Annotated in this window: 56 protein-coding genes and 3 tRNA genes (1 of these 59 running past the window's edge); 17 read left to right on the plus strand and 42 right to left on the minus strand. The window is 63.0% G+C overall.

Annotated elements, in window-relative coordinates; genetic code table 11:
• Nucleotides 1-94 precede the first annotated feature (94 nt).
• The 3 genes from DL891_RS13295 to DL891_RS13305 all read right to left on the minus strand — a co-directional run bounded on the left by DL891_RS13295 (nt 95) and on the right by DL891_RS13305 (nt 2,643).
• Nucleotides 95-901, minus strand: a complete 807-nt coding sequence (locus DL891_RS13295) for a recombinase family protein (RefSeq protein WP_111720939.1) — start codon at nt 899-901, stop codon at nt 95-97.
• A gap of 518 nt (nt 902-1,419) precedes the next feature.
• A tRNA-Arg gene (locus DL891_RS13300) sits at nt 1,420-1,495 on the minus strand.
• 122 nt (nt 1,496-1,617) lie between these two features.
• Complete coding sequence (locus tag DL891_RS13305) at nt 1,618-2,643, minus strand: YeiH family protein (protein WP_198668916.1); 1,026 nt, start codon at nt 2,641-2,643, stop codon at nt 1,618-1,620.
• Between the two features lie 92 nt (nt 2,644-2,735).
• On the opposite strand from DL891_RS13305, the gene DL891_RS13310 reads away from it, so the two are divergent.
• Nucleotides 2,736-3,659, plus strand: coding sequence for a LysR family transcriptional regulator (locus DL891_RS13310; protein WP_111720940.1), 924 nt, complete (start codon nt 2,736-2,738; stop codon nt 3,657-3,659).
• 23 nt (nt 3,660-3,682) lie between these two features.
• Here DL891_RS13310 and DL891_RS13315 read toward each other — a convergent pair whose 3' ends face one another.
• From DL891_RS13315 to DL891_RS13330, 4 genes are all read right to left on the minus strand, one after another.
• Complete coding sequence (locus DL891_RS13315) at nt 3,683-4,936, minus strand: low temperature requirement protein A (RefSeq protein ID WP_157962508.1); 1,254 nt, start codon at nt 4,934-4,936, stop codon at nt 3,683-3,685.
• A gap of 162 nt (nt 4,937-5,098) precedes the next feature.
• On the minus strand, nt 5,099-5,581 hold the full coding sequence (locus tag DL891_RS13320; RefSeq protein ID WP_111720942.1) for a nucleoside deaminase: 483 nt from the start codon (nt 5,579-5,581) through the stop codon (nt 5,099-5,101).
• 34 nt (nt 5,582-5,615) lie between these two features.
• Complete coding sequence (locus DL891_RS13325) at nt 5,616-5,999, minus strand: DUF202 domain-containing protein (RefSeq protein WP_111720943.1); 384 nt, start codon at nt 5,997-5,999, stop codon at nt 5,616-5,618.
• Between the two features lie 47 nt (nt 6,000-6,046).
• Nucleotides 6,047-6,400, minus strand: a complete 354-nt coding sequence (locus DL891_RS13330) for a YidH family protein (protein ID WP_111720944.1) — start codon at nt 6,398-6,400, stop codon at nt 6,047-6,049.
• Nucleotides 6,401-6,570: 170 nt separating this feature from the next.
• On the opposite strand from DL891_RS13330, the gene DL891_RS13335 reads away from it, so the two are divergent.
• From DL891_RS13335 to DL891_RS13350, 4 genes are all read left to right on the plus strand, one after another.
• Entirely contained in the window at nt 6,571-7,236 is a 666-nt protein-coding gene (locus DL891_RS13335; protein ID WP_157962509.1) for a GAP family protein, read from the plus strand.
• Between the two features lie 81 nt (nt 7,237-7,317).
• Complete coding sequence (locus DL891_RS13340; protein WP_111720946.1) at nt 7,318-8,004, plus strand: MSMEG_4193 family putative phosphomutase; 687 nt, start codon at nt 7,318-7,320, stop codon at nt 8,002-8,004.
• Nucleotides 8,005-8,038: 34 nt separating this feature from the next.
• On the plus strand, nt 8,039-8,590 hold the full coding sequence (locus tag DL891_RS13345) for a DUF3090 domain-containing protein (RefSeq protein WP_111720947.1): 552 nt from the start codon (nt 8,039-8,041) through the stop codon (nt 8,588-8,590).
• Nucleotides 8,590-9,357: an SCO1664 family protein gene (locus tag DL891_RS13350; RefSeq protein WP_111720948.1), complete on the plus strand. Its 768-nt coding sequence runs from the start codon at nt 8,590-8,592 to the stop codon at nt 9,355-9,357. The genes DL891_RS13345 and DL891_RS13350 overlap by 1 nt, the downstream gene beginning before the upstream one ends.
• 64 nt (nt 9,358-9,421) lie before the next feature.
• Here the strand turns inward: DL891_RS13350 and DL891_RS13355 are convergent.
• From DL891_RS13355 to serS, 6 genes are all read right to left on the minus strand, one after another.
• Nucleotides 9,422-9,510: transfer RNA gene (locus DL891_RS13355), tRNA-Ser, on the minus strand.
• Between the two features lie 115 nt (nt 9,511-9,625).
• Nucleotides 9,626-10,933 carry an LCP family protein gene (locus tag DL891_RS13360; protein WP_111720949.1) on the minus strand — a complete coding sequence of 436 codons (1,308 nt, stop codon included), beginning with the start codon at nt 10,931-10,933 and terminating at the stop codon, nt 9,626-9,628.
• A gap of 37 nt (nt 10,934-10,970) precedes the next feature.
• A tRNA-Ser gene (locus DL891_RS13365) sits at nt 10,971-11,055 on the minus strand.
• Nucleotides 11,056-11,248: 193 nt separating this feature from the next.
• Nucleotides 11,249-12,559, minus strand: a complete 1,311-nt coding sequence (locus tag DL891_RS13370; RefSeq protein ID WP_111720950.1) for an LCP family protein — start codon at nt 12,557-12,559, stop codon at nt 11,249-11,251.
• 48 nt (nt 12,560-12,607) lie between these two features.
• Nucleotides 12,608-13,450 (minus strand): HAD-IIB family hydrolase, encoded by an 843-nt coding sequence (locus tag DL891_RS13375; RefSeq protein ID WP_232819172.1) that lies wholly within the window; start codon nt 13,448-13,450, stop codon nt 12,608-12,610.
• Complete coding sequence (gene serS, locus DL891_RS13380; RefSeq protein WP_111720951.1) at nt 13,447-14,718, minus strand: serine--tRNA ligase; 1,272 nt, start codon at nt 14,716-14,718, stop codon at nt 13,447-13,449. Before serS ends, DL891_RS13375 begins: the two co-directional genes overlap by 4 nt.
• 38 nt (nt 14,719-14,756) lie before the next feature.
• On the opposite strand from serS, the gene DL891_RS13385 reads away from it, so the two are divergent.
• A complete protein-coding gene (locus DL891_RS13385) occupies nt 14,757-15,740 on the plus strand; it encodes a diacylglycerol kinase family protein (protein ID WP_232819173.1) in 984 nt (327 codons plus the stop codon).
• Here the strand turns inward: DL891_RS13385 and DL891_RS13390 are convergent.
• Entirely contained in the window at nt 15,718-15,990 is a 273-nt protein-coding gene (locus DL891_RS13390; RefSeq protein WP_111720952.1) for a hypothetical protein, read from the minus strand. The genes DL891_RS13385 and DL891_RS13390 overlap by 23 nt on opposite strands.
• Nucleotides 15,987-16,622, minus strand: a complete 636-nt coding sequence (locus DL891_RS13395; protein WP_111720953.1) for a hypothetical protein — start codon at nt 16,620-16,622, stop codon at nt 15,987-15,989. The genes DL891_RS13390 and DL891_RS13395 overlap by 4 nt, the downstream gene beginning before the upstream one ends.
• A 35-nt stretch (nt 16,623-16,657) precedes the next feature.
• On the opposite strand from DL891_RS13395, the gene pgm reads away from it, so the two are divergent.
• On the plus strand, nt 16,658-18,274 hold the full coding sequence (gene pgm / locus DL891_RS13400) for a phosphoglucomutase (alpha-D-glucose-1,6-bisphosphate-dependent) (RefSeq protein WP_111720954.1): 1,617 nt from the start codon (nt 16,658-16,660) through the stop codon (nt 18,272-18,274).
• Between the two features lie 116 nt (nt 18,275-18,390).
• Here the strand turns inward: pgm and DL891_RS17540 are convergent, their stop codons facing one another.
• The 3 genes from DL891_RS17540 to DL891_RS17355 form a co-directional block, all read right to left on the minus strand.
• Nucleotides 18,391-18,738 (minus strand): nitroreductase/quinone reductase family protein, encoded by a 348-nt coding sequence (locus DL891_RS17540; RefSeq protein ID WP_232819174.1) that lies wholly within the window; start codon nt 18,736-18,738, stop codon nt 18,391-18,393.
• Nucleotides 18,739-18,767: 29 nt separating this feature from the next.
• A complete protein-coding gene (locus DL891_RS17705) occupies nt 18,768-18,896 on the minus strand; it encodes a hypothetical protein (protein WP_255563098.1) in 129 nt (42 codons plus the stop codon).
• A 113-nt stretch (nt 18,897-19,009) separates the two neighbouring features.
• Nucleotides 19,010-20,440 carry a hypothetical protein gene (locus DL891_RS17355; protein WP_111720956.1) on the minus strand — a complete coding sequence of 477 codons (1,431 nt, stop codon included), beginning with the start codon at nt 20,438-20,440 and terminating at the stop codon, nt 19,010-19,012.
• Between the two features lie 258 nt (nt 20,441-20,698).
• Here DL891_RS17355 and DL891_RS13415 point away from each other — a divergent pair, with 258 nt between their 5' ends.
• Nucleotides 20,699-21,076, plus strand: a complete 378-nt coding sequence (locus tag DL891_RS13415) for a nuclear transport factor 2 family protein (RefSeq protein WP_111720957.1) — start codon at nt 20,699-20,701, stop codon at nt 21,074-21,076.
• Nucleotides 21,077-21,134: 58 nt separating this feature from the next.
• On the opposite strand, the gene DL891_RS13420 is transcribed toward DL891_RS13415, so the two are convergent.
• The 3 genes from DL891_RS13420 to DL891_RS13430 form a co-directional block, all read right to left on the minus strand.
• Nucleotides 21,135-22,466, minus strand: a complete 1,332-nt coding sequence (locus DL891_RS13420) for an MFS transporter (protein ID WP_232819175.1) — start codon at nt 22,464-22,466, stop codon at nt 21,135-21,137.
• A gap of 10 nt (nt 22,467-22,476) precedes the next feature.
• A complete protein-coding gene (locus tag DL891_RS13425; protein WP_232819176.1) occupies nt 22,477-23,340 on the minus strand; it encodes a M15 family metallopeptidase in 864 nt (287 codons plus the stop codon).
• Between the two features lie 186 nt (nt 23,341-23,526).
• Nucleotides 23,527-24,411, minus strand: coding sequence for a site-specific DNA-methyltransferase (locus DL891_RS13430; RefSeq protein WP_111720959.1), 885 nt, complete (start codon nt 24,409-24,411; stop codon nt 23,527-23,529).
• 111 nt (nt 24,412-24,522) lie between these two features.
• On the opposite strand from DL891_RS13430, the gene DL891_RS13435 reads away from it, so the two are divergent.
• Complete coding sequence (locus tag DL891_RS13435) at nt 24,523-24,813, plus strand: GNAT family N-acetyltransferase (protein WP_111720960.1); 291 nt, start codon at nt 24,523-24,525, stop codon at nt 24,811-24,813.
• A 183-nt stretch (nt 24,814-24,996) separates the two neighbouring features.
• Nucleotides 24,997-26,622 (plus strand): deoxyguanosinetriphosphate triphosphohydrolase family protein, encoded by a 1,626-nt coding sequence (locus DL891_RS13440; RefSeq protein WP_232819177.1) that lies wholly within the window; start codon nt 24,997-24,999, stop codon nt 26,620-26,622.
• Between the two features lie 15 nt (nt 26,623-26,637).
• On the opposite strand, the gene DL891_RS13445 is transcribed toward DL891_RS13440, so the two are convergent.
• The 6 genes from DL891_RS13445 to DL891_RS13470 form a co-directional block, all read right to left on the minus strand.
• Nucleotides 26,638-27,687: a biotin/lipoate A/B protein ligase family protein gene (locus tag DL891_RS13445; protein WP_111720961.1), complete on the minus strand. Its 1,050-nt coding sequence runs from the start codon at nt 27,685-27,687 to the stop codon at nt 26,638-26,640.
• Between the two features lie 193 nt (nt 27,688-27,880).
• Complete coding sequence (locus tag DL891_RS13450) at nt 27,881-29,158, minus strand: NAD(P)/FAD-dependent oxidoreductase (protein ID WP_111720962.1); 1,278 nt, start codon at nt 29,156-29,158, stop codon at nt 27,881-27,883.
• Nucleotides 29,159-29,181: 23 nt separating this feature from the next.
• Nucleotides 29,182-30,246 (minus strand): ABC transporter ATP-binding protein, encoded by a 1,065-nt coding sequence (locus DL891_RS13455; protein ID WP_232819179.1) that lies wholly within the window; start codon nt 30,244-30,246, stop codon nt 29,182-29,184.
• A gap of 48 nt (nt 30,247-30,294) precedes the next feature.
• Nucleotides 30,295-31,113, minus strand: a complete 819-nt coding sequence (locus tag DL891_RS13460; protein ID WP_111720964.1) for an ABC transporter permease — start codon at nt 31,111-31,113, stop codon at nt 30,295-30,297.
• Nucleotides 31,110-32,054, minus strand: a complete 945-nt coding sequence (locus tag DL891_RS13465; RefSeq protein WP_198668907.1) for an ABC transporter permease — start codon at nt 32,052-32,054, stop codon at nt 31,110-31,112. Before DL891_RS13465 ends, DL891_RS13460 begins: the two co-directional genes overlap by 4 nt.
• A gap of 71 nt (nt 32,055-32,125) precedes the next feature.
• Entirely contained in the window at nt 32,126-33,250 is a 1,125-nt protein-coding gene (locus tag DL891_RS13470; RefSeq protein WP_157962510.1) for an extracellular solute-binding protein, read from the minus strand.
• Between the two features lie 328 nt (nt 33,251-33,578).
• On the opposite strand from DL891_RS13470, the gene DL891_RS13475 reads away from it, so the two are divergent.
• Complete coding sequence (locus tag DL891_RS13475) at nt 33,579-34,997, plus strand: FAD-binding oxidoreductase (protein ID WP_111720966.1); 1,419 nt, start codon at nt 33,579-33,581, stop codon at nt 34,995-34,997.
• Nucleotides 34,998-35,123: 126 nt separating this feature from the next.
• On the opposite strand, the gene DL891_RS13480 is transcribed toward DL891_RS13475, so the two are convergent.
• Nucleotides 35,124-35,972, minus strand: coding sequence for an alpha/beta fold hydrolase (locus DL891_RS13480; RefSeq protein ID WP_111720967.1), 849 nt, complete (start codon nt 35,970-35,972; stop codon nt 35,124-35,126).
• 66 nt (nt 35,973-36,038) lie between these two features.
• Between DL891_RS13480 and DL891_RS13485 the strand changes: the two genes are divergently transcribed.
• Entirely contained in the window at nt 36,039-36,965 is a 927-nt protein-coding gene (locus DL891_RS13485) for a 2-hydroxyacid dehydrogenase (protein WP_111720968.1), read from the plus strand.
• Between the two features lie 255 nt (nt 36,966-37,220).
• On the plus strand, nt 37,221-37,781 hold the full coding sequence (locus DL891_RS13490) for a DJ-1/PfpI family protein (protein ID WP_111720969.1): 561 nt from the start codon (nt 37,221-37,223) through the stop codon (nt 37,779-37,781).
• A 53-nt stretch (nt 37,782-37,834) separates the two neighbouring features.
• Here DL891_RS13490 and DL891_RS13495 read toward each other — a convergent pair whose 3' ends face one another.
• Entirely contained in the window at nt 37,835-39,565 is a 1,731-nt protein-coding gene (locus DL891_RS13495; RefSeq protein WP_198668908.1) for an IlvD/Edd family dehydratase, read from the minus strand.
• 47 nt (nt 39,566-39,612) lie between these two features.
• On the opposite strand from DL891_RS13495, the gene DL891_RS13500 reads away from it, so the two are divergent.
• Nucleotides 39,613-40,638, plus strand: a complete 1,026-nt coding sequence (locus DL891_RS13500; protein ID WP_111720971.1) for a zinc-binding dehydrogenase — start codon at nt 39,613-39,615, stop codon at nt 40,636-40,638.
• Between the two features lie 27 nt (nt 40,639-40,665).
• Here DL891_RS13500 and DL891_RS13505 read toward each other — a convergent pair whose 3' ends face one another.
• From DL891_RS13505 to DL891_RS13530, 6 genes are all read right to left on the minus strand, one after another.
• Nucleotides 40,666-41,433 (minus strand): SDR family oxidoreductase, encoded by a 768-nt coding sequence (locus DL891_RS13505; RefSeq protein WP_304598468.1) that lies wholly within the window; start codon nt 41,431-41,433, stop codon nt 40,666-40,668.
• A 32-nt stretch (nt 41,434-41,465) separates the two neighbouring features.
• Nucleotides 41,466-42,200 carry an ABC transporter ATP-binding protein gene (locus tag DL891_RS13510; protein ID WP_111720972.1) on the minus strand — a complete coding sequence of 245 codons (735 nt, stop codon included), beginning with the start codon at nt 42,198-42,200 and terminating at the stop codon, nt 41,466-41,468.
• On the minus strand, nt 42,187-42,951 hold the full coding sequence (locus DL891_RS13515; protein ID WP_111721081.1) for an ABC transporter ATP-binding protein: 765 nt from the start codon (nt 42,949-42,951) through the stop codon (nt 42,187-42,189). The genes DL891_RS13510 and DL891_RS13515 overlap by 14 nt, the downstream gene beginning before the upstream one ends.
• 83 nt (nt 42,952-43,034) lie before the next feature.
• Nucleotides 43,035-44,330 (minus strand): ABC transporter substrate-binding protein, encoded by a 1,296-nt coding sequence (locus DL891_RS13520; RefSeq protein ID WP_111720973.1) that lies wholly within the window; start codon nt 44,328-44,330, stop codon nt 43,035-43,037.
• A complete protein-coding gene (locus DL891_RS13525; protein WP_111720974.1) occupies nt 44,327-45,415 on the minus strand; it encodes a branched-chain amino acid ABC transporter permease in 1,089 nt (362 codons plus the stop codon). Before DL891_RS13525 ends, DL891_RS13520 begins: the two co-directional genes overlap by 4 nt.
• Nucleotides 45,412-46,272: a branched-chain amino acid ABC transporter permease gene (locus tag DL891_RS13530; protein ID WP_111720975.1), complete on the minus strand. Its 861-nt coding sequence runs from the start codon at nt 46,270-46,272 to the stop codon at nt 45,412-45,414. Before DL891_RS13530 ends, DL891_RS13525 begins: the two co-directional genes overlap by 4 nt.
• A 181-nt stretch (nt 46,273-46,453) precedes the next feature.
• Here DL891_RS13530 and DL891_RS13535 point away from each other — a divergent pair, with 181 nt between their 5' ends.
• On the plus strand, nt 46,454-47,635 hold the full coding sequence (locus DL891_RS13535) for a Gfo/Idh/MocA family protein (RefSeq protein WP_111720976.1): 1,182 nt from the start codon (nt 46,454-46,456) through the stop codon (nt 47,633-47,635).
• Nucleotides 47,636-47,673: 38 nt separating this feature from the next.
• Entirely contained in the window at nt 47,674-48,681 is a 1,008-nt protein-coding gene (locus tag DL891_RS13540; protein ID WP_111720977.1) for a sugar phosphate isomerase/epimerase, read from the plus strand.
• A gap of 163 nt (nt 48,682-48,844) precedes the next feature.
• On the opposite strand, the gene DL891_RS13545 is transcribed toward DL891_RS13540, so the two are convergent.
• The 7 genes from DL891_RS13545 to xylA form a co-directional block, all read right to left on the minus strand.
• Entirely contained in the window at nt 48,845-49,519 is a 675-nt protein-coding gene (locus DL891_RS13545; protein ID WP_111720978.1) for a GntR family transcriptional regulator, read from the minus strand.
• A 49-nt stretch (nt 49,520-49,568) separates the two neighbouring features.
• The gene (locus tag DL891_RS13550; RefSeq protein WP_111720979.1) at nt 49,569-50,486 is read right to left on the minus strand and encodes a creatininase family protein; all 918 of its coding nucleotides are present in this window, start codon (nt 50,484-50,486) and stop codon (nt 49,569-49,571) included.
• The gene (locus tag DL891_RS13555; protein WP_111720980.1) at nt 50,483-51,709 is read right to left on the minus strand and encodes a Tm-1-like ATP-binding domain-containing protein; all 1,227 of its coding nucleotides are present in this window, start codon (nt 51,707-51,709) and stop codon (nt 50,483-50,485) included. The genes DL891_RS13550 and DL891_RS13555 overlap by 4 nt, the downstream gene beginning before the upstream one ends.
• Before the next feature lie 42 nt (nt 51,710-51,751).
• Nucleotides 51,752-52,642 carry a sugar phosphate isomerase/epimerase gene (locus DL891_RS13560; protein WP_111720981.1) on the minus strand — a complete coding sequence of 297 codons (891 nt, stop codon included), beginning with the start codon at nt 52,640-52,642 and terminating at the stop codon, nt 51,752-51,754.
• Between the two features lie 84 nt (nt 52,643-52,726).
• Nucleotides 52,727-54,211, minus strand: coding sequence for an FAD-binding oxidoreductase (locus DL891_RS13565; RefSeq protein WP_157962511.1), 1,485 nt, complete (start codon nt 54,209-54,211; stop codon nt 52,727-52,729).
• A gap of 225 nt (nt 54,212-54,436) precedes the next feature.
• Complete coding sequence (locus DL891_RS13570) at nt 54,437-55,840, minus strand: xylulokinase (protein ID WP_111720983.1); 1,404 nt, start codon at nt 55,838-55,840, stop codon at nt 54,437-54,439.
• 2 nt (nt 55,841-55,842) lie between these two features.
• Entirely contained in the window at nt 55,843-57,033 is a 1,191-nt protein-coding gene (gene xylA, locus DL891_RS13575) for a xylose isomerase (RefSeq protein ID WP_111720984.1), read from the minus strand.
• A 101-nt stretch (nt 57,034-57,134) separates the two neighbouring features.
• Between xylA and DL891_RS13580 the strand changes: the two genes are divergently transcribed.
• Nucleotides 57,135-57,671 carry the start of an ROK family transcriptional regulator gene (locus tag DL891_RS13580; protein ID WP_111720985.1) on the plus strand. The gene runs 714 nt beyond the window's last position, so 537 of the gene's 1,251 nt are visible here — the first part of the coding sequence; the start codon lies at nt 57,135-57,137; the stop codon falls past the right edge of the window.

Raw genomic sequence — 57,671 nt, forward strand, 5'->3', positions numbered from 1 at the left:
ACCGGCATCGCAGACACTCCTCGATCGGGAATGTCAGCCCCGCCGACTTCGAACTGCAATACTCATCACAGACCGCGGAAGTTCAACTCGCCGCTTAACCCGTGTCCACCAACCGGGGGCAAGGCCAGTTCAAGACTTGCTGGCGCTGTTCGAGAGTGATTATTGGGTCCCAGAGGGCCGGCCCCACTACTTCTCCATGGTGGGATCGTAAACCGGCGATACGGGGAGACATGAGCATCTGGCGGATCGTTCCGCTTCGCCATTGGCCGCCGCTTGTTGTCGCGATCTCTTGGCTGTCCATCCACGCAGCTAGCGATCGGGCAGACTCCCCGGCGAGAGTGCGGGCGAGAAGTTGCCGGATCACTTCTGCCTCGGCGACGTTCACAGTGATCTTGTCGGCCTCGTATCCGAACGGGCGGTTCGCACCACCACCGGGTTTACCCGCTTCAGCGTTCTGGCGGGCCTTGCGCTTGAGGCGTTCTGACTTGCGGGCAGATTCTTTCGCAGCCACCGCCGCGAGAATTCTCGCCATGAACAGTCCGTCATCGTTGCCGAGGTTGATATCGGTTGTGACAGTGGCCACCTGATTGACCCCTGCCTTCTCGCAGACCTGGCTGAACTGCTCCAACTGGATCGGCTGCCGGGTGAGCCGGTCAAGGTTGTAAACGATCACCCCGTCACGGTGCCCGCTCGCGATGTCGGCCAGCATCCGCTCATACGCGGGCCGCAGCTTGCCACCGTAGGCGGAGATGTCATTATCGACGTACTCGTCCGCGACCGTCCACGATCGATCTGTGGCGAGTTTTCGGCAGTCCTCGAGCTGTCGTTGCACGCCTAAACCTTCCCCGGTGACATCGGAGGAAATGCGGGCATAGATCGCGGCATTGCGAGGAGTGTTCATAACGGTCATATTAGCGATTAACTAACAACGGTGTTTCGTTGTGTTGGTATCACCATCGCACGATCGATACGTCGGGCTGGCAGATCCGTATGATCGACGGGGCACCGCAGGTGAAAGCGCCCCGGTGGCTGGAAACGAACGCGAAATGGCGGCCCGCCGGCACAAGCCCCACCCAACTCACCCGCACCCTCGAACAACGCACAGCCCCACCAGCTGGTCTGGAAGCACCCGGACCTGTCGAAGTGGAAGGGCACCGAACCACCGGACATGTCTCACCTCGAACCAACGGGCGACCCGAGCCCCGACCACCCGGGGAGCCACCCCCGTGACCACTTGCGGTGTTCTGAAAAAGTTCTGCCCCGGCACTGGTACGAGCCTCCGACCCGAATATCGACGTGAACACTGAGCGAGGCGCTCGGCGGATTTTCAACGCGGGACATTCGCGGGACATTTATGAGATCCTGAGGCAGAACGAAAACCCCGCCTCAGCAGGAAACACCTGATGAGACGGGGTTCTTTGGTGCGCCCGGAGGGATTCGAACCCCCAACCTTCTGATCCGTAGTCAGATGCTCTATCCGTTGAGCTACGGGCGCATGTCGCTGTTCAGTCTAGCGACGAATGGCAACCTAGCGACTATATCACTCTCGAGGGCCATGATTCCCCCGTGGTCACTTGGCAGCCGTGAATGAGCAGTTTGCGCAAGTGGTTACCCCGCCTATCCAAGCGCGACAGCGCCGAGCGACAAAGCGGCAATCACAGCCCAGGAGCCGAAGCCGACGATGAGTGCCCGCCACCCGGTCATGACGAGTTCTTTCAACCGCACCGCCGTGCCGAGACCAAAGAGCGCCATCGCCAGAAACGCTGTCTGGGCAGTGTCGGCGGCTTCGAGCACGGGCACCGGCACAACCAGCAGCGTGCGGATCACCACAGCCGCCAGAAATCCGGCCACGAATAGAGGCATGATCGGCGGGCGCGAGGCGCGCGGGGCATCTGGTGCCGCGTTGCGGCGCACGATGACCGCGGCGGCCGAGACGATCGGGGCGAGCATGAGGACCCGGGTGAGCTTGACCACTACGGCGATCGCCAACGCGGCCGTGCCTGCAATCTGGGCGGTGGCGACCACCTGGCCGACGTCGTGCACCCCAGCGCCGACCCAGTGGCCGAACTCCACAGCTGACAGGCCGAGCGGATGCCACAGCGCCGGCAGCACAGCGATCGCCAGGGTTCCACAGAGGGTGACGAGGGCGACCGGTGTCGCCGTCTCCTTGTCCTTCGCGCCGACCACTCCACTCATGGCGCCGATCGCTGAGGCCCCACAGATAGAGAATCCGGTAGCGATCAAGAGAGGCTGATGCCCGGGCAGGCGCATCGTGCGCCCGAACCACCAGGTGAAGCCGAAAGTGAGCAGCACGACACCGACCACCGCAACGATGGTGACCCAGCCGAGCCCGAGAATATCGATCACGCTCAGCTTCAGACCGAGCAGCACGATCCCGAGGCGCATGAATCGTTTCGCCGCCACCGACAGCCCGGGCGCCAGCACTCCGCCGAGCAGGTTCTGCATGACCGGCAGTTGGGCGACGATGATACCCAGCACGACGGCCGCAGTGAGCAGCGGAATCGCCGGTACCAGCAGGTGGATTCCCCAGGCGAGCCCGGCGGAGGCTGCGGCAACCGCAACACCCGGCAACCAGCCTGGCCTGCGATGGCGGCTGGGGCGGGTTGCTGTCGGTTCTGTCAGTACTTTCACTGTCTCAGACTGACAGTGGTCGCGGATTTTCGGTAGCCGCTGTAGATTTGTGGAGCCACAACCTGAACTTGTAGGAGGGGTGAATGCTGGGGCCTCACATGCCGGAGCTGTCGGGTCTTCAGCTGCTCGTCGAAGTCGGTGAGAGCGGGAGCCTGTCTCAGGCGGGCCGCCTACTCGGAGTGTCGCAACAAGCCGTGTCCGCGCGGATGCGCTCCCTCGAGCGCCAGGTCGGCGCCGAGCTGATCATCCGTTCCCAACGCGGGTCCACTCTCACTTCGACTGGCCGCGTGGTCTCGGAATGGGCCGCCGCCGTGCTCGCAGCCGCTGAACGGATGGATGCCGGGATCACGTCGATCCGGTCAGAGAGTCAGCGCCAGCTGAACGTCGCCGCCAGCCTGACCATCGCGGAATACCTGCTGCCCCGCTGGCTGGTGACCCTGCGGGAACGTCAAGAGGCCGCCGCCGAGTCGACAACCACGGTGGGTCTGGTTGCAACCAACAGTGACACTGTCATCGAGCTGGTGCGCTCGGCAGACGCCGCCGTCGGTTTCATCGAAACCTCGGTGATCCCCGCCGGGCTCAAGTGTCAGATCATCGGCTACGACACACTGCAGGTCGCGGTGGCGCCAGATCATGTGTGGGCCACCCGCCTCGTTCCGGTCACCGCCGCCGAGCTCGCCCGCACGCGATTGGTCACTCGTGAGCAGGGATCCGGCACCCGCCAGACCTTCGAGAAGATCCTCACGGAATCAGGCGTCGACCGGCTCGCGCCCCCGCGGGTCGAACTCTCCAGCAGCGCGGCCGTGCGCACCGCGATCATCGCCGGTACCGCACCCGGCGTGCTCAGCTCCCTCGCCATCGCCGACGATCTCGCCCTGGGCCGCCTGGTGGCAGTTCCGGCAGTGGGCATCACACTGCGCCGCCCCTTGTCGGCGGTCTGGCGCTCCGGCGCCACTCCCCCACCCGGCCCAGCCGAAGAACTGGTCACGATTGCGATGGCCCACTGACGGTCACGTCGAATGCCCGACGGTCAACTGGTCGCGGTCGTCGGCTCGGGACCGAGGCCGGAATCCACGCGACCAGGCCGGGTGCTGAGCATCCTGCTCACGACTTCCAACAGCACGAGCGCGAGAGCGGCCAGCGCGAGAGTTGCCCATGCCGCCAGGCCACCGCTGAGGAAACAGGCAGCAGCCGACAGAACCAGCGCCGGCACCAGTAACAGCGCGATCCCGCCAATCGGTCGCCCCAGGCGCAGCCCGACAGCCGCGTTGGCCAGATAGAAGCCTCCGATACCGCAGGCGAGCAGTGTGCGCACAGATAGGCCCATCGGCGCACTCGCGTCCACGACCGCGATCCCGATCGCTGCCGCGATCAAGGTCAGCGCGGTCACCAAGACAAACGGCAGGTACATGACCACGTCACGCATCGCGCCATACGAATGGGCTTGCTGGGCTGCAGTGAGCCCTCGCTCCGCCGTTGGGGCTCCCCACCGGAAGAAGGCCCGTGCGAGCAGGGCGCAGACCAGAAACCCGAACAGGGCCGCGGCTCCCCCGCCGATGGTCGGCAGGGCGACGAGCCCGGTGACGCTGAGATAGACCGCCTCACCGATCACGATGACCACGAACAGTCCGACCCGCTCGAGAAGGTGCGAAACCACAGCCCGGTCATAGATCTCGTTCGCCAGGCCACCCGGGTGAAAGGCAAGCAGGAATACCTCCGCAGCTACGGCGAGCGCCCACAGCCAATAACGGCCGGGCGCCGCAACACCGATCGAGATCAGCCAGAGCACCGCGGTGCCAAGGTTGTAGGCGAGCGGCCGCCAGAGCCTCACCACTGCCACTCGGGTCACATACGGGATCAGCCACATGACCAGCAGCACCAACCGAATGTACGCGGCACCCGCCGCATACAACCAGCCGTAGTTGGTGATCGATCCAGAGATCGCGATGGCCATCGCTGCGGCCCCCGGCATGGCCGCGATCACGAGCGCCCCGATGGCCGGGAACCGGGTGCCGTAGAGGTTGTTGGTCACCATCAGGTTGACCCAGGCCCACCACAGCGGGGAGAACAGCAGCACGAACAACACCACGGTGCTCAGCTGGGGATCCCCCTCGATCAGGTCAGCAGAAACCGCGATCACCGCGACGAAGACGAGGTCGAAGAACAGTTCGTACCAGTCCGCTGCGCGCCGGGGCTGTTCTGCTTGCAACAGATCGGGCGCGACCAGACCCGTTTGCGCCCGACCATTGGGAGTGTTCTGTGCGGGTACCACCGGCCCGGTCATTTGTGCACGACCGTGCATTCCGTCTCGGATCGTGACATGTTTCGATTATGCGCGCCGGGCAATCTGTTGGCCAGAAATATGTCGGCCACCCTCTGCCGTTTCAACCGTGCGAAGCTTCACGAGCACTTAATCGTCGACGGTGGTCACGCTGTCGGTTGCCCGTCAGCGGGCAACGCTGGATCGCCGGTGCAATTCCTTGAGCTCGGCCTCGAACTCAGCGACCGGGCCGACAGTCGGAACATCCGGCGCAACGTGGTTGATCGGGAGAGCGGCCACTGGTCCGGCGGCGATCCCCCACTCCGACTTCCAGCCGACCAACTGCGCAGACGACGCTGCGTAGATGATCCTTCCGAGGCCCACCCAGGCGTGCGCTGCCGAGCACATCGGACAGTGCTCTCCCGACGTATACACGGTGGTGGTGACCCGTTCATCCGGAGCGACGTGAGCGGCCGCCCAGCGAGCGATCTCGAACTCCGGATGCCGGGTGTGGTCGCCGTCTTTGATCCTGTTGCGGTCTTCGAAGAGCACCTGGCCTCGCGCGTCGACCAGAACCGAGCCGAACGGCTCATCGCCGTCTTCAAGCGCTTCCCGTGCCAGGTCGACGCAGCGGCGAAGATGGGTGAGATCAACTTTCGTGAGAGTCATGCAGCCCATCCTTCCAGTTGCGCCGGCCCCGCAGTCAGGGCATCACCCGAATTCCGCCGATAAGAAAAAACACTGCGAGTACACCCAGGAGCAGAGTGGCTGCCGCGAGCGCGGCGAGCGGCCAGGGCCTTATCCCGGCCAGCGTCTCAGATTCGTGCAGCGCATGCTGGGTGCGCCTGTAACGATGGTGGGTCTGAAGATAACCGGCCACGACGAGTCCGACCCCCACGATGCCCACGACGATGGCCGCAACCCCGAAAAGTGGCGCGGTGAAACGGACCGCCACCGCACAGCCGACCCCCAGCGCCAACGCCGTGCGCTGCCAGGAGAGCAGAGTTCGCTCCGCCTGCAACCCGCTATCGAACGGCTCCCGCGCCTGCGAGCGGCTGCGCGGCGCCAATCGTCGGCGTACGTTCACTCGAGAACCTCGCTCACCGGAATCACGTGCTCACATCAACACCGTGCTCAGAGGAACATCCCCGCCGCGATCAGTATGGCGGCGATCACTATTCCCACGGTGAGCACGACCGACAGGGACGGCGCGGGCACGGGACGGTTCTCGCGCATCGCTCGTTCCGTGCGCATCCAGTTGACCCATGCGTGGATCGGCGCAGCAATGCCCAGAGCGATGAACACACCGGCCGAATAGAGCCGCAAGTCCTCGCGAATGGGCAAGGCCAATGCCTCCAAAGCAACGCCGGCGGCGATCAGGGCAAGAGAAGTGCGGATCCAGGAGAGGAATGTGCGCTCGTTGGCCATGCTGAAACGGGGGTCTGGCTCATCACCGCGACGGTAGACGGCGCGCGGAAAACGTTTCATACTCACGAATCACCCCGATCCGGCAGGTATCGATGCCGCCTCGATTCCAGATTACGGGTTCGGGGCACCCCACGGTCTGTGCTCCTCGTCAGGACAGGGTGAGCTCCATAGCGGAAGCGTGCAATAGATTTGAGATATCGAACGGTGATGCGGACCAATTGGGAGTAGTGATGTGGGCGGCTCTTGGCACCATCATTCCTATATCTCTCGCGGTCGCGATCAGTTCTACCCCGATCATGGCCATGCTCCTGATTCTGCTGTCGCCGAATCGGAACCGCTCCTCACTGATGTTTCTCATCGGCTGGGTGCTCGGCCTGGGCATAGTGGTCGTGGCCTTCACGCTTTTTGCCCGCACCGTCGGTGATCCGGCACCCCGCAAGGAGCAGGGGCTCGTCGGTATCGCGTTGGTCGTGGTCGGAATCGCGACGGTGGTTCTCGGCGTCGTCTTCTGGCTACGCGCACGAGGGTCAACCTCCAGTGACATGCCGAAATGGCTCTCGGCGGTGGGCTCCTTGGGCCCATGGTCAGCCTTCGGGCTAGCGCTTGTGCTGAACGTGAGGCCCAAGGCGCTCCTCCTGAGTACGGCGGCGGGGCTCTCGCTGCGTGGTGGCCGCCTATCACCCGGCGAGACAGCAATCGTGGTTGCGGTATACGTCGTGATCGGGGCTTCAACGGTCGCCGTTCCCATCATCGCGACCCTGATCTCCCCGGAGCGCGCGGAGAAGTGGCTCATCCCCACACGGGACTGGATCACGACCAACAATCGGACCATCAGCATCGTGATTCTGACCCTGGTCGGAATCGTGATCGTCGCAAGTGGCCTCACGCGCCTGTGACGACGCTGACGATCGCGTCCTGAAACTTCTGGGCCCTGCACGCGACACAGCCCGAATCAGCACAACACCTAGGCTGTAGGCATGGCGACAGTCATTCTGGTGCGGCACGGTCGCACCACCGCGAACGCAGATGGTCTGCTGGCCGGGCGATCGCCCGGGGTGCACCTGGACAAGATCGGCCGCGACCAAGCAGCGCGCACGGGTGAGCGCCTTTCTGTGGTGCGTTTGGTGGCGGTGGTCTCCAGCCCGCTGCAACGTTGCCGGCAGACCGCGCAGATGATCCTTGACCGCCAAGCAGATTCGCCTGCCCTGATGGTTGAGAAAGGCATTAACGAGTGCGATTACGGCCAGTGGCAGGGTCGCAGCCTCGAAGATCTCGCTAAGGAAGAGCTCTGGTCGGTGGTGCAGCGGCAGCCTTCCGCAGCCCAGTTTCCCGGTGGCGAGTCGCTGGCGGCCATGCAGGCCAGGGCTGTTGCAGCAGTCCGGCGCCATGACGCGGCGTTCGAGTCGCAGCATGGACCCGGCGCCGTGTGGGCGGCGGTGAGCCATGGCGACCTCATCAAGGCAATTCTGGCCGATGCGCTCGGCATGCATCTTGACTTGTTCCAACGCCTCAATGTGGCCCCGGCGTCGGTCTCGATCGTTCGTTATGGGCCCCATCGCCCCGAGGTGATTGCGACCAATACCGAGGCGGGCGATCTCTCGTGGTTGGCCAACAGCACCCCCACCGCCGACGCACCCGTTGGCGGTGGGGCAGGTGTTGCCTGAGGCGCTGACGGCGCTACGCTCCTAGGATATTTCTATGCCCACAATTGTTTACGACTTCGATTGGCCTGATCGTGTCATCATCGGAACCGTCGGTGAACCAGGGTCACGTACTTTCTACCTGCAGGCTCGCGACGGCGCCCGGGTCACCAGCATCATTCTCGAGAAGGAGCAGTCGGCCCTGCTTGCCGAGAAGATCGAAGAGATCCTCGACGAGTTGATGGCGGGCGAGGGCAACCCGTTCAGCGTGCCCGCCACGACACCCCTGGAGCTCGTCGACAACGAGCCGCTGGACCAGCCCGTCGACCCGGAGTTTCGAACGGGCAATATGAGCCTGGGCTGGGACCCGGTGTCGGCACAACTCGTGATCGAGTCGTACCGGCTCCTCGAGGTCGACGAGGACGATTCAGGGGTGCCCACGGCGGAGCCTGCAGAAATGCTGCGGATACGCATACCGGTCGGCACAGCCCGGGCGTTCGCGAAGCGGACGCTTGAGGTCGTTGGGGCGGGGCGGCCCATCTGCCCACTGTGCGGTACTCCGATGGATCCGGACGGGCACACCTGCCCAACGCTCGGCGACTTCGGCTGATGGCGGAGGCCAACCTTGAGGGCGGCGACATCGCTCTCACTGGCCGGATAACGTCGGCGTCGAACGCAACTTTCCTCGGCACCATCGACGACATCGCGGTCGTTTACAAACCGGTCGCCGGCGAGCAGCCGTTGTGGGACTTCCCTGAAGGCGGCCTGGCCCAACGCGAGGTGGCGGCCTACCTGGTCTCGGAATCGTTCGGTTGGAACGTGGTGCCGCGCACGTGGATGCGGGAAGGCCCCTTCGGTCGCGGCATGGTGCAGCTGTGGCAAGAAATCGATCCGGAACAGGGCCCCGTCGATGTGGTCCCGGCCGATGCAGTGCCCGACGTGGGTTGGCGACGTGTCTTCGAGGGCGTGGACGGGCAGGGACGTGCGGTGGCGCTCATCCATGAGGATTCTCACGAACTGCGACGAATGGCTGTCTTCGACGTCGTGGTGAACAACGCCGACCGCAAGGGCGCCCACGTACTCGCGATGGCCGATGGACACCGTCACGGGGTCGACCACGGGCTCACATTCCACACCGACCACAAGCTGCGTACCGTGCTCTGGGGGTGGGTCAATGAAGGTATCAACGACGAAGAGCGCGACGGGATCGATCGAGTGCGCTCAGCCCTTGCCGGCGCACTGGGTGATGCCCTCCGCGGGCTGATCAGTGATCTGGAGATTGAGGCGCTCGCGCAGCGGTGTGAGCGTTTGCTGTCGGAGGGTCGCTTCCCGGCGCCGCATGGGGATATGCCCGCGACACCGTGGCCGCTGTTCTGAACACATCGCAAGATCGCGCTGACGCGACGACGCAGCGATCAGAAAGCGGTGACAAGAAACTGTGCGGAGACGGAGGGATTTGAACCCTCGGTACCCTTACGGGTACTCCACCTTAGCAGGGTGGTGCACTAGGCCGGACTATGCGACGTCTCCATGAACAGGCCGGTATTTCGGCACATGCTCGACAGCAATCATAACCATACTTGGCCCGGGTCGCTGACACACCCACGGTGACCGAGCTCCGATTACCCGACCGAATCCGCTCTGGTCACTGGTTGTCGAGCGTGCGCCCCGCCGAGCAGGTGACGTCCTTTGCCGTCTGCCCGGTGACGAAGTCGGGCAACTGCCCGGGCGCCGGGCTTGGGCTGGTTTCTGGGGCGTCCGACTCGGAGCTTGAGGAAGCGTTGGTCGCTTCACCTCCGTCAGACGACGCGGTCGGCTTCGGGCTCGGGTTCGCGCTCGAACTGGAGCCGTCCTTGGCGACAGCGCCCTGGCCGAGCTTGCCGGAGAGCTTGATCGGTTGGTCCTTTGCGAGCGCAGCGAACATCTCGTCGGCGGCATCCCACTTGGGAGCCACACCGCCTTCCACGTCACCGACTGGATACTGCACGAACACGACCTTGTCCAGGTCAATGTCCTTCAGAACCTGGGCGATCGAGACGATCGTGTCCACGCTGGTCAGCGACTGGGACAGCTCCATGTTATCGACCGCCGCGCGCGCCAGCCCGTACAGCTTCACCGGGTTCGTGAGCGTGTCTTTGCTCTTCACCTCGCGCACCAGCGACGACAGGAAGTTCTGCTGGTTGCTGATGCGGCTCAGGTCGCTTCCGTCGCCGACACCGTGCCGGGTGCGCAAGAACTGCAGGGCTTCCAATCCCTCCAGGTTGTGCATGCCCGGGTCGAGCACCAGGTCGGTGTGGGTGTCTTCGATCCGAGTGGAGACACACACCGGCACGCCGCCGACCGCAGTCGACATGGCGACGACGCCCAAGAATTGGACGGTCGCCGCGTAATCGATCTCCATGCCCGTGAGAGCCTCGAGGGTGAGCACGGTGCAGTTCATACCGCCGTAGCCCAGAGTCGTGTTGATCTTCTGCGCGCTCATGGCGCTGAACGGATTGTCGGGGTCTGCGGGGTCGGGGCAGGAGGGAATCGAAACGAACATGTCGCGCGGAAAACTGATCACGGTCGCGCTCTTGTGATCCTCAGACAGGTGCAGGAGCATCGTCACGTCGTTCAGCACGGCGGTCTCCTCGTTCGGGTCGCCGAAGCCGTCGCCCTGGCCCTCCCGGCTGTCACTGCCGATGATCGCCACGTTGACCGCGCCCTTGATCGGGCCGACCAGCGGTGGCGCGTTCTCCCCGGTACTGCCGAGTGCTACCCCCGGCTTGACGTTTCCGACCACGTCCCACACGGCGACCGCGGCGACCGATGCCCCACTGACCAGAACCACCGCGAGCGCGGCTGCGACGAACTTCGCCAGCGTCCTCACCGGGCCGTGGGAGCGCAACTGGCCATGACGTGCCAGCGTGCCCGGTTTCTTCGAGCTGTAGGAGCGCGGTCGCAGATCGCTCATTCATTTCCCCTTCAAGGCTTCCCCGAGCCAGCTGCTGCGGAGGGCGTGGGATTCGAACCCACGAGACATTTCTGCCCACCAGTTTTCAAGACTGGCTCCATCGGCCGCTCGGACAGCCCTCCCGATGTCCTACCGTAAAACATACCCCGAAAGGTATGGAGAACAGCGAACAACGCTTGATTCTAGCCGAAGACAGCGTGGTCAGCATGTCAAGTGAGCCTGAAAGCCGGCTGAAAATAGTGCGGGAGGTAACCGTTCAAGCGTCCCGAATTCACGGTTGAACCTTACGCCCGCCCCACCACGCGGCGATCCGGGTCATTGGTCGGCCACCGGCCTGCCGACCGAGCAGGTCTGTTGGTTCGCGGTCTGCCCGACCACTGAGGGGGGAAGAACCAGCGGCTTCCCCGCCGTCGTGCCGGCCGACGTGCCCGATGACGGGACCGGCGACGGCTGGGCCGAAGCCGCCGGGCTGGACGGGTGCGGCGCAGGCGATGCTGAGGCCTTCGGCTTTGCCACTTCGGCCCCCACACCAGGGCCGCCGGACAGCACAAGGGGTCGATCGGCGGCCAACGCCGCGAACAGGTCATTCGCTGCAGACTCGTTCGGAAGCAGACCGTTGTCGGCGACCACCGTCGGGTATTGAACGAGCAGCAGATGATCGGGTGCGACGTTCTTCAATGCGAGCGCGATCGACACCATCGTCTGAATGTTCGTCAGTGACTGCGAGAACGTCATGTTCTTCAACGCGGCATGAGCCAGGTTGTAGTCCGTCAACGGATTGGTGAGTGTGTCATTGCTGGTCATCTTGCGGAACAGGGACGACAGGAAGACCCTTTGACTGCCCCCCCTCGCCAGGTCGCTTCCTGACTGCAACGCATAGCGCGTGCGCAGGAACGCCAGCGCCTCGGCGCCCTGCAACACGTGTTCGCCGGGGGTGAGCACGAAAGGGAACGGCTGGTGCGAGTCGTCGATCGTCGTGGACACGCAGACCGGCACCCCGCCCACGGCATCCGACATGGCGATCAGCCCCTGGAACTGGATCAGGCCGGCAAACGGGATGGACAGGCCCGTCAGCTGCTCCACCGTCAGCACCGTGCAGGGCAGCCCGCCGTAACTGAGCGACGTGTTGATCTTCTGCGAACTCATCGCGCTGGTGGTTCCCCCGGCCGGGTCGGGGCAGGCCGGGATGGGCACGTACAGGTCGCGCGGGATGCTCACGACGACCGCATTCTTGTGGTCGGCGGAGATGTGCAGCACCATCGTCACGTCGTTGAGGTTCTCCCCGCGTGGGCCGTAGGTGGGATCGTTCTCGGCGCTGTCGCTGCCCGCGACAAGCACGTTGATCGCCCCAGGCATGGCGTCGATCATCGGGCTCCACGGCGAAGGCGACTCCGAGTGGCCCACCAGCGCGACCCCCGGCCTGATGTCTGTGGCCAGCGACCACACCCCGATGGCTCCGATCGCGACCGTTACGACAACGACCGCTGCGAGCGAGCCGAGAAGCCACTTGAGAGCTTTCAGAATCGGGCGCGACCGCCGCAATCGGCCGTGCTGGGCAAACGGTTGCGCAGACGTGGGCCTCGAGTGCTCGTACTCGGGTGGGTCGGGTTTCGGGTCGGAAGCCACGTGGGATTCCCTAATGAAGTATGGTCAACTTCTCGTTCGTTGACCATTTTAGATCGAGTCGAGCACTCGTGCCACACCGTCTTCGAACAGGGCTGTCGTCACTTCGCTGGCCGCGGCGAGCACATCCTCGGGCGAGTGGGCCATCGCCACGCCACGCCCGTGGGCACCGGCCCATTCGAGCATGTCGATGTCGTTGCGACCGTCACCGATCACGACGACGCGGTCACGCGGAATATTGAGATTTTCACGCACCCGCTCCAACGCGGTGGCCTTGTTCACTCCGTCGGGGGCGATGTCCAGCCAAGCCGTCCAGCCCACCGCGTAGCTCACCCGGTGCAGACCCATGTCGTCGACCACCCGGGCGAATTCTTCCATGTCGTGGTCCGGCGAAATGACGACGACCCGGGTCGCTTCCATCTCAAGCAAACCTTCGAATTCGACCTGTTCGCCGCCGTGACCGATGCTCGAATCTGGAAACTGGTCGGTGTACCGGAAATAGCCGTTGGTGTCCTCCACCGCGAATCGTGCATTGGCCAGGTGACGGCGCAAGGTGATCAGAACAGGCTTTGGGTCGAACGTCTCCACATACTCCTGCCGGTATCCCGATGGCTCCGTCGCATCGCGGCGGAGCGTGATCGCCCCGTTCGAGCAGACTGCATATTCGGGAGTGAGCTCGAGTTCATTGAGTACCGGCATCATGGTTGCCACCGAGCGGCCGGTCGCAAGGGTGATCTCGTGGCCGAGATCCTGAATTCTGGACACGGCCCTGGCCACGACATCCGTGATGACCCCGTTCTGGTCCAGCAGCGTGCCGTCGATGTCGAGGGCGATCAGCATCCGGTCGCCCTCCGGCACCAACTCGGCTGACCGAGCGGTCGCTGCATCGCTCACTTTTGGGCCACGGGTTTGATGATCTCGAGCCCACCCAGGTAAGGCCGAAGCCGCTCGGGCACCACGACGGAGCCATCTGCGCGCTGATGGGTCTCGAGAATGGCGACCAGCCAACGGGTCGTGGCCAGGGTTCCATTCAAGGTGGCGACCGGGGTGGTCTTGCCCGACTCGGTTCGGTAGCGAGTCTGCAGCCTGCGCGCCTGGAACGTGGTGCAGTTCGACGTGGACGTGAGTTCGCGGTAAGTGCCCTGACTGGGGATCCACGCCTCGATGTCGTACTTTCGGGCGGCACTGGAGCCCAGATCGCCGGCGGCCACGTCGATCACCCGGTAGCTGAGCCCGAGGGCCTGCATCATCTCTTCCTGCCAGGCGAGCAGGCGCAGATGTTCGTCCTCGGCCTGTTCCGGAAGCGCGTAGACGAACATCTCCAGTTTGTTGAACTGGTGCACGCGCAGGATGCCGCGGGTGTCCTTGCCCGCAGAGCCGGCCTCACGCCGGTAACAGGTCGACCAGCCGGCGTAGCGATTCGGACCATCTGTGAGGTCGAGGATCTCGTCGGCGTGGTACCCGGCGAGCGCCACCTCACTGGTACCGGTCAGGTACAGGTCGTCGGCGGGCAGGTGGTAGACCTCGTCGTTGTGCTCGCCGAGGAATCCGGTTCCCTGCATGATCTCGGGCTTGACCAACGTCGGGGTGATCAGTGGAATGAAACCGGCCGCCAGCGCCTTGTCGAGGGCCATATTCATCAGGGCGATCTCAAGGCGGGCACCGATGCCGCGCAGGAAGTAAAACCTCGATCCCGAGACCTTCGCCCCACGCACCATGTCGATCGCGCCGAGCATCTCGCCGAGTTCGAGTTGGTCGCGCGGATCAAAGTCGAATTCGGGAATCTCGCCAACCGTTCGCAGCGTGGCGAAGTTCTCCTCGCCGCCAGCCGGCACCCCGTCGATGACCACGTTCGCGATCTGGGCGGCGATACGGGCGAACTCCTGCTCGGCGGCGGTCGCCGCTGCCTGCGCCGACTTCACCCGTGCACTCAATTCCTGGGCCCCGGCGACCAATTGTTTGCGCTCGTCGGTCTGGGCCCTGGCAACTCGCTTGGAGAATGCATTCTGCTCGCCACGCACCTGCTCGAAAGCAGAGATCGCCGCACGGCGAACGGAATCGGCGGCGAGGGCTTCATCGACGAGCTCGACGCGGTCGCCTCTGGCGGCCTGCGAGTGCCGAATCACATCGGGATTTTCACGTAAGTACTGGGGATCGATCACCTGACCAGCCTACCGATTGATGGGTTACGGTTGACCGTGTGGCCCCAACTGACAAAATCTCCCGTAACCGCCGGGCCGCAGTGGTGTACAACCCGATCAAAGTCGACCTGCCGAAGTTTCAGAACATGGTGTCGCAAGCTGCCACGGCCGCCGGCTGGCCCGAGCCCCTGTGGTATTCCACCGCTGTCGACGAGCCGGGGCAGAAGGCCACCCGGCAAGCCATCGATGCGGGTGCCACTCTCGTACTCGCCGCCGGTGGCGACGGCACTGTGCGCGCGGTCGCCGAGGCGTTGCGCGGCACGTCTGTGGCCCTCGGCCTCATTCCCGCCGGAACCGGCAACCTGCTGGCCCGCAACCTGGAGATGACCGTCACCCGCCTGGAGGAGTCGGTGCAGACCGCATTCAGCGGGATCGACCACCAGATCGATGTCGGAGTCGCGCAGATCACGCGCGCAGAGGGGGCAAGCGAAGAGCACGCATTCCTCGTGATGGCCGGGTTGGGACTCGACGCGAAGATGATCGCGAACACGAGCAGCAAGCTGAAGAAGGCCGTCGGCTGGCTGGCATACATCGAAGGCGGAATGCGGGCACTGCCCGATGTGAAACCGGTCAAGCTGCGCTACCGACTCGATGGCGGCGCCGAGAAGTCGATGACGGCACACACGTTGATCATCGGTAACTGCGGGTTGCTACCGGGAGGCATTCTGCTCATCCCGGATGCACGCCCCGACAACGGCCGACTGGAGTGCTGCGCGCTGAAGCCGCGCGGGTTCTTCGGCTGGCTGAACGTGTGGAACAAGATCGCCTGGGAGAACGGCGTTCTGCGTAAGTCACGCACCGGTCGCCGGATCATCGACCTGCGCAACGACGTGAAATCGGTGACCTATTTCGAAACCAAGGACATGACCGTCACCGTGGGCACGCCCGAGGAGTTCCAGCTCGACGGCGACGAGTGCGGCGAGGTCACCCAGATGCGCATCTGGGTGGATTCCGGCTCACTCACGGTGAAGATGCCGGCGTAGCCGGAGCCCGGTCACGAGCGCGCAGGCTTCGAAGGAGAAACTGCAGACCGACGAGGGTTCCCAGACCGACCAGCGCGATGTCGGATCCGGCCCCCTGGGCAAAGTCTGCCAACGGTACTGCTGCACCGCTGGACGGGTACCAGGAGAGCCAGCTCGCCCACACGTAGCCGGCGGCTCCCAGCACGATCAAGCCGATTCCGACGGCCCAGAGCGCACCGATGTAGGGATTACGCGGCCTCCGACGGGTCACGACGGCTCGCTCCGTGCTCCAGTCGGGCGAAGTTGCTCCGCTGAGCTGTCGCCGTGTCCATGGTGGGATCGGGTGAGCGGCCCACGTGCGGCCTGCTCCTCATCGACGGTGCCTTCTGGGCGCCATCGGATGGCATAGAGGAACAGCAGCCCGACGAGCCCGGCCAACCCGACAGTCATCATCGCGGGAACCACAACCCAGGAGGATTGTTGCAGCACCCAGATGAAGGGTGGGGAGCTCCCCTCCCATCCCTGTATGCCCACATCACTGTTCGCCCACCAGTACAGCAGGAATCCGCCGACCAACAGGCCGGCCGACACGAACCAGAGGGCACGCACGTAGGGGTTCTGGCCGAGCGGCACGGAGTGGGGTTCACCGTCGCCCCCAGAATGCGATGACTCATACGCCACCCCGTCGGGCGTGGCTTGCGATCGGACCGGATGGCTGGCTGCCTGGTGCGCGAGATTCGCCACGGTTCCGGATTGTGGAACTGGGGCCGCCGCGCCGGTTGATTCGCCGACGGTTGAAGCGCTGCTGCGGAACACCCGGCGGCGACTTGAGCGGTGCTTCTCCGGATCGAACCCGGGCTGGAATGCAGGGTCGAAACGCGGGTCGAACTCCTCGGATTCCATGGCACGAGCCTAACCGAAGGTGCCAGACTGTGAACATGGCGAATCGTGCGGGAGAACCGGTCCTCGAGTCCGATCTGGTCGATGTGAAAGAGTTGATCGACGCGTATTTCACGCTGAAACCTGATCCCGAGATCACCGAGCAACGGGTCGCGTTCGGCACCTCTGGCCACCGCGGCTCTTCGCTCACGACCTCGTTCAATGAGAACCACATCCTGGCCACCACCCAGGCGATCGTCGAATATCGGGCGTCGCAGGGCGTGACCGGGCCGCTGTTCCTCGGTATGGACACCCACGCCCTCAGCGTGCCCGCGCACACCTCAGCCCTTGAAGTGCTGGTCGGCAACCAGGTGCGGGTGCTGGTCGATGAGTTCGGTGACTTCGTACCCACCCCTGCCCTCTCGCACGCGATCCTCGCCTACAACCGTGCCGGCCACGGCCACAAGGCCGACGGTATCGTGGTCACCCCCAGCCACAACCCGCCTTCTGACGGCGGATTCAAGTACAACCCGCCGCATGGTGGACCGGCCGACTCCGACGCCACCAGTTGGATTGCTGCCCGCGCCAACGAGATCATCACCGGCGGTATGCGCGACGTGAACATGGCCGAGCCCAGCGCGGTCGAGACCTACGACTTTCGCGGCGCCTACGTGCGTGACCTCGAGAACATCATCGACATGGCCGCGATCAAGAAGGCCGGTGTGCGCATTGGGGCCGACCCGCTGGGCGGGGCGAGCGTCGGCTACTGGGGCGCCATCCGCGACCATTACGGCCTCGATCTCACCGTCGTGAACCCGAGAGTCGACCCGACCTGGCGGTTCATGACGCTCGACTGGGACGGCAAGATTCGCATGGATCCGTCATCGGCGGATGCCATGGCCTCGGTTCTGGCGCACAAGGATGACTTCGACATCCTGACCGGCAACGACGCCGACGCCGACCGGCACGGTATCGTCACACCCGACGCCGGCCTGATGAACCCTAACCATTTCTTGGCAGTGGCGATCGACTACCTCTACCGCAATCGCACAGACTGGAGCGCGAACGCTCGCATCGGCAAAACCCTCGTCTCCTCCCGCATGATTGACCATGTCGCCGCCGAACTCGGTCGCACACTCTGGGAGGTTCCGGTCGGCTTCAAATGGTTCGTTCCCGGCCTGATCGATGGGTCAGTGGCGTTCGGTGGCGAAGAGAGTGCCGGGGCCAGCTTCGTGCGTTTCGACGGCAACGTCTGGACCACTGACAAGGACGGGATCATCCTGGCCCTGCTCGCCGCCGAGATCGTGGCCGTGACCGGCAAGACCCCAAGCCAGTTGTACGGGGCGCTGGCGGAGAAGTTCGGTGAGCCGGCCTATGAACGCATCGACGCCGTCGCGACACCCGCGCAGAAAGCGGCGTTGTCAAAGCTCGACGGCGACGCCATTGCCGCAACCCACCTGGCCGGCGACCCGATCACCTGGAAACTCAGTCACGCTCCTGGGAATGGCGCCGCTATTGGCGGGGTGAAGGTGGAGACCGAGTTCGCCTGGTTTGCCGCCCGACCGAGCGGCACCGAAGACGTCTACAAGATCTATGCCGAGTCGTTCAAGGGGCCCGAGCACCTTCGCGAAGTGCAGCAGGAGGCAAAAGCGATCGTCGCCGCCGCCCTCGGCTGAGGCCGACCGCTCGGGGCGTCGAAACAATCGCTGCGCGGTCCTCCGCAAACCATCCCTCCGCTGGTCGAGCGCTTCCGAGGACCGCGGAGCGCCCTGGTCGCATCGTGCTCGAAAGATCAGCCGGAGGTCAGATCATCAGGAGCGGAGAAGGCGATCATCGGCATTCGCTTCACCATGTCCCTCCTGCCTTCGTCTGTGCCGTTGTATTCGAGCCCCATCTTCACCAACAGGCGTTTTGCGAGGGCCGGGTGAGCCCGTTCATAGCGCCTGAATCGCGGTTCGGCTTCGTCCAGATCGATGAAGCGCGAGGTCGGCCGCCAGCGCATATTTCTCACCTGCACCTGCGGCGCCGGGTTTGCTCGAAGGTTGCGATACCAATCACTTCCTCCGCGCACTCCAGAGCAGACGATGTACTCGCCTGTGCCGACGTCGTGCTCAACCACTTCGACGACAGTCTGATACACCCGCCGCGACTTACGACCGACGTGCGTGATCAGTAACAGCCGCTGCCGAACAAGAAGCCGAGACGCGCGCGAAAAAGGTAGACCGGAAGCTTCAGCACGACTTTGAAGAGGCCAGTCGGCTTTTGATGGAAGTTCCACGTTCCGAGCACTCCGCTCATGCGCATAATTTACCCCATTGCAATGCGGGTGCAGCATGATCTCCCCTGGCCATGGGCCAGGGGAGATCTCGTCTCATGCGTTGTTCCGCGGGGTTAGCACCCGCTGGCATCGATCATGGGCGGCTCACTGTGATGGTGGTTCCATTGCTGTCACCGTCGGGGTCACTGTTGATGCTCGGCACATACGTCGAGGAAGCCTTCACGACACCGGTCACCCTGAAGACTGTTGTTGTGGTGGACCGGCTGAGCGAGAAGTTGCCCAGCGTGCAGGTGCCGTTGGCGGCGGTGGTGCACGTCAACGTTCCCTTGTAGTGGCTGAACGTTCCACTGACGGTTGCACCGGCTACGGCGACCCCGCTCGCATCCAGGATCTTGGCGATCACCTTCGGCTGCCACTTCGACGAAGAGCCAGCCATCGTGGCGTTATCCAGATCCCCGACGTGATGAGTTGCTGGTACTGGAGTCGGCGTCGGAGTCGGCGTCGGAGTCGGCGTCGGAGTAGGCGTCGGAGTCGGCGTCGGTGTCGGCGTGGGCGTGGGCGTGGGCGTCGGCGTGGGCGTTGGAGTAGGCGTGGCCAGGTTTGGGTCATAAACCGTGATAGCCACGTGTTCCCCATCCCAGGTCAGTCCGGCTTTCGTGACGGAATCCGTGGTGAACGCCGAGCTCACGACTCCATTCCCGACACCGTATTTACTCACCGTGCACGTGCCGTCCGCTGAAGTGACGCAGTCGCCGCCGAAGCCGGCGCCGGTGAACGATCCACTGACTGTTGCGGCAGCGACGGGGGCTCCCGTCAGGTCCGCGATCATGACGGTCGCTCGCGGGAGCCACACATCCGGGTTAGGACTGGGAACACTGACGTCGAGGATGTTGGCGACGTGCATGATGGTTGAGGGAGCTGGAGGCGTGTAGAAATCAGCACACGTGCCGACCTGAAAATAGTTCGGTGCGGTCTCAGCCAGGTACACATTGCCGGTTATCAGCTGGTGTGAACCGGTGGCGTAGTAGAGGTTGGTAGCTGCGTCGTATTGAACCAGCGGGCTGCTCGTGATGGGAAAGGTGTCCTGAGACCAGTCGGTGCAGACGAATTCAGCGCCCCTCTTCATGATCAGTGGAGAGTACGTGCGGCTGCCGAAGTAGGACGTGATGGTGTCGGGACTGCTCACCAATCCACTGAACCGGTACGAATGGTTGATTCCATCGCTGCCGTAGAAGTCCACATAGGCGTTCGAACCCCGCTGAAAAGTGCCGGAAGACGACGGGCACCAGGCATCCTGATAGTTGGGAAACGTCACACACGTCGAGGTGTAGGTTCCGTCGGCGTTGAGAGTGACCTGCCCTGTTCCGCCGTGCACGACGGTCCAGGTACCGTCCAGATTGGTGACCGCCTCTGCCGGCTGCGGCGCGGCAATCATCGCGAAGCTCATCGCGAGCGTTGCCACGACCGCAAGTACGGCACCCAATCGTTTGCTGGTTGTTCGACGCTGCGAAACGTTGGGTGGATCATCGTCGAAGACGGCGCGTGCGGTCAATGTTTTGAACATTATTAGCCCTTCGGTCTGGTCAGAGGCAGAGCCCGCCAGAATGACTGATTGCCGCTAACGCCAATAGATCTTAGTTTTAGAATCTATGCCTCTCGTTTTGTTTTGTCAATATTTTTTAATTTTAGAATCTCGGGGTATTCGACAATGGGCCTCAGCCCGGCTGTCGCCGCCGTGACGAAACACCCTTCATACGGTTGAGCTGGGGCGCACGTTGGGGCGCCGTCGACAGAGGGCACGGTGGATGAGTACGCTTTTCGGATGTTGACGATTCACGAGGAACCAGACTGCGGAAATGCTCCCCGAAAGCTGATCCTGAGAAACCTCGTCGTCGCACTCGCAACTCAGGACAGCGAATACGTCGACTCATTGCTCAGCGATGATGTGGTGTGGGATCTCGTCGGCGGTCAGGTCCTGATGGGCCGGGATGCCATCCGTGAATGGATTACTTCGCAGGGGCCGGTTGACGCAGTGACGTTCGGAACGTTTCTCACCCACGGTCGCGGAGCAGGCGTCGACGGGTCACTCGACCTGGCTGACGGACCGCGGTCCAGATTCTGCCATGTTCTGCGCTTCGCAGGCGCTGCCAGGACCGCAAAGGTCATCGGGGTGAACAGCTACATCATCAGAGCGACTTAGGCCCGACAACCTGGGGCAGCACCTCTCATTCGCAGGCTCGAACTGCGCCTTGCGTTCCCTACGACTTGGGCGCGGCCGACCGATCGACTGAGGCCCGACGCGAACGCAGGGCGGCCAGGCCGAGAATGAACATCGGCACCAGCACGAGCGCGGCGAGGGAGTTCAGCGCGAGATAGCCTCCCCAGGCGAGAACGACGCCGGAGACTGCCGCGGAGACCGCGGCCGCGATGTTCATGATGGCGTCGGACGCGCCCTGCAGCGGCACCCGGGTTTCGGGGCTCGCCGACCGGGTGAGAAGGGCCGATCCGCCGATCAGGCCCGCAGACCAGCCGAGGCCGAGCACCCCGAGCGCAGCACCGAGCATGAGGGTGTCGTCGGGGCCGGCGGTCGCGCCGAGGACCATCGACACCATGAAGATGCCCATGCCCATCGCGATCACCCGTCCGGCTCCGATCTTGTCGGTGAGCCATCCCATCACGGGGCTAGCCGCGTACATCCCCAGAATGTGCACACTGATCACGATGCCGACCATGTCCAGGCTCAGCCCCTGATGCGCCATGTGCACCGGTGTCATCACCATGACGCCGACCATGATCATGTGTGACCCCGTGATCGCCATCAGCGCGAACAGGGTGGGCGGATGGCGCCTCGCCGATTTCAGTGCGACGATCAGTCCCACCGATTTTGGCTTCTGCACCGCATCGTCTTCGAGGTGTCCGGGCGCGGGGGTACGCAGGAACAGTCCGATCAACAGGGCCGCCAACGCGAAGGAGACCAGCGAGAACACGTAGGGGCCGGCCAGCGGCTCGAGGCCGAGGCCGGCACCGAGATCGGCGCCCAACTGGGACAGGTTCGGTCCCGCCACCGAACCGATGGTGGTTGACCAGAGCACGATCGACATTGCGGTCGCCTGGAACGCCGGCTTGACGACCTCGGTGGCGGCGAATCGGGATTGCAGCCCTGAGGCCTGCGCGGCGCCGAAGGCGCCGAGTCCAACCAGCAGGATCGGGAAGATGTTCGTCATCGCGGCCAGGAGGATCAGGACGGCCCCAACCACGGCAAGCACATAGCCGGTGGTCAGAGCCCATCGACGGCCGCGCCGGGCCGCCAGCCGGGCGAGTGGGATCGCAACGATTCCGGCTCCAAGCAGACTCGCCGTCTGGCCGAATCCGGCCATCGTGACCGTGCCGGCGATCTTCTCGGCGAGCAACCCGCCCACTGCGAAGCCAGATGCCACTCCCACCCCGGCGAGCAGCTGGCTGATGATGAGAACCATCAACGCCCGTCGGTGTTGCGTCTTTCGCGCCGATCCGTCACCGCGGGTCATTGGTGAAGCACTCTCGCGTTGACCCGGCTGGGAACCGCCTGCGGTCAGCGTGGGTTCGGACATCCGGTCACTCTCATTCATAGCTGGGGGCATCAGGCAGATCGAAGAACTGCTCGAGCGTGGGCACTTTGGTGTCGTGCATCTCGGTCGCGAGCGTGATTCCGACGAAACGCATGTGGTAGCCCTCGTACTCGTAGCCTGTCACGTCGGTGAAACCGTCTGGATAGCGCACGATGAACCCATACTTCCACGAGTTCTCAGCAAGCCACTTTCCGTAGACCGTTCCACCGAAGCAGATCTGCAGTGAGCACTCTCCGGAGCTGCCGCTCACATCGACCGCGAGGCCGGTCTGGTGCTCGCTGTGGCCGGGGCGGGCGCTGGTCAGGTCGGCGGCCTCCTGGCCCTCGCTGTCGACCCATCCCGCGTAGACGCTGACCTGGGTCGCATAGGAACGGTAGGCGCTTTGAACGGTGAGCCCGATGTCGTCGGCGGCGGCGGCATCAAACATGGTCACGAGCGCATCGGCGGTCTGCTGACGCATGGGCTGGTTGTTGATGTTCACCACGTCGGGGTAGACGAGGTCGTCAGGTGCGTAGTCGATGGGGTCGAGCGCCCGTAGCTTGTTCACGACCACCCAGATGCTGTCTGCGTTGTCGATCGAGTGCGCCGTCTTGTCGAAGGAAGGGGTGGGCTCAGGGGAGGGTGTCTTCGACGCCGTGGGCTTGGGCGACGGTGACCCGCTGGGTGTGGGGCTCGGTGCAGGACTCGACGACGGACTCGGAGACGGGCCACCCGGCGGCTTTGGAGTGAGGAGCGATACCAACATGATCACAATTACCACGATCACGACTGCAACACCGCCGAAGACCACAATGCGGCGACGGCGATACATGGCGCGTTGCGCGGCCGTTCGCTCTCGTCTGGTCTGTTCGGGCACGACGTCAACCCTACATTCCCTTTATCCGCCGCTCCCTGAGCAGCGGCGGTAGGTGCCGGGTCGCCGGCCGACCACTGTTGGCCGGCCTGACGCTGGTTCGGGGCGGGTGGCGGGGCGGGTGCCGTGAATCAGCTCAACGGGCCACAGCCTGGATTCACCGGCCAGCCGGGTGCCGACACGCAATTATCAGCTCGTGAGCGGCGCCGTCACGGCTTCCGTGAAGTCAACCGCTAACTGCTTGCCGGCGAAGCGGATGCGCATGACATCGATGGCCTCCGGGTTCTGGTCGACCAGCACGAAGCGACGGCCGAGGGCAGCGGCAACCGCGCCAGTGGTCCCGCTGCCGGCGAAGAAATCCAGAACCCAGTCCCCCTCTCTGCTCGACGCCTGGATGATGCGCCGCAGAATGCCCTCGGGCTTCTGCGTCGGATATCCGGTCTTCTCCCGGCCGTTGGTCGGCACGATCGTGTGCCACCAGACATCGGTCGGAAGCTTTCCACGGGCGACCTTCTCTGCTGTGACCAGACCCGGCGCCATATACGGTTCGCGGTCGACGGCGGTCGAGTCGAAATGGTAGGCCTTCGGGTTCTTCACGTAGACGAGGATGGTGTCGTGCTTGCTCGGCCAGCGGCTTTTCGACTTGGCCCCATAGTCGTAGGCCCAAATGATCTCGTTCAAGAATGATTCGCGGCCGAACAGAGCGTCCAGCAGCACCTTCGCATAGTGTGACTCGCGATAGTCAAGGTGCAGGTAGAGCGTGCCGTCATCGGCAAGGAGGCGCCACGCCTCGATCAGGCGCGGCTCCAGGAACTCCCAATAGTCGTCGAACACGTCGTCGTAGGCGCGCAGGTCGCCCTTGATGCGCTCATACAGCTGCCCCTTGAACCCGGCCACTGTCGCGGTTTCACTGCGAACAGCGGTCGTCGTCTGGCGCCGCTGAACGCGCCCGGTATTGAACGGCGGGTCGAGATAGACGAGCGTGAAGGATTCTGAGGGCAGGGACTTCACAACCGCCAGGTTGTCGCCGGCGACGACAAGGTTGGGCGAGGTCGGTGTCCAGGCAACGGTCATGGCCTTCATTCTGTCAGCGATCGCCCTGTGCGGCCCTGTGATGCGAAGTGGTGCGAATTTGCGTCGCCGAGCCTAGGCTGGCAGTACCGACGCGGTTTAAGGAGTGTGCGCATGTCTGAAACAGTGGAACACGAGCCGGACCAGAGCATGTACGCGCTGTGGTCGAACGGGGTCATTCGCGGCCGGGCGCGCTATGCAGTTCGCGGCAACGCGCTGCACATCACCCACGTCGAGATCGACCCGGAACTGCAGGGCCAGGGTCTCGCCGCCTTTCTGATGCGCGACGCGCTCGACGAGATCAGGCTCACCACCGACTACCGGGTCGTGCCGGAGTGTTCCTATGCGGTGAAGTACTTCAACGAGCATCCCGTTTACCAGGACCTGCTCGAACGCGGTCGCTGAGTCGCGTCTCACCTTCGGCAGTCGAGGGGTCAAGATCGGCACCTGGCGCTGCCCGAATCTCTGTGGGAGGCGCCGATTCAGACCCCTCGGCAGAATGTCGAGGGGCAGGTGGGCCTGCTGCACCAGGGGCACGGATTGGCGTGTGAGGTGCGGTGACGGTCAAAGTGTGGTGCAATCAACGGGATGGAGAACACGAGCCGACCACTATCCCATTTTGACGAAACGGCCCACCCCTTGTCCTCGGACGCGGCGGGGGGTGCGTCGGCGGCAACCGATGCGGCCACTGCGATCCGGCGACGGATGGTCGCCGAGCCTGCATCCGAGGCACCCGAGCACGGTGACGACGAGTTTCGAGTCGATCTCGAACGGGTGCGGTTCTCGCCCTATTTCTCCCGACTCTCTGCCGTCACCCAAGTCATCCCCCAGGCGGGCTCGGGCACCACCGTGCACAACCGGCTCACCCATTCGCTCAAGGTAACCGCCGTCGCCCGATCAATCGCCATCGGACTCGCCAACGCCGACGAGCCCACGCGTCGCACCATCGCGGCTCTCGGCGGCTGCGAACCAGTCGTCGTGCAGGCTGCGGCGAGCGCCCACGACCTCGGGCATCCGCCATTCGGCCACCTCGGCGAGCAGGTTCTCGACCGGCTCTCCCGCGATCGGCTCGGGCTCACCGACGGGTTCGAAGGCAATGCGCAGACGTTCCGAATCCTCACCGCACTCGACGCGTCCGATCCCACGGGTCGAGGCCTGAACCCCACGGCGGCGGTACGCGCGGCGGTGCTCAAGTACCCGTGGACCAAGGGTGAGTGGCGTTCCGACTCCCCCGGGCCGGCCGACGAATTGCCACGGGGTGTCGGCACCGATCGCCGATTGGGAGCCTGGAAGTATTCCGCGTACCTTCTGGGAGCAGTCGAGATGGCCGGGGTGCTGGAGGCGTATCCGGCGATCAGACCCAATATGCAGACAGTGGAATGTTCGGTCATGGACATCGCAGATGACATTGCATATTCGGTGCACGACCTGGATGACTTCTACCGGGCCGGCATTCTGGAGCACACCACCGTTTCTGCCGAACTCACGAACTGGCTCGAGAACCAGCGCAAACTGGCGGCGCTCGAGCAGACAGAGCTGGAATCCTCCATCCGCACCCCAGGCTATTCACTCGAGCTGACCTGGCGCCGCGTGCGGGAGAAGGACGGCTGGATCGCAGACGAGGGTGCTTTTCGTGACTCGGTCCTTCGTGTGCAAGACGGCCTCGTCGAAGGGCTCCTGGCGGTTCCCTACGACGGTGGGTTCGAGGCCGATCGCGCAGTCGCCGCATTTACCCAGCACTGGATCAACCGGCTCAAGTCGTCGATCGGAGTTGAGGCGAACCCCGACATCCGCAGCAGCCACGTGCAATTGACCCCGGACGCCTGGCATGACGTCGTCGTGCTGAAGTTCGTGCATTCCCGTTTCGTGCTCGACCGCCCCGAGCTTCGGATCTACCAGCGGGGCCAGGCCAAGGTGTTGGAATCGCTGGTCGATGGTTTTCACGAGTGGTTGATCGACCCGAATGACGCCCCGGTGATGCCGCGCCGACTCACGGACTCGGTGGAGGCGACGACCCAGTCATATTTCGAGTTGCGTGAGGATTCACCACAACTTCTGCCCGCCGGAATCAACGACCCAGCACTGATCGATCTGGGGCGGGGCCGCGCGCTGATCGATTACATTGCATCTTTCACCGACGCGCAGGCGATGTCGGCCGCCGCCCTGTTGAGCGGAACCTCTGAACGTCTCTGGGAAACCGGCCGGAGTCTCTGAGGTCTTACCCCGAACTCAGGGGACGCGCTGCAGCCACTCGGTTGTGCTGAATTTCGTGCGCACCAGTTCCTCAGCCTTCGAAAGTTCTTCCGGCGTGATCTCTCCCGTCCCCGCCCCGTACAGCCGCGTGAACGTCGCTTTGAGCTCGTCTATGATCTCCACTCGGGACAGCCCGGTCTGGCTGCGCAGCGGGTCAACCCGTTTGGCCGCAGATTTGGTGCCCTTGTCGCTCATCTTTTCACGCCCGATGCGCAACACCTTGACCATCTTTTCGCCATCCATGTCGTAACTCATGGTGGCGTGGTGCAGAACGGCGCCACTGCCAAGCCGTTTCTGCGCAGCCCCACCGATCTTGCCGGCGGCGGAGGTGATGTCGTTCAGCGGCTGGTAGAAGGCGTCGATGCCGAGCGATTTGAGCGCGGTGATCACCCACTCGTCGAGAAACGCGTAGGAGTCAGCGAACGACATCCCACGCACGAGGTCGCTCGGCACGTAGATCGAATAGGTGATGATCGAGCCGGCCTCCATGAACATGGCGCCGCCGCCTGAGATGCGGCGCACCACGTCGAACCCGTACTTCTTCGCGTTCTCCAGGTCGACCTCGTTCTTGACCGACTGAAAACTGCCGAGCACCACGGCCGACTCGTTCCATTCCCATACGCGCAGGGTGGGGCCGCGACGGCCCTCGCCGACCTCGATCGACATCACCTCATCGAGCGCCAGGTGCATCTGCGGCGGGAGGGGCCCGGAGTGGATGATCGTCCAGTCGTAATCGGTGAAACTGGTGGCCTGAGACAGGGCTCGGCGAATGGCGATGGCGACCGACTCTGCGGTGAATCCGAGGAGCACGGCGTCAGCTGGCAGCGCTTCCTTGATGGCGGCGACGATCGTGGCCGCGTCGCTGGATGCCGGGAGCCCGTTGACGGCTTGGTCGATTGCGCCGAGCGCCTCATCCGGTTCGAGAAAGAAGTCGCCGGCGAGTCGGAACCCCGTGATCAGCGAATCGGCCACCTCGAGGTCTACGACGACGAGTTTGCCGCCCGGAACCTTGTACTCTCCGTGCATGCGATGCTCCTCCCGCGCGGGTCGGCTACCGCCGACCGTGGGGTTCCAGCTTAACTGGCGGGGCTCAAGCTTTACCGGCGGGGCTCAGCCGGTTGACTCGCTCGGTCAACCCGTCCGCCAGGTCAAAATCAACGATTCCCCTACTCCCGGCCGCTGGAGCGCCTGACCGCGTTGCGTCGCCCTTCGGCCATCGTCACATTCGCGCGCGCTCGAGTGCGGCTGCGGCCCGGTACCCCGACGCGACCGCGCCGGACATTGATTGTGCAAGGCCGGTGTGCTCACCGGCGAAAGCGACACGCCCAGCTGTCCTCGTGAACACATCGACGTCTTCAGCACTCCACTGCAATGACGGCGCGCTATAGGCGCCGCCGGCCCACGGGTCGTCCGCCCAGGTCGAAAGCAGAACCTCGCCCTCGATCTCGAGCTCGGGCCGAAGCTGCTGCAGTGCGCGCACCCAGCGATCGGGCCCGTCGGTGACCGCAAGCGCACTGAGCGCCAACGGGCCGCCGGCGAAGCACGACAATGCAGGAACCCGAGCGACGCCGTCCACCGACAGCGAGCGCCAGGACCACCAGGTGTGATCCGGATTCTGCACGGCGGGATCGTCATCGACCCTGCCCAGTGGAACCCCGAGTTTCGCGGCGACAGCCATGAAACGGTGATCGAGGGCGCGCTGCTGGTCCTCCGGGAGGCTGAAGCCGATAGAGAGATCGCGCAGGTTCGGAAGCGGCACCGACACAACCGCCTCATCAGCCTGAAGTCGCGTGCCGTCGCGCAGGGTGACCTCGATTCCCGAGCCGGACTGGTCGATCCCACTGACCGGATGCTCGAGCCGCACATTCGGGTCGAGCCGCCGCGCGATCTCAAGGGATAACGCTTGGTTGCCAGCAAGAAAGCGTCCTCCGTCTTCGATGTAGCCTCCCACCGCAGCCGACTCATGGAGCAGCACCGCTTCGGCACTCACTTTGGCGGGATCGGCGGCCACAGAGGTACTCGTCCTGCGAAAGACCGCATCATGTTCGTAGTTGGCACCCAACGCCTCGGCGAAAGCCGCCGCTAAGGATATGTTCGTCTGTCCAGCGGCAATCATGTGAGCGAGCGTGTCCTTCACCTGCTGCGACGTTGCCGTCAACTCCTCGAATGAAATGATTTTCCCATTCAACGTGCGCCGCCCATAGCGAACGTTGTGGGTCAGAATCGGAACTCCCAGCTCTGCGGATATCTGGCGGATCGCGAACTCGGCCGGGAAGATGTATTCCCCACCGCGCTCGGTGATCTGGCCGTTATCGAGAAATTGCGACCAGGTGCGACCGCCGACACGATTGCGCGCTTCGAGCACGATGATGTCGTGCCCCGCCTTGTGCAGCTCCCAAGCCGCCGTGAGGCCGGACAAACCGGCGCCGATGACGATGATCTGCACGTCCACGTTCTTTCTCTTCTGCTGCGAGAATGTTGGCCGGACTGAGCGCATTCAGCGGAGAAGATTGAATCGGTTCAAGCGGGCAGGAGTTTTGCGTCCTGTGGGTGCCAGGCGACTCTGACGTGATCGCCGATGTGGGTGTCCACCGCGCGCTCCGCGGGCACATGCGCCACCGCCCCGCCGATCGCTGTGTTGACCGTGTACTTCATGCCAGACCCGACGAAGACTATGTCCTCGATCTCCCCGATCACCCAGTTGGTGAGATCTTCGGGGAGGGTTGATCCAGCCTCATCGGAGATCGAGAGCTTCTCTGGACGCACGAGCAGCGCTGCGGGGCCGTCACGCACGGTGCCGCTGCCCCAATACTCTTTGCCGCCCGCGTGAAAGCGTCCGTCCGTCATTGACCCCTCGAACACGCTGGACTCTCCGATGAACTTACCGACGAACAGGGTGTTCGGTTCGTCGTAGAGTTCTTTCCCCGTGCCGATCTGTTCGATGCGCCCCTCGTTGAAGACGGCGATACGGTCCGACAGAGTGAGCGCCTCCTCCTGGTCGTGCGTGACGTAGATGAACGTGCTGCCGAGTTCGCGGTGGATGCGTCGAAGTTCCATCTGCAGCCATTCGCGCAGCTTCTTGTCGAGGGCTCCGAGGGGCTCGTCCATGAGCAGGATCGGCGGCCGATAGACGATCGCGCGGGCCAGCGCGACTCGCTGTTGCTGTCCACCGGAAAGCTGCGCAGGGTACCGACTTGCATATTTTTCGAGGCGAACCATCTTGAGCACATCGCGTACCGCCTCGGCACGCTTGGCGGCCGTGAACTTACGCTGTTTGAGCGGATACGCGACGTTGTCAGTCACTGTCATGTGGGGGAACAGGGCATAGTGCTGAAACACAACGCCGAGGTTGCGCTCGTGCGCGGGCATCTTTTCCAGGGGTGCGCCGTTGAGAAGCATGCTGCCAGCAGTTGGTTCGACGAACCCTGCGATGAGGTTCAAGGTCGTTGTCTTGCCAGACCCGGAGGGTCCGAGGAAGGTGAGGAACTCACCGGGCAAGATACTCAGGTCGATGTTGTCGACGGCGATCGAGTCATCGTAGGACTTGGAGAGCCCTTGAAGGTCGAGAATTGCCTCTTTCGTCACAGTGGTTCCTCTCTGAGATTCAGTGTGCGGTGCATGCATCCGGCCATATCAAACGGACGTGCGGCCGCGAGATCGGCGGGTGAGCGGAACAACGACGAATTGGTAGAGGCCGAACGCGAGCAACACCGCGCCGAGCACGAGTGCGGCGGCGGCGGCAATCGTCGGATCGGTGGTGCGGGTGACGCTCGTATACATCATCATCGGCAGTGTTTGCAGGGCAGGGCTGACCATGAACTGAGCAACGATGACTTCGTCAAAACTTGTAACGAACGCGAAGACGACGCCGGCCAAGATCCCCGGGAGGATGAGTGGCACCGTCACGGTGACAAATGTCGTCAGTCTTCCCGCTCCGAGACTGGCCGCAGCGAGTTCCAGACTCCGGTCGTATCCGGATAATGATGCGTTGACCGCGATCACCACGAGTGGCAGAGCCAAGGTGACATGCACCAGCACAAACCCGAAGATGGTTCCCACAAGGTCGGTCTTCAAGAAGAATGTGTAGATTCCGGCGCCGGCGATGATCGGCGGGATGATCAACGGGGTCAACATGATGGCCTGAACGGTTCCCGAGAGTCGGCTTTTTGACCTATTGATCGCGAGTGCGGTGATAGTGCCGAGTGTTGCCGCAATGATGGCGACCAGCGTCCCGATGATTGCCGAGTTTCGGAGCGCATCCGTCCACTGGGGGTTCGTGAAGAATGATTCATACCATCTGGTCGACCAGGCCCGCGGCGGAAACTGAAAACTCGCGTCGTCGGTGAACGAGAGCGGAAACACGATGAACATCGGGGCAATCAGCCAGACCGCAATGAAGGCGGTGATGATTCCCAACACCACCTTCGTGCCGGGCCGCACCTCGCTGTTCATGCTTTGCTCCCCCCCACCATGTCTTGAACCGAGCCTCCGGTTTTCTTGCCGACGTAGCCCGTGATCCCGAGGATGACGAGCGTGACGAACAAGAGCACGAATCCGATCACCGCGCCGTGCCCCCACTGTGCGAGCCCCTGCACCTGGCCTTGGATCAGCGTGGACAGGAATGCCTCCCGTGATCCGCCCAGCATGGCAGGAGTGATGTAAAAGCCCAACGCCATGACGAAACACAGCAGGGCCCCCGAGGCGACGCCGGGCAGGGAGAGCGGGAGGTAGATCGAAACAAACGCTTTCGAGGGCCTGGCGCCGAGACTGCGTGCGGCTGTGAGAAGACGCGTGTCGATCTTGGACATCGTCGCATAGATCGGCAGAACCACGAACGGCAGAAGAACCTGGGCCATGCCGATGAGAACCGCGGTCGGTGTGCGAATGAGCCCGAGCGACTGGACGCCGAAGAGTTTCATGAACTCGCCGATCGGACCCGAGTCCTGCAACAGGATCACCCACGCAAACGTGCGAACCACCATGCTGGTCCAGAACGGCACGAGCACAATGAGAAAGAGCAGGCCGCGCGTACGTGGCGTGACGATTGTCAGGAAGAATGAGAACGGAAATGCGAACAGCACGCAGATCACGGTCACCCAGAAGCTGATGATGAGCGTGCGCCAGAGCACATCGACGTTGACCTGCTCCCCGAAGAACCACTGGAAGTTCTGAAGGCCCACCTGTGGGTCGGTGAACGCGCCAACGAGAATTGTGAGCATCGGATAGAAGTAGAAGATCCCGAGAACGATGAACGACGGCAGCAGAATGAGAAGCAGGTTTCTCGTGCCGTTGCCGCGGGATTTCTTACGCTGCGAATTCGGCTTCGCCGAGCCACTTTTGATCGCCTGGGTGGACAACGCGGAGAATTGTGTCGTGTCGGGTGCGTTTGCCATGCCTTGACCACCATTCGATTGACAGAAAAGAATTAGCGGGGGTGCCCGACGTCAGGCACCCCCTGTCTCAACTAACCTCCCGCAACCACGGAGCTCCAGCGGTCCTGCAGTGCGGATACCGCGGCTTCGTCCTTCCAGAAGTCGAGCTGCACCGGAACCGCCGTTGCAGCGCGCTCGGGTGTTGTCGTGATGTACTTCTTCGTGAGGTCGTCGATGTTCGGTTTGGCATTCTTGTTCACCGGAGAGTATCCGGAGAGCTCGGTCCACTTCGCCTGTTGCTCAGCACCCATCGCGTAGTTGATCGCGTAGTAGGCGATCTCCGATTTTGGAGTGCCCTTGATGATGGCGAACTGATCAACGATCGAGATCCAGTTGTCCCAGGTCGGGGTGAGCTTGGTGCCGTTCTTCTCTGCCGCCAGCGCACGGCCGTTCCACACGGCGCCCAGCTTCGCCTCACCCGACTCAAGCATCTGTTGCGCCTGCGCCCCGGTCGTGTAGAAAGCGATATTGTTCTTGATCTTTTCGATCTGGTCAATACCTTTGTTAGCCCAGTCGGCTGTGTACGGCGTCTTTGGATCCCAGCCCGCCGCTATCGAACCCGCCTGAACCGTTGCGCTGTCGATGACACCATCACCGCTGTAGATTGCGCGCGTGCCCGGAAACTTTGCAACGTCAAAGAAGTCGGCCCAGGTCACAGGTCCGTTCGCGCCGAACTCGCCGGTGTCGTAGACCTGAACGATCGCATACGGAATCGAGGGAACTCCGCACTCGGTACCGCCGAGGAGCCCGTCGGGGACCTGCGAGGTGTCGATCTTCGCCATGTCCAGCTTTTCGAACAGCACACCGCAGTTCCTCGCCACAGTGTCAGCGACGGCCGAGACGAAGTCCCACTGGTAGTTCTTGGACTGTACCTGCGCCGTGATCTTCGCGAGGGTCTGCGGTGAGTCCTGGTTGATCGTCACCCCCGAGGCCTCCGCGAAAGGGGTGAAGAATGCCTTCATCTGCGCATCCTGGGTTGTTCCGCCATCCGCCGCGTACGTGACGGTTTGACCTTTGAGGATGCCGTCTGCAACTTGGCCGGCAACCGGGTTCGTGACTGGCGGGATCGGTTCGGTCGACGCGCCTTGACTACAACCCGTCAGGACCAACGCACCCACCGAAAGAAGTGTCACCGACGTCCACAATGTTTTCTTCACGGAGAACTCCTTCGTTTTTCCTACTGTGAACGTCTCGAGCTTCACAGGAATGCCGAGTGCTTTTGGCTAGAACCTACTCCCGATACAGCCTGCCGCCAAGATATTTTTCGGGGCGATAACCTCCGGTAGTGAAGCGCAGTGAACGACAGGGAAGGACCCTTCCCGAACGAATTCGTGTGCCGTAGATTCTTAATGTCCGGGCCGATTGTGTTGCTTCACTTCAGCTTTCACGGGGGCTTGACCGGTGGGAAGTTTGGCGTGATGCACACAATTGGAGCCGACGATCCTTCTCCGTTCATACTGTCCTGATTCGAAGGAGCGTTTGTACATGTCCACCATCCGCAACGGTGAAGTCTCGTTTTGGTCCAGGTCTGCCGGGATGCGCCCGCGAAATGCACCGATACCCGACTCTCGTCAGGATCTTCTGATTGTGGGCGCCGGGCTCACCGGGCTTTGGGCAGCCTACATCGCGGCGCGCGAACACCCGGAATGGTCGATCACCGTCATCGACGCCAAGCACGTCGGTTATGGCGCCAGCGGCCGCAACGGTGGTTGGATGTCCACACTCCTCCCGGGCAATCGGGCTGTCTACGCGAAGCGCGCGACATCTGCGGGAGAAGATGGAGGAGAGGCGATCCGATCCTTCCAGAAAGCCGTGACCCGCAGCATCGATGAAGCCCTGGACATTATGAAAAAAGAGGGTATTGATGCCGGTCAGGTACAGGGCGGAAACCTGCATGTTGCCCAGACCCCTGCGGGCTTGACACGGTTGAAGCGCAGACATGAAACCGATCTCCGGTACGGGTACGAACCGGATGAAATCAGCTTTTTGAGTGCTTCTGAGACCCGCGAACGCATCAACGTTGATGGCGCCCTCGGTTCACTTCATTATGAACACACGGCCGCGGTTAATCCGGCGTTGATGGTCAGCGGACTCGCCGATGCGGTCGAGCGGCTCGGAGTTCGTATCTGTGAGCACACCGAAGCAGCTCGCGTGGAGAAGGGTACGGTCTCCACAGCCCGGGGAGCGCTGCACGCCACTACCGTATTCGTGTGCGTGGAGGCGTCGACCGGGAAGATCGAGAGTAGTCTGCCCGGGTTCGGATCGCGAGAGCTGATCCCGGTGAATTCATCGATGATCATCACGGAACCGCTGCCCGACGGGGTGTGGAAGCAGATTGGCTGGGAGAACCGTGACTGTCTGATGGATGCGGCCCACACCTTCATCTATGCCCAACGAACTGTCGATGGTCGAATTGCAATCGGTGGCCGCGGGAATCCCTACTTCTTCGGGTCGCGGTTGGCCGGCGATGGCGAGGTGGACACCCGCACCGTTCACAGCTTGATGAAAAAGTTGGCACATCTGTTCCCCGGTCAGGAACTGCCGATTGCGCATGTCTGGCGCGGATCGATCGGGGTGACCCGCGATTGGTGCGCCGGCCTGTTTTTTGATCGCGAGAGTCGGGTCGGGGTGGTCCGTGGCTTTGCGGGACACGGAGTGAGTTCAACTCTGCTTGCCGCGAAAACACTGCTCGAGAGGGCGGAAGGTCGCGAAACGGAGCTCACTCGACTTCCGTGGAACGACCATGCAGCCAAGAAGTGGGAACCCGAACCCATCCGCTGGGTTGGCGTGCACGCCATGTATCGACTGTTCGCCGTCGCGGACGCGTGGGAGGAACGCACCGGGTCCACGCAGACCTCGTTACTGGCCAGGTTCGGCTCTCGACTCGCCGGGCTGCACGAGTGACTCCACTGTTGGCGCTCGCGCGCAGCTCCGCGTTTCAGGTCGCGGCGCTGAGTGTGACTACGGGATGTGGGACGCACTCCGCCCGAATGGGCGTGGTTTGCCGCGGGCTGATGATGTGCGTTCTGCTTAACTGGCGGGGCTCAGCCGGTTGACTCGCTCGGTCAGCCAGGCGACGAGGTCAGCGATCACTTCCTCCTTGTTGGTCTCGTTGAAGACCTCGTGTCGCGCATCCGGATAGATCTTCAGTTCAACATCGGTCAGCCCGGATCGTTCACGGTAGGCGGCCGCGAGCTTCTCGACGCTCTTCACGTTGGCGACCGAGTCATCGCTGCCGTTCAGGATCAAAAGCGGCAGGTCGCGGCCGAGGTCTTTTGCGGGGCGCCCGTACAGGCGCAACCCGTCCGCCAGGCCGAAGAGCTTGAGCACGTCGGCTCTGAAGCAGAGCGGGTCGGCGAGGAAGGCGTCGGCAACTGCGGGGTCACGACTCAGCCATTCGAAGCCGGTGGTGCCCAAATTCTTGTGCTTCTTGTTCAGGTCACCGGGGTTCATCGTCGTGGGGGTGCGGTACGCGGTGCCCGTCAGCACGGCGGCGTCGTAGTCGCGCGCATGCGAGTTGATGATCTTCTGCACCATCATCGATCCCAGGCTGTGCCCGAGGATCACCAGCGGAACAGTGGGGTTCTCCTTGGTGATGATCGCTGAGAGCTGGCGGATGTTCGCGATCGCGGCATCGAGACCTCCCGGCCCGAGCTTGGCGTGGTCGCCGCCGTGCTGATCGAGGCCGGTCTGGCCGTGTCCGCGGAGATCGTTGGCGTAGACGGTGAATCCGGCTTCGTTCAGCGCCTTGGCAAAGGACTCGTAGCGCTTCGCGTACTCACCGAGGCCGTGCGCCAGTTGCAGCACCCCGATCGGTGTGTCGACGGGCCAGACGTAATAGGTGACGACCACGCCCTGTGGGTCTGTGAATTGAGGCATGTCGCTATCTTCTCACTTCCCCTCACCCCGGCGACGAATACTGCGGCCTGCGTCTAGGCTCGAAGCATGAACTCTCCACGGCTGATCGTCAGTGTTCCAGGTCAGACCCTGCGCAAGGCATTGGGCTCCGTGCCCGACGGGGTCGACGTGATCGAGTGGAAGATGACCGGTGCCGCGCCCACCGAGAAGATCGACATCGTCGTGCCCCCATACATGGACCAGGTTTCGAGCCTCGGCCTGCTCGCGAACGTTGAGACACGGCTCGTGCAGAGCCAGTCGATCGGCTACGACGGCGTTGAGGAGGCCCTGCCGGCCGGCCACGTGTTCGCCAACGCGGCCACTGTGCACGAAACGTCGACTGCGGAACTCACACTGGGATTGATTCTCGCCTCCCAGCGAGGAATCCCCGGGTTCGTGCGCGCCGCCGACGAGGGGCGCTGGGCTCCGGTGCGTTGCGCATCGCTGGCCGACCGCACGGTGTTACTGGTGGGCTACGGCGGGGTCGGGCACGCGGTTGAAGAGCGTTTGCTGCCATTCGAGTGTGAGATCGTGCGGGTGGCGAGAACCGCCCGCGCCGACGCCCGGGGCCCGATCCATTCGATTGAGGATCTGCCTGATCTGCTGCCGAAAGCCGACATCGTCGTCGTGGGCGTGCCCCTTGATGAGACCACCGCCCACCTGGTCGACGACGCGTTCTTGAGCCGTATGTCCGACGGCAGCCTGCTCGTGAACATCGCGCGTGGGCCGGTCGCCGACACTGCCGCTATCCTCGCCCACGCCACCAGCGGGCGTCTCAGGTTCGCGCTCGACGTCACCGACCCGGAGCCGTTGCCGGACGGGCATCCGCTGTTCGCCCTGCACAACGTGTTGATCAGCCCGCACGTCGGGGGCGCATCATCGGCGATGATGCCTCGAATGGCGCGCCTGCTGCGCCGCCAGATCGAGCGGATGCTCGCCGGCGACGAACCCGAGAACGTCGTCGTTCGCACCTGACCGGCATCCGCTACCCGCCGCAATCCAGCCTTCGCTCCACTACGTCTTCAGCTCAACTTTGGCTCAACGAGATGGCATTGAATGGGGTTTTGGTGCGACGAGAACCTCGTCTGCTCCCCCTTCGACGGCACCCGCCACTACAAGACGCCTCGTTCGGGGCGATTGCGTGCCGGCCCGATTCGGCCAAGGATAGAAGGCAGGGGGTTCAAGCGGTCGTCCGGCCGCGTGGATCAATTAGAGACATAAGGAACGATCATGGCCAAAGTCATCATTCTCACCGGCGACGCCGCCGAGACCCTGGAGGTCTTCTACCCACTGCAGCGCTTGCGCGAGGAGGGCTACGAGGTCGACGTCGCCGCCCCCACCAAGAAGCGATTGCAGTTCGTGGTTCACGACTTCGTTGACGGTTTCGACACTTACACCGAAAAGCTTGGGCACACCCTCGAGGCCGACATTGCGTTCAAAGACGTCGACCCGACCCAGTACGTGGCGATGGTGGTGCCGGGCGGACGTGCGCCCGAGTACATTCGCAACGACCCCGACGCCCAGCGCATCGTGCGCCACTTCTTCGACGAGAACCTTCCCGTGGCCTCGCTCTGCCACGGAGCAATGCTGCTCGCGACATCCGGAGTGCTCAAAGGTCGCACCACATCGGCCTATCCGGCGGTGCAGCCCGACGTCGAGGCGGTCGGCGGAGTCTTTGAGAACGGTGCCGGGGTGGTCGACGGCAACCTGGTCTCTGGCCGGGCGTGGCCGGACCACCCCGAATGGATGCGGGAGTTCATGAAGGTTCTCACGTCAGCGAACCAGCAGTAGGGGTCCGCTCGATGCCGTCGGACGGACCAGCCGCCCGAGCGAGAAAGCTCCAATCAGTGCGACTCGCGTGACACCGCGTCTCCACTTGACCCGAGCAGGAAGTCGAGGTCGGCACCCGTATCCGCCTGCATCACATGATCCACATACAGCTTCTCCCACCCGCGCACCGGTGCAGCGAAGGCGGCCACGGTTGCAAAAGACGGTTGACGCGCCGCAAGCTCCTCTGCCGAGGCATCCACGGTCAGCCTGCGGGCCTCGACGTCAAGTGTGATCAGGTCGCCTGACTTCACCAGCGCCAACGGGCCACCAGCCGCGGCCTCCGGTGACACGTGCAACACCACGGTTCCGTAGGCGGTACCGCTCATGCGGCCATCACAGATCCGCACCATGTCACGCACACCCTGCTCGAGCAGTTTGCGCGGCAGGGGAAGATTGGCGACCTCCGGCATGCCCGGATATCCCTTGGGACCACACCCGCGCAGGATGAGAACCGAATCAGCGTCGACGTCGAGGTCGGGGTCGTCGATTCGTGCGCGCAGGTCTTCGACGCTGTCGAAGACAACCGCTTTCCCGGTGTGCTTCAGCAGTTCAGGCGTGGCAGCAGCGGGTTTGATCACGGCCCCGGCCGGAGCCAGGTTTCCATAGAGAACGGCGATTCCAGCGTCAGGCAGCAACGGCTCCCCCCGCGAACTGATGACGGTTTCATCCCAGATCTGCGCATCATCCAGATAGTCCACCAATGGCCGGCCAGTCACGGTGAGCGCCGTCGGGTCGAGAAGGTCACGCACTTCACGCAACACGGCAAGGGAGCCCCCGGCCCGATGCAGGTCCTCCATCAAGAAGCGCCCGGCCGGCTGAAGGTTGACCAGAAGCGGAACCCCCGCGCCCGTCTGGTCGAAGTCATCCAGATTCAGTTCGACCCCCAGGCGCCCGGCGATGGCCAACAGGTGCACCACGGCATTGGTCGACCCGCCGATCGCCGCGAGCGCCACGATCGCGTTGAGGAACGACGCCCGGGTGAACAGGGTGCTTGGCCGCCTGTTCTCGGCGACCATCTCGACGATCAACCGTCCGGTGCTGTGCGAGGCCTCCAGCAACCGGCTGTCAGCCGCCGGAACCCCCGCGAGGCCCGGGAGCATCGCTCCCAAGGCCTCTGCGACCAGCGCCATGGTGGAAGCCGTTCCCATAGTGTTGCAATGCCCTCGACTGCGAATCATCGACGACTCCGACCGGGTGAAGTCTTCCTCGGTCAGCGTTCCGGCGCGCACCTCTTCGCTCAGACGCCAGACGTCGGTTCCACAGCCCAATGCTTTGCCGCGAAAGGTTCCCGTGAGCATCGGCCCGCCGGAGATGACTACGGCGGGGAGGTCAACGGATGCCGCAGCCATCAGCAGAGACGGAATCGTCTTGTCGCATCCGCCCAACAGAACCACGCCGTCGACCGGATTCGCCCGGATCATCTCTTCAGTGGCCATCGCTGCCATGTTTCGCCAGAGCATCGCGGTCGGTCGCACCTGAGTCTCACCCAAAGAGATGACCGGCAGATTCAGCGGAATGCCTCCGGCCTCCCAGATGCCGTTCCTCACGGCATCGGCGACCTCGTTCAAATGGGAGTTGCACGGCGTGAGGTCGGATGCCGTGTTCGCGATTGCGATATGCGGCCTGCCGTCAAACGCGTTGGCCGGCAATCCGCGCCGCATCCACGCCCGATGGATATACGCGTTGCGGTCCGAGCCCGCATACCACTGAGAGCTTCGTTGCTCCACGTCGTTGCCTACTTCCATTTGGCAGGGCGAAGCCCTACGGTGTTGAATACAATGAAGAATACAGGATGGTTGCTGCAGTGAGGGCGTTCGTCCTCACGGGGCCGCGTGAGTACGCGGTGCACGATGTTCCACCCCCCGTCGCGCAGCCTGGCGAGGTCGTCGTCGACGTCGAGCGCGCAGGTGTCTGCGGCACCGATGTGGAGTTCTTCACCGGCCAGATGCAGTATTTGCACGATGGTTTTGCGCACTACCCCCTCAGGATCGGCCACGAGTGGTGCGGGGTGGTCGCGTCGATCGGGGATGGTGTTGACCCGAAGTGGCTCGGCAAGCGAGTGACCGGTGACACCATGCTCGGATGCGGAACCTGCCACCGTTGCACAACCGGATTCCAGCACGTCTGCGAGACTCGCTTCGAGATCGGCATCCGCGGAGGCTTCGCGGGGGCGCTGGCCGAGCAGCTCGCGGTGCCCGCACGCGCACTGCACAGCCTGCCGGATCAGGTGGACCCAGAGCTGGGAGCGCTCGTAGAGCCGGGCGGAAATGCGCTGCGTTCGGTATTGGCCACTGGGCTTGAGCCGGGGAGCTCCCTGCTGATCATCGGTCCGGGCACGATCGGTTTGATCGCCGCGCAGATCGCGCGGGCTCACGGTCTCGAGGTTCACCTGCTCGGTCGGTCCGCGCGCTCGCTCGACTACGCACGCAGGCTCGGATTCGAATCGGTACACACGGCAACGAGCCTGCCGAACCTGCGCTTCGACGGCGCCATCGACGCCAGCGACGATCCGGCTTCCACGGGTCTGGCCATCGAGCTCGTGGAACCCGGCCGTCGTATCTCGCTGATCGGCATAGCCGGCAGTCCGAGCATGGTCGACGCGCGGCTACTTGTCTTGAAAGACGTGACAGCCGTGGGAATTCTGAGTGCCTCGCCGGGGCTGGCCGGCACGATCGACCTGTATGCCTCGGGCACAGTCGACCCGCGGCCGTTGATCGCTGCGACCGTCGGACTGGACGAGGTCGGTTCAGTGCTTTCGAGCGTTCGGCCCGACGGCGCCGGTGCCGGCCCGAAGATCTTGGTGGATCCCCGCGCCTGACCAGCATCGGACGCCCGCGCTCAGCCCTCAGCGCACCAGCCATCCCCCGTCGACCGGCAGAACAACCCCGTGCACGTAATCGGATGCCCGAGACGCCAGGAAGACGACGGCACCCGCCAAGTCGTCTGGGCGCCCCCAATATCCGGCTGGAATCCGGTCAGTGAACTGTTTTCGCTTTTCAGCATCCTGATGGGTACCTGCGGTGAGATCTGTTTCGATATAGCCGGGGGCGATGGCGTTCACGTTCACTCCGCGCCCAGCCCACTCATTGGCCAGGGCATGCACCACCCCGGTGATCCCTGATTTTGTCGCCGCGTAGCCGACCACGTTCTGCCCGCCCTGGTAGCTCATCATCGAAGCGGTGAAGATCACCTTGCCGCTGCCACGGTCGAGCATCCGCTTACCGACCGACCGGGTCAAGCGAAAAGCCTCGGTCAGGTTGACGGCAAGAACCTCGTCCCAGAATTCATCACTGTGCTGCTCCGCCGGCGCCCTTCGAGCCAGCCCGGCACTGTTCACGAGTATGTCGACGTCGAGAAATTTCAGCGCCTCGATGAGGTTGTCAACAGATGCTCGTTCTGCAAGATCACAGCACACCTGCGTGAAGGCTCGGCCAAGCTCCCGCACGGTCGAGCCGACTTCGCCACCATCCGCGGGTGCGGTCCGTGACACGCCAACGATATCCGCACCGGCCGCGGCCAGCGCGACGGCTATCCCAGCACCGATGCCTCGGCTGGCGCCGGTCACCACTGCTACTCTCCCGCTCAAGTCGAACAGGTTGCTCGGAACAATCACGTCATCAGCCTATTGTCGCCAGGGGCCTCAACCTAGACGACGCCGAGATACTTGCTCTGCACCTCGGCATCGCCGGCTATGGCGTGCGCCGGAAGGTCGGCGGCAATTCGTCCGTTGACCATGATCAGGATGCGGTCACACAACTCGGTCGCGAAATGCAGGTTCTGCTCGATCAGGAGCACCGCCTGCCCTTCGCCGACCAATGCTCGGAACACTTCGGCCAGATTGTCGACGACCGCCGGCGCAAGGCCTTCCGACGGCTCATCCATGACAATCAGCCGCGGGTTCGACAGCAGCGCCCTCCCGATGGCGAGCATCTGTTGCTCGCCGCCGGACAAGTTGCCACCACCGTTCTTGCGTCGTTCCGCGAGGCGGGGGAACAGATCGTAGATGGACGCCACGTTCCAGCGATCAGATTTCTTGGCACCGACCATCGTCAGATGTTCGTGCACGGTGAGCGATGGGAAGATCCGGCGGCCCTGCGGCACATACGCAATGCCAGAACGGTTCACGTGGTGAGGAGAACGACCCAGGATCTCTTTGCCGCCGAACGTGATCGACCCACTCTGCGCGGGGATGAAACCCGTGATCGCCTTGACCAGGGTGGATTTTCCCATGCCGTTGCGCCCCAACATTCCGAGTGGTTCACGCCCCATCGTGAACGAAACATCCTGTAACACGTGCACGCGGCCATAGGAGACGTTGAGATTGGTTACTTCAAAGACAGAGTCCTCGGTCTGCGAGGATGCGGGCTCAAACTGCTTCATCAAGCGAACCTCCGAGATAGATTTCGCGAACTCTCTCACTGGCCCGGATTTCGTCGGGGGTCCCCTCGAGGATCTTCTCACCGTCGTGCATGACGATCACTCGAGAAGCTACAGCCAGGGCGATGTCCATGTCGTGTTCAATCAAGAGCAGGGTGATCTCTTCCGGGATCTCCCGGAGCAGCTTCACCAGGTGGGTGCGCTCACTCGGCGAGAAACCGGCCGCGGGCTCGTCGAGCATCAACAACTTCGGTTGCAGAGCCAGCGCCATTGCCAACTCCAGCTGGCGCTGTTCTCCGTGGGACAGGTCGGCAACGACAGCCTCCCCCTTCTCGCGGAGCCCGACCCGCTCGAGAAGCCGCTCGCCACGTTCCCAGCGCGAGGGGCTGCGCCACGCAGGGCGAAGGGATCCACCGCGAAACTCGCTGCCGCCGAGCGCGATGAACACGTTCTCGGCCACTGTCAGTTGTTCGAACAGACGGGAGGTCTGAAATGTGCGGGCGAGGCCGCGCTTGGCGCGCTTGGCGGTTGACATGCCGGTCACATCTTCGCCGAAAAGTTCGATGCGGCCGGAGGTTGCGGGGAAGACTCCCGCGATCAAGTTGAAGAGGGTGGACTTTCCAGCACCGTTCGTGCCGATCACGCTGATGCGTTCACCGTCGGCGATCTCGAGATCGACATCGCGTAAGGCTTTGAGCCCACCGAAGTTACGCGATACACCACGCACCCGGAGCGCGTGACCGGTGTCAGGCATGATCATTCTTCTTTCCTTGGAACAGGTATGAGGTGGATCTGGTGGTGCGGTGCCTGGGCACCGCACCACCAGATCTGTCCGAGCTAGCTACCGGGACAGCCGTCGAACCGCTGATAGACAACGGTTCCCTGCTTTACTCCGGTCGCCTCGTTGATGTTCTTCGTGGTCAGCGCACCACCGTCGCCTTCAACAACCTCGGTGAGGAAGTTGTCGACGATTGCCTGACGGTTGGCGTCCATCGTGATCTGGCCGGTCGGGCTGGCCCAATCGGTTGCGGACAGCGCAGCGCGCAATGCGGCCTGGTTGTCGCTCAGGTCACCCTTGCTCGCCTCGATCGCCTGCAGGAGCGGGGCGAACGAGTTGTAGTAGAGCACTGCGAAGATCGACGGACTCGGGAACGCGTTCGGCTGCTTCGCGTAGTCCGCGACAAATGTATCCCAGGTCGGCGTCGAGAAGTCCGCGCCGGGAACCGGGCCACCGGTGATGGTACCCACCGCGGCAGCTGCGATGTTCGAGTCACCCGAGAGAGCGGTCGTGTCAACCGCGATCGACCCGCCGACGAGCGGCTTGTTGATACCTGCTGTCACCGCCTGCGCGAGGAAGCTTGCTGCATCTGCGCCACCGAGGCCAACGTAGACCGCGTCGGTGTCAGCCGGAATTTGCGCGATGATCGTCGCATAGTCGGTCGTGCCCACCGGCACCCAGGAGTTGCCGTTGACTTCGCCACCCGCAGCGCAGAACTCGCTGAAGAATCCACCGGCGTTGTCATACGGGAAGGAGTAGTCCTCGGCGATCGAGTAGATCTTCTTGTAGCCCTTGTCCTTGAAGGCGTAGTCGCCGAGGCCACCCATCCACATGGCGGAGTCACCGTGGAAGCGGAAGAAGTTCTCTGCACCCTCGAGAGTCATGCTGACCGGGCTGGCTGAGCCGTTCACGAATGTGACATCGGGCACGGTCAGTGCGTACTGCACGATTGTTTCACCCTCGTCACCCGAGACCGGGCCGAACATGACGTCGACGCCCGTGTTCTCGACCAACTTCTTTGCCTTGGTCTGAGCCGTCGCACTGGTGCCGTCGGTGCCCTCATAAACGAGGTTCACCTTGGTGTCACCGATCATGGCTCCGTCGACGTCGCCGCCGTAGGCAGCCATAGCCACCCCGATCGCAGCTTTCGCCTCATCCATACCGAAGGCCAGGTTGCCCTCAGCCGTCGCGAGAACGCCGATCGTGATCTCATTGGAGCCCGCTGGAGCTTCTCCGCCTGGAGCCGGCGAGGTTCCACCGTCGTTTGCGGGAGATGAACATCCAGTTGCAGTCAGTACGATCGCCGCGCAGACAGCGATCGCCGACAACATCCCCTTCTTAGTTTTCAGCGTCATCGCTGCGTTCCTTCCGTTGTTAGTTCTTCCTCCGACGGCTTCGTCGGAGGCTCTTGCACGGGCTCCAGAACGGGTGCGGATTTCTTTTTCCGGAGCACACGGTCTTTGACCCCTTGTACTTGCTTTCCGATACCCGCAAGGCCTGCCGGGGCGAAGAGCAATACAGCTATGAACACAAGTCCGGTCAGCGTCATATACCGGTCTGTGAAGTCTTGAGAGAAGTTGAGCAGCAGTGAAAGTACCACCCCACCCGCGAAGACGCCGAGCAGCGAGCCGATGCCCCCGATGACCGCAACGATCAGGATGTCGAGTGTCGCGTTGAGGTTGACCACACTGGGATCGACCTGGTTTCGGTCGAAGACGACGATCACGCCACCGATCGACGCGATGAATGAGGCGAACGTGATCGCGCCGACGCGGTAACGGTTGACGTTGTAACCGAGTGCGCTCATTCGCTCCGGGCTGTCCCGGATACCCTGCAGCGCAAGGCCGAAGGAACTGGTCGCGACGTACCGGCACAACAGGTAGCACAAGACAGCGGCGGCGAGCGCAAAGTAGTAGAAGCTGTTCAGGTCGGCGAGGTTCATCACGCCGAGGTCTGGCCGTGGCACGGGGTAGAGTCCCCGACTGGCATTGGTCACGTCGACCGCCTGGGCCGCCCAGGAATAGAAGACCTGGCCGAGCGCGAGCGTGAGCATCAGAAAATAGATGGCCTTGGTCCGTGCCGCGACCAGCGCCACAAGGTACCCTGCCAATGTGCCGATCATGAGCCCGAACACAATGGATACCCACGGTGACAGGCCCAGGGTGACCGTCGCGTAGGCGACTCCATAGGCCGACATGCCCGCAATTGTCATCTGTGCCAGCGAGAGCAGGCCCACGTAGCGGTTGAGGAAGACCAGGCTCATCGCGACGATACCCAGCCAGAGTGACTTGATGCCGATGTTCGGGATCCAGAACTTCGGCCGGTCCACCAGGTGCGGGAACGCGATGGCCAGGGCGAGCACAATGAGGCCGATGATGAGACCGGGGCGCAGCCAGCCCCGGCTTTTCTCAGACCGTGTGGGGGTCGCCAAGCGCGTCATACCGCCCTCCCCATGATTCCCTGCGGGCGGATCGCGAGCACGACGACCATGAGGGCGAACGTGACGACAAGGGCGTATGTCGGTGCGATCACCAACGTGTACTGCGACACCAGACCGACCAACACGGCCCCGATCGCCGCACCGGGAATACTGCCCATTCCACCGACGATCACTACCACCAGCGAGAACAGGAGATAGGTACCGTCCTGTCCGGGCAGCAAGGGGAACAGTGTGCCCCCCACGACTCCGGCGAAGCCTGCGAGAGCGGAGCCGAGGAAGAAGATCGCACCGAAGACGATCCGCACGTTGACCCCGGTTGCCGCGGTCATTTGGCTGTCGTCCACGCCGGCACGCACGATCGAGCCGAATCGGGTGCGATTGATGAACAGGGACAGCAGGATTCCCACCACAATGGAGATGCCGAGGATCATCAGGCGGATCAGCGGGTACTGGCCAACCCCGGGCACGTTCACACCGATCTGCAGCGCCGCAGGAAATGCGACCTGGGTTGCTGTTCCACCAAACGTGGCAAGCATCAGGTCGGTTCCGATCAGGGCTACACCGAGCGTGATCAACGCGACTCGCATGTCGTCGTCTTGAAACTTGCGGATGAGCAACTGGTGGATCACAAGGCCCAACAGCCCGACTGCGAGGGCGGCACCGAGGGCCCCGAGGGCCCAGTTGCCTGTTTCGCGCACGATGACATACCCGATATACCCACCGAGCAGATAGCTCGTGCCGTGGGCGAGCGTGATGACTCGCATCAGCCCGAAGATCAAGGTCAGCCCACTTGCGACAAGGAAATAAACCGCTGCAAGGGTGAGTCCATTAAGAGTGACCAGCAGAAACTGTTCCATTTCACCTCAACCTTCACAGCATTGTGTTCACTTCAGGGGCTGAACAGTTGGACACTATCATGTATCCTGACTTGTATACAAGTGCAGATACAGTACTACTCTGGGCTTGCTCGACTTGTTATCCAATTGTGTTCTGCACAGGTCGATTGGCTCGCAATGTTGCGAATTAAGGAGTGCTCACATGGCTGAATCCACCCCCTCTCTCGGAGTAGCCGTCATCGGATATGCGTTCATGGGCAAAGCCCATTCGCACGCCTGGCGCAATGTCGGGGCATTCTTCGATACGCCTGCGATCGAACAGAAGGTTCTCGTCGGCCGGGATGGTGCACGCGCCGCTGCGGCAGCGAAACGCTACGGCTGGCAGGAATCCGCTACGGATTGGCGAAAAATCATCGAGCGTGACGACGTGCACATCATTGACGTGTGCGCACCAGGGGTGATGCACGCAGAAATCGCCATAGCCGCCCTGGCTGCCGGCAAACACGTCATCGTCGAAAAGCCGATGGCCACCTCCGTTGAAGACGCCGAAAGAATGCAGGAAGCATTTGCGGCGGCATCCGCTCGCGGCCAACACGCCATAGTCAACTTCAACTACCGCCGGGTCCCCGCCGTTGCCCTGGCAAAGAAGCTGATCGAAGATGGCCGCATCGGAGAACTGCGTCACGTCCGCGCCAGCTATCTGCAGGACTGGCTGACCGACCCCAACACTCCGATGAGTTGGCGCCTGCGTAAAGATGAAGCAGGGAGCGGCGCGCTTGGCGACCTGGGCTCTCATCTTGTCGACCTTGTGACGCATCTGACTGCTGAGTCGATCACCGATCTCTCTGGGGGATTGCGCACCTTCATCACCGAGCGCCCGACCGGCGACAGCGGTGACGGTTCGATCAAGGGGTCGGGCGGCAGTGGTCCGTTGGAAACCGTCACGGTTGATGACTCGGCGTGGGCTCACGGCACCCTGTCGGGTGGTGGATTGCTGCAGCTGGAGGTCAGCCGCTTCGCGCTCGGCCGCAAGAACGAAATGACCATCGCGCTTTACGGCGAGCGCGGCAGCCTTCTGTTCAACCTGGAGAACCTGAACGAGGTGTGGTTCTTCGACGGGCAGAACGACAGCCAGGAGCAGGGATTCCGTCGCATTCTGGTCACGGAATCCGACCACCCATACGTCGGCAAGTGGTGGCCCGACGGCCACATCATCGGCTGGGAGCACGCATTCGTGCACCAGTTCGCCGAGTTCTTGACGAGCATCGCCGACGGCACGCCCAGTTCGCCGTCATTCGCAGAAGGGTTGCGCGTGCAACAAGTTCTGCAGTCGATCGAGGACAGTGCGGCGGCCGACAGCCGCACGGTCACCGTTCCCGCATAGGCATACCGAACCCGAAATCAATGAGAAAGGAACAAGCAATGTCGCATCCTGTAACACTGTTCACAGGCCAATGGGCCGATCTGCCGCTGGAGGAAGTGGCGAAGCTCGCCAGCGAGTGGGGCTACGACGGTTTGGAACTCGCCTGCTGGGGAGACCATCTCGATCCGTGGCGTGCCGCCGAGGACGATGCCTATGTGCAGTCCCGGCTGGACATCTTGAAAAGGCATGACCTGGAGCTGTACGCCATCTCGAACCACTTGAAGGGCCAAGCGGTCTGTGACGATCCGATCGACTTCCGGCATGAGGCGATCGTCGGCTCGAAGGTATGGGGCGACGGCGACGCAGAGGGTGTTCGCCAACGCGCCGCCGAAGAGATGAAGATGACCGCCAAGGCTGCGCGTCGGCTGGGCGTCGACACCGTCGTCGGGTTCACCGGGTCGAGTATCTGGCAATACGTGGCGATGTTCCCGCCTGTTCCGGCATCGGTCATCGACGCCGGTTACCAGGACTTCGCCGATCGCTGGAATCCGATCCTTGACGTCTTCGACGGCGAAGGAGTGCGGTTCGCGCACGAAGTGCACCCGTCAGAGATCGCGTACGACTATTGGACGACCAAGCGCACACTCGAGGCCATCGACCACCGCGAGGCATTCGGCCTGAACTGGGATCCGAGTCACATGTTCTGGCAGGGGATCGACGTGGTGGAGTTCATCGTCGAGTTCGCCGACCGCATCTATCACGTCGACTGCAAGGACACGCGCAAGAAGCCGGCGAGCGGACGTTCCGGCATTCTCGGCTCGCACCTGCCCTGGGGCGACCCACGCCGCGGGTGGGACTTCGTGTCGACCGGGCACGGAGACATCCCCTGGGAGGACTCCTTCCGGGCCCTGAACGCCATCGGCTACACCGGCCCGATCTCGATCGAATGGGAGGACGCGGGGATGGACCGACTGCACGGAGCGAAAGAAGCCATCGGCTACATTCGTTCGCTTCTGTGGGATCTTCCGGCAGGTTCATTCGACGACGCCTTCGCATCGAAGGACTAGTCGGCCGTTCTCAGTTGAGCCAGCTCGTGTGCGAGAGTGGTGTCGTGCACAGCCGCCCTGCGGGATCTCTGTGGCCTCAATGGAATGGGAGCGGCAACGGCTTCTGCCGTTGCCGCTCGCTGAATCACTCACCGGCTTCGAGTGCGCACGCCCGTCTGGCTGACTACTCGTCACCCAGAAGCATCGCAGCGCTGGCCAACATCTGCAGCATGCTTCGCCTCATATGCGTGATGTGCTCGACCACCGCGGGTTCGATCGCTGCGTAGTCTTTCGCCACCATCGCCTCGGCGAGGACGCGGTGCTCCGCAGAGCACGTCTCCAACCGGTGCTCGACCGACGCGGCGCGCAACCAGAATCGCTGGATACGCCGTCGCGCCTGTTTAACCGTATCGGCGACCAATTGATTGCCGGCCACGCCGTTGACCAACCGGTGGAAGGCGGTGTCGGCCTCGGCCCACTGCTCCCGGTCGCCGACTCGCGCACTTTCGGACATTAGCTCCACGTTCGCCATCAATGCCTCGATGTCGTCGGAGGTCAGCTTGCTGGCCGCCTTGCGGAAGATGTAACTGTCGAGCACCTCGAGCAGGTCGCAGGCATCATTCACCTCTGTGGTGGTGATCTGAGACACAGCGAACCGGGCGCTGTCGGTGCGCTTGACCAAACCTTCCTTCTCGAGGCGCTGCAATGCCTCACGAACCGGTGTACGGCTGATTCCCAGTTGCTGGGCCAGTTTGTTCTCAGACAGCGGGGCGCCGGCACGCACTCTGAATCCGGTTATCTCCGCGAGCAGCCAGTCATAGGCGTCGTCTACTCGGGATCCCGCTGTCTCCACCGTCACAGTTCCCTACTTTCCGTCAGCGCATATACAGTCACAAGACCAGTCGACTCTACATTGTGCGATCGACGAACTCGCGCGTGTGCACCTCGACCGGCACCTTCTCCAATTCCAGCACACCCCGGGCAACGTGCTCGGACAGGCGCCGGAATGCCTCCTCGCCTTTCTCGGCGGTGGCACGCATGGGGTTCCCAATGATGCCGTTCTCGACGAACTCGTGGTGGTCCATCGGGAATGTGAAGTACTGGTAGCCTTCGAAATCCGTGTCAGGCATACCGTCTTCCTTGCTGAATGCCTTCGGCAGGAACGCTGGCGTGTGCGCTCGGGTGTCGACCGCGCGCTCCATGCGCACCAGGTCGGGGTTCCAGGCCATGTCCTGGCTGGTCTCCAATTCACTCGAGTGCCAGCCTGGGGTCTCCTCTGGCGGGTTCTCCATCAGGCCCTCGAGCACACCGGTATAGCGCTCCATGTACGGCTTGACGAAGGAGATCATCGCGCCGGTCTCGTAGCGGAGCTTACGCAGCACAGGGTCGACGACCTTGACGTTCGAGCCGTGGCCGTTGATGAAGATGATGCGATTGAAGCCGTGGTGGATCAGGCTTCGAGCCACATCGTTCATCAGGTTCAGCAGGGTGCTGGCGCGCAATGTGATCGTGCCACGGCCTTGGCCTGCTCCGTACATGTGCTGCGGCGAATATCCCGCCCACAACGGTGGCGTGTGCAGAACACCGATCGCCTCGGAGACGCGCTCCGCAATCTCTACCGCGGTGATCGTGTCGGTGTACAGCGGCAGGTGCGGCCCATGCTGTTCGGTGCTCGCCATCGGAACCAGGATGGTGTCCTTGGTCTTCAGGTATTCCTCGATGTCGACGTACGTGAGGTAGGCGTGGTTCCAGGAGCGGAACTTTGCTCTGAACTCCTTATCACCTGTCGTGAGTTGGGCAATCTGGCGTTCGGGACGGGGGGTCATACTGCCTCCTTGGGCATCAGTGTGGCGAAGAGTTCGGCAGCAATTCTGCCGAGCTCGGGGTCATTGATATGCAGGTCGACCACGTCGACCTGAATCTCAGATTTGAGGTTGGCCTGGATTGTTGTGAGGAAAAGCGCGTCACCCTCCGGATCCCAGAAGGGACCGTCGGGGGTACTGGGGATGGACAGTCCGCCCATTGGCATGATCACCCGTACCGGCCCGGTCGCGTGATTGAGCCGCTCGGCGAAGATCATCGCGATCTGCACCTTTTCTTCGTGACTGGCTCGCACCAGCGTGTATTCAGGATTGTGGTCGTACATCACGCGGTCGCGCAGACGTTCTGGAATGGACCCGGGGGCGAAGACAGAGAAGTCGACGCAGCCGGGCAGCACCACCTGGGGAATACCAAGGGCGCCGATCCGGCGGAGTCTGTCAGGTCCGCCGTTGTGGATCCCGCCGGTGAGCGGATCGGTGATCTCGTTGGTGGTGTAATCGATCACTCCGGCAAACAGGCCTTCTTCGGCCAGATCTTCCATCGAGGGTCCGCCGACGCCACTGGAGTGAAATACAACAGTCTCGTAACCGAGTTCGGCCAAGCGGTCCTTCATCGCGCCAACCGCGGTCGTGGTGTTCCCTAGCATTGTCGTGCCCACGTATCGACGACCCGTTGTGGGAATCTTCAACTCATGTCCGTGGGCGAGCATCCCGACCATCGCCGCGGCCACATTGTCGAATACCGTGGTGGCGACCGGGTTGAGGCCGAGGATGTCGACGACGGAGTGAACCACCATGACGTCTTTGGTGCCCACGTACGGACCGAACTCATGGTGGCCGGAGGCGGTGGGTGCAACAACAATCTTGGGTACGCCGATCGGAAGGGTCTGAATCGCCGCCGCCCCCATCACCGCCCCGACACCACCGACGCTGATTCCCCCAACGATCTCACCGGCCGCGTACTTCTCACTGACGAAGGAGGTGGCCAGGTCACGCATCGTCGCGACCGCGCGCCCGCGGCTGCCCGACTTCTGTAGCTGGGCGAGGGTGAACCCACCTCGCCCAGCCAGTTCAGAATGCGAGACGTCTGGAACAATTCCGATTGGCTCTCCGAGAATTCCGGAGTCGACAACGAGCGTCGCGACACCGAGCGCCTGAAGACGATCCCGCAGATATGCCACCTCAGGACCCTTGGTGTCGAGCGTGGCGACGATGACGACCTTGCCCATTGGGTTCTTCCTCGCAACTGGTGCCGAAGCGTGCTTCAGCGGTTAGATCAGCGGGAGCAGGGTGTCGGCGTTGACCTTGACCAGCCAGTCGTAGTACTCCTCGGTCAAGACACTCGAGCCGTGGTCAATGATGAACTTGAGCTGCTCGGGGTCGATGTCGAGGCCCTCGAAGTTGGTCTCGAGCGCGTTGGGGTACTTATTCGCCGGAGTGCGGTCGACGGGCGCCACGAACTCTGCGGTGAGCGCCCCCTCGTATCCGATCTCCTTCAGTACGCCCACCAACTCGGTCCAGTTGTAGGTTCCGTAGCCCGCTGGCATCCGGTTGTTGTCGGCGACGTGGAAGTCGACCAGCTTGTCACCGACAAGACGGATGGCGTCGTAGATGTTCGACTCCTCAATATTGATGTGGAACGCATCCAACACCACACCCAGGTTCGGGCCGACCTCGGAGCACAGCGCGAGAGCCTGCTCGGCTCGCGTGATCAAGTAGGACTCGAAACGGTTGAGCGGCTCGATACCGACGCGAACGCCTTTTTGCTCGGCAACCTCGTAGATCTCTTTGACGCCCTCGACAAGCCACTTCCACTCCTCTTCAGGAGTGGCGTCGGGAACGATCTTGCCAACGGTGCCGGGCACAAGCGTGAGGATCTGGCCATCGAGGTCGTGTACGAACTGGATGCAGTCCTTGACGTACTGCACGCTCGATGCCCGCATCGCCTCATCGGAGCTCTGCATGTTGCGCTTGTCGACCATCAGCGTGACTGCACCCCAGCAGTCGAGCTTGTAGTGGTCGAGGAGCCCGCGCACGTGCTTGGCGTCATACTGCTGTGGTTCCCCACTGATCTCGATACTCTTGTAACCGTACTTCGCCAGTCGCGCGATCGTGGTTTCGATCGGCTCGCTGCGCATCCAGTTGTGCATTGACAGGTGCATAACACTCTCCTTCGAGGTTTGAAGCGCGGTGGCGCCAGGTTGGATTGATCGATGTTCAGTTGTGGTGAATCTGCGTGCCCGAGGCTACCAGCGGCTGTTCGTCGGCGGACCGAAGCCCAACTTGCCGGGATTCATGATGCCGTCTGGGTCCCACGCCTTTTTGAGTGAGCGCATGAGCTCGAAACCATGACCGTACTGCGGGCGCATGAACCGGCCGAGTTTGACGCCGACCCCGTGGTGGTCGTTGACGGTTCCACCGTTGTTGATGGCCGTGAGGACTCCGGCGTCCCACAGGCGATCATGCAGGGCCAGCGCCTCGGCAGGATCTGACGGCGCCTCGTCGACGTAGAACCGATCGTAGATCATCGCGCCCCAGTCGTACCAGTGAGACAGGTGGGCAGTGTATCGCGCGCCATACTCGGCGAACTCGGTCTCGATCAGCTCCTTGCGGGCGCGATAGATCTTCGGGATGGCGCTGAAGCGCGCCACTGTGTCGAATGTTCCGTAGAGCAGCGGTGGCTGCGGCAGTTTGCCGCGCGCATATGGCTCATACTTTCCATCCCACCAGACCTCGCCGAGATCGGGGCCGAGCGACGTGCCTTCGGATTTCTCCACCAGAGCGGTGATTGCCTTCACCTCGTAGTCGACCAACTCCTGGTCACCATCGCACACGACCACCATCAAAGTGCCGGTGAACGAGGTACCCACCCAGTCCTTCAACTTGAGGCTGTCGGCCTCGTCGTAGAGTCGGATGACAGAAGGGCGCAAGCGGTTGGCCATGATCTGTCGCCCGGCTTCGATCCCCGCAAAGATGTTGGGAAAACTGAATGACAGGAAGCTGCGCGTCTCGGGCAACGGGTCAACCCGCATCGAAGCTTCGGTGATCACACCAAGGGTGCCCTCTGAGCCGACGAATGTCTGCAACAGGTCGGAGCCCGCGGCGTGGCTCGGCACGGGCAGGGTCTTCACCGTCTTGCCCGGAGCCACCACGACCTCGAGCTGCAGCACCTGGTCTTCAGCCTTGCCGTATTTTGTGGAGACGACGCCCGATCCGCGTGCCGCGATGAAACCGCCGATGGTGGCACCGAGGTGGTAGGAGCCGGGGTAGTGAGCAAGGGTCAGACCCTTCTTGTTGAGCTCTTCCTCCAGCTTCGGGCCATCGATTCCCGTCTGGACCGTGGCAACGAGGCTCTCCTCGTCGATCTCGATGATGTCGGTCATGCGCGCGAGGTCTAGTGCGATGCCGCCGTATGGGGCGAAGGTGCCACCCTGGGTTCCCGACCCTCCCCCGCGAGGAGTGATCGGAACCTTATAGTCAGAGGCGATCTCTACAACACGCTCGACTTCTTCAGTGGTGCGCGGGCGCACGACGAAATCAGCGCTGGGCTGTGGCAGGTCCTTGTACTGGAAGTACTTGGACATCCAGGACCAGTCGGAGGCCTGGGCTTGAAGATCGGAGCTATCGGTGCTGACGTGGTCGGTTCCCACAGCTGTGGCAAGTTCTCGCGCTATCTGGCCCCGAAGGTAATATTCGCCGCTCACTCCGCTGGACTGTGGATTCTGGCTCACCTGGTCTCCTTAAAAATTAGGTAGGCAGGCGGTGCCGCAACCACTGGGGAGCAACCCTGCACCGACCTTGTATCCGTATCTGTATACAAGTAAGAACACTAGCTGTTTTCTGGCGTAGCTGTCAACCACGAACTGGGCTCAGCATGCTCAAAATCGGTATTCCCGTCCAGCGCCCCGATCGCCGGATCGGATGGCGGCCAGCCCCGCCGATTGGCGCGAATCCGGCTAACGGGCCGAGTATTGTGCCCGGATCACAGGGTGGACACGCGGTTCAGAATTCGATACAAGCTCGATCGGCCAGCGTGGACGACTACCCGTCAACACCCAGGCCGCCTGAGCTGCAGCTCCATCAGCCACATATTCTGAGAATCCCGGCACACTGATTGGAAGATCAAAGACTTGGGTTGCGATCTCCTGCACGGCTGCGTTGCGTGCCGCTCCGCCGATCAGGAGAATTCGTTTCGCGGTCGTGCCCGGCCCGCGTACGGCATCCACCCCATCGGCAAGTCCGCACAGCATCCCCTCGAACGAGGCTCGTGCAAGGTTGTTGCTCGTGGAGTTCTTCAGGGTCATACCGAACAACGTCGCAGTCGCGTCCGGCAGATTGGGGGTTCGTTCCCCCTCGAAGTACGGCTGCAGAACGAGACCACCGGCACCGGGTTCCGCAGCGAGCGCGAGTTCTGCGAGCTGATCATGGTCGACCTCCAACAGGCGGCAGGCCGCGTCGAGCACCCTGGCTGCATTGAGGGTTGCCACCAGCGGCAGTGCACGACCGCTGGCATCGGCGAATCCGGCGACGAGCCCGGTCGCATCAGCCGTGCCCTCGTCTGCGACGATGTATGCGGTCCCACTCGTGCCGAGCGATAGCACGACGTCACCGACTTCGGCCCCCAGCCCGAGTGCGGCCGCCGCGTTGTCACCGGCACCCGGCCCGATCACGACACCGTCTTGAGTCACGCCAGCCGGCTCGGCCGGCCCGAGCACGCGCGGCAGTACACAGTCGCGCCCCAACGCGGCGCGAAGCAGATCGCGGTCATATTCACCGGTGGACGGGTTCCAGTAGCCTGTTCCACTCGCGTCGGAGCGGTCGGTGACCAACTCGTCGAATCGAGCCCGGCGGCCAGCGGATTCGTCGACCGGTCCGAATCCGCGCAATCGCCAGGTCAGCCAGTCGTGGGGAAGCGCGACCGCGGCAACGCGTGACGCATTCTCGGGCTCGGTGTCGCGCAGCCAACGCAGTTTGCTGATCGTGAATGACGCCACAGGGACAAGGCCGGTGCGCCGCGCAAGCTCGGCCGCGCCGAACTCATCGATCAGGTCGGCTGCGGCCTCAGCCGAGCGGCTGTCGTTCCAGAGCAATGCGTCTCGGATGACCCGGCCGAACTCATCGAGCGCAACCATCCCGTGTTGTTGGCCCGCGATCGACAGTGCGGCGACGTCGCTGATGCCTCCGGCGTCAACGACCGCTTCGGCCAACGCCAGCCACCACTGTTCGGGGTCGACCTCGGTGCCATTCGGATGCGCGGCGCGTCCCGACCTGACCAGACGGCCTGACTCGCACTCCCGGATGACGACCTTACAACTCTGCGTCGACGAGTCGACGCCTGCTACGAGGGTTTGCGGCGTCACAACTAGCGGGCCCCCATCAGGTGCTCCACGGCCAATTGCTGCAGTCGGACGAACCCGAACCCCTTGCCGTTGAAGTAGGCATCGGTGTCGAAGTCTTCGAACGAGGCCCGGTCAGCCAGCAGGTCGTCGCAGCTCTCACCGGGTGCGAGGGTCGGCGTCAACAACTCGGCGACCCGGGAGGCGGCGAGCGCCTCGTGCACCTCGGGGTCGGCGCGGAACGCCGCGGCGCGTTCCTTGAGCAGAAGGTACGTGCGCATGTTCGCCGCGGCAGACTCCCAGACGCCGGTCGCATCCTCGGTGCGGCTCGGTTTGTAGTCGAAGTGGCGGGGACCGTCGTAAGCCTGGCCGCCATCTGGGCCGCCGTTCTCCAGCAGGTCAACCAGGGAGAAAGCGTTCTGCAGGTCACCGTGGCCGAAAACGAGATCCTGGTCATACTTGATCCCTCGCTGGCCGTTCAAATCGAGATGAAACAGCTTGCCCTGGTACAGTGCCTGGGCAATTCCTGCGGTGTAGTTCAACCCGGCCATCTGTTCGTGGCCGACCTCAGGGTTCACGCCGACCAGTTCGGGACGCTCCAGGGTTTCGATGAAGGCCAATGCGTGACCGACCGTGGGAAGCAGGATGTCTCCTCTGGGCTCGTTCGGTTTCGGTTCAATGGCGAACCGAATGTCGTAGCCCTTGTCGGTGACATAGTCCCCCAGAAGGTTCACCGCCTCGCGGTATCGTTCCAGTGCCGCCCGGATGTCTTTGGCCGCATCGTATTCGGCCCCCTCCCGCCCTCCCCACATGACGAATGTCTTCGCCCCGAGTTCGGCGGCGAGATCAATGTTGCGCAGAACCTTGCGCAGCGCAAACCTGCGCACCGCGCGGTCGTTCGAGGTGAATCCACCGTCTTTGAACACCGGGGCGCTGAAGAGGTTGGTCGTCACCATGGGCACGATCATTCCGGTGTCACCCAGAGCTTGCTTCAGACGGTCGATCTGCGTCTGCCTTGCGGCATCCGTCGAGCCGAAGGGATACAGGTCATCATCGTGGAATGTCAGCCCGTACGCGCCGAGACCGGCGAGCTTCTCAACCGCTTCAACGACGTCGAGGTGTTCGCGAGTCGGCCCGCCGAACGGATCAGATCCGTTGTAGCCAACGGTCCAGAGTCCGAACGAGAACTTGTCGTCGCGGGTGGGTATCAGGGACATGATGGGCTCCATTGTGGTCAACTTTGACGTGTGGCGGCGAAAAACGCGATAATAAGTTATCTCTCACAACATATCTGATTTCCGGCAGTTAGGACAGGCGCATGCCCACAAACATCGCGTCCAGGCTCGCTGCAACGGAGCGCGGGAACAACAATGACCAGGCCCGGCGGCACAACCTTTCCACCATGCTGGGCATCCTTCATCGACACGGCATGCAGACGCGCGCCGAGTTGACCAGGCGCACAGGCCTCAACCGCTCGACCATTGGCGCTCTGGTCGGTGAGCTGGTTGCCCTCGGCCTCGTGAACGAGGCCTCCACGCCCCAGACCGCGGTCGACGCGCCGGCAGCGGGGCGCCCAGCAGGGCGATCAGCGGGGCGCCCGAGCCCGACAGTAAAAGTGCGTGAATCCGTTGCGGCAATCGCAGTCAATCCTGATACTGACGCGGTCACGATCGGCCTGATCGGATTGGGCGGCGCCGTGCTGGGGCGGGTTCGACGACCCACCGCAACGATTCCGAGCGCCGCAGAGGTCGTGTCGATGGTGGTCGAGGCGGCCCAGGCAATGGCTGCAGAGATCAGTGAACTCCAGATCATCGCGGTGGGTGCCGCTGTTCCGGGTCTGGTCAACACCTCGACC

This window comes from Homoserinimonas sp. OAct 916 (genome assembly GCF_003260275.1).
In the GTDB taxonomy this organism is placed as follows: Bacteria; Actinomycetota; Actinomycetes; order Actinomycetales; family Microbacteriaceae; genus OACT-916.

Coding starts and splice junctions, on each gene's coding strand:
- DL891_RS13440 (WP_232819177.1), top strand. CDS start 24,997: ATGGAGAACACGAGCCGACCACTATCCCATTTTGACGAAACGGCCCAC.
- DL891_RS13530 (WP_111720975.1), bottom strand. CDS start 46,272: ATGGAACAGTTTCTGCTGGTCACTCTTAATGGACTCACCCTTGCAGCG.
- DL891_RS13475 (WP_111720966.1), top strand. CDS start 33,579: ATGTCCACCATCCGCAACGGTGAAGTCTCGTTTTGGTCCAGGTCTGCC.
- DL891_RS13535 (WP_111720976.1), top strand. CDS start 46,454: ATGGCTGAATCCACCCCCTCTCTCGGAGTAGCCGTCATCGGATATGCG.
- DL891_RS13445 (WP_111720961.1), bottom strand. CDS start 27,687: ATGCACGGAGAGTACAAGGTTCCGGGCGGCAAACTCGTCGTCGTAGAC.
- DL891_RS13420 (WP_232819175.1), bottom strand. CDS start 22,466: ATGTCCGAACCCACGCTGACCGCAGGCGGTTCCCAGCCGGGTCAACGC.
- DL891_RS13540 (WP_111720977.1), top strand. CDS start 47,674: ATGTCGCATCCTGTAACACTGTTCACAGGCCAATGGGCCGATCTGCCG.
- DL891_RS13490 (WP_111720969.1), top strand. CDS start 37,221: ATGGCCAAAGTCATCATTCTCACCGGCGACGCCGCCGAGACCCTGGAG.
- DL891_RS13395 (WP_111720953.1), bottom strand. CDS start 16,622: ATGGAATCCGAGGAGTTCGACCCGCGTTTCGACCCTGCATTCCAGCCC.
- DL891_RS13310 (WP_111720940.1), top strand. CDS start 2,736: ATGCTGGGGCCTCACATGCCGGAGCTGTCGGGTCTTCAGCTGCTCGTC.
- DL891_RS13520 (WP_111720973.1), bottom strand. CDS start 44,330: ATGACGCTGAAAACTAAGAAGGGGATGTTGTCGGCGATCGCTGTCTGC.
- DL891_RS13415 (WP_111720957.1), top strand. CDS start 20,699: ATGTTGACGATTCACGAGGAACCAGACTGCGGAAATGCTCCCCGAAAG.
- DL891_RS13335 (WP_157962509.1), top strand. CDS start 6,571: ATGTGGGCGGCTCTTGGCACCATCATTCCTATATCTCTCGCGGTCGCG.
- DL891_RS13360 (WP_111720949.1), bottom strand. CDS start 10,933: ATGAGCGATCTGCGACCGCGCTCCTACAGCTCGAAGAAACCGGGCACG.
- xylA (WP_111720984.1), bottom strand. CDS start 57,033: ATGTCCCTGATACCCACCCGCGACGACAAGTTCTCGTTCGGACTCTGG.
- DL891_RS13315 (WP_157962508.1), bottom strand. CDS start 4,936: ATGACCGGGCCGGTGGTACCCGCACAGAACACTCCCAATGGTCGGGCG.
- DL891_RS13340 (WP_111720946.1), top strand. CDS start 7,318: ATGGCGACAGTCATTCTGGTGCGGCACGGTCGCACCACCGCGAACGCA.
- DL891_RS13350 (WP_111720948.1), top strand. CDS start 8,590: ATGGCGGAGGCCAACCTTGAGGGCGGCGACATCGCTCTCACTGGCCGG.
- DL891_RS13510 (WP_111720972.1), bottom strand. CDS start 42,200: ATGAAGCAGTTTGAGCCCGCATCCTCGCAGACCGAGGACTCTGTCTTT.
- DL891_RS13500 (WP_111720971.1), top strand. CDS start 39,613: ATGGTTGCTGCAGTGAGGGCGTTCGTCCTCACGGGGCCGCGTGAGTAC.
- DL891_RS13435 (WP_111720960.1), top strand. CDS start 24,523: ATGTCTGAAACAGTGGAACACGAGCCGGACCAGAGCATGTACGCGCTG.
- DL891_RS13465 (WP_198668907.1), bottom strand. CDS start 32,054: ATGGCAAACGCACCCGACACGACACAATTCTCCGCGTTGTCCACCCAG.
- DL891_RS13320 (WP_111720942.1), bottom strand. CDS start 5,581: ATGACTCTCACGAAAGTTGATCTCACCCATCTTCGCCGCTGCGTCGAC.
- DL891_RS13485 (WP_111720968.1), top strand. CDS start 36,039: ATGAACTCTCCACGGCTGATCGTCAGTGTTCCAGGTCAGACCCTGCGC.
- pgm (WP_111720954.1), top strand. CDS start 16,658: ATGGCGAATCGTGCGGGAGAACCGGTCCTCGAGTCCGATCTGGTCGAT.
- DL891_RS17355 (WP_111720956.1), bottom strand. CDS start 20,440: ATGTTCAAAACATTGACCGCACGCGCCGTCTTCGACGATGATCCACCC.
- DL891_RS13525 (WP_111720974.1), bottom strand. CDS start 45,415: ATGACGCGCTTGGCGACCCCCACACGGTCTGAGAAAAGCCGGGGCTGG.
- DL891_RS13515 (WP_111721081.1), bottom strand. CDS start 42,951: ATGCCTGACACCGGTCACGCGCTCCGGGTGCGTGGTGTATCGCGTAAC.
- DL891_RS13560 (WP_111720981.1), bottom strand. CDS start 52,642: ATGCACCTGTCAATGCACAACTGGATGCGCAGCGAGCCGATCGAAACC.
- DL891_RS13430 (WP_111720959.1), bottom strand. CDS start 24,411: ATGACCGTTGCCTGGACACCGACCTCGCCCAACCTTGTCGTCGCCGGC.
- DL891_RS13330 (WP_111720944.1), bottom strand. CDS start 6,400: ATGAAACGTTTTCCGCGCGCCGTCTACCGTCGCGGTGATGAGCCAGAC.
- DL891_RS13345 (WP_111720947.1), top strand. CDS start 8,039: ATGCCCACAATTGTTTACGACTTCGATTGGCCTGATCGTGTCATCATC.
- DL891_RS13555 (WP_111720980.1), bottom strand. CDS start 51,709: ATGGGCAAGGTCGTCATCGTCGCCACGCTCGACACCAAGGGTCCTGAG.
- DL891_RS17705 (WP_255563098.1), bottom strand. CDS start 18,896: ATGAGCGGAGTGCTCGGAACGTGGAACTTCCATCAAAAGCCGACTGGC.
- DL891_RS13480 (WP_111720967.1), bottom strand. CDS start 35,972: ATGCCTCAATTCACAGACCCACAGGGCGTGGTCGTCACCTATTACGTC.
- DL891_RS13460 (WP_111720964.1), bottom strand. CDS start 31,113: ATGAACAGCGAGGTGCGGCCCGGCACGAAGGTGGTGTTGGGAATCATC.
- DL891_RS13450 (WP_111720962.1), bottom strand. CDS start 29,158: ATGCGCTCAGTCCGGCCAACATTCTCGCAGCAGAAGAGAAAGAACGTG.
- DL891_RS13495 (WP_198668908.1), bottom strand. CDS start 39,565: ATGGAAGTAGGCAACGACGTGGAGCAACGAAGCTCTCAGTGGTATGCG.
- DL891_RS13295 (WP_111720939.1), bottom strand. CDS start 901: ATGAACACTCCTCGCAATGCCGCGATCTATGCCCGCATTTCCTCCGAT.
- DL891_RS13550 (WP_111720979.1), bottom strand. CDS start 50,486: ATGACCCCCCGTCCCGAACGCCAGATTGCCCAACTCACGACAGGTGAT.